The following is a 57,671-nucleotide window of genomic DNA, read 5'->3' on the forward strand; positions in this document are numbered from 1 at the left end:
GCGGTGGTCTTGCCGACGCCGCCCCGGATCGAGGTCACGGCGATGACCCGGCCCTTGGTCACCGGGTACTGCAACTCCCGTGCCCAGCGCGCCTCTTCACCACCGGCCTGCGCCGAGGGCCGGGCGATGCGCCGCAACGACCGGCCGGAGCGGCGGGCCACCGAGTCGCCGTGCTGCGGCTTGCCCGCGGCCTGCGTGAGCCGCGGATCGATGGTCAGGACGGGCTCGGGGGCGGGGAAGGCGATACCGCCCCGCGGCCGGACCATCGGCACGGTGCCGCCGGCCGCGGGGGGTGTCGGGGGCATCGGCGGAGGGGGTGGGGTGTCCTGGGGAACTGGCACCGCGGGGGCCGGGGCGGGGTCGGGCCTGCGGTCCTGGGGTTCGGGTGCGGCGTCCGGCCGGCCCGGGACGGCGTCCATGAGGGGCTGCGCGTCGGCGCCGGAGGGGACCGTGGCGGAGTCCGGCGGCGGGATCGGGAGAGGGCGGGGCGTGAGGTCGGTGGGGGGTGGTGGGGCGGTGACGGTGGTACGGGGTGACGGGGAGCCCGGGGCGGGGTCGGCCGGGGGCTGACCGGTGGGGGCCTGGGCCTTCAGGGTGTCGCTGGTCGGGGCCTGGACGGTGGGAGCGTGGACTGTCGGCGTCTGGGCGGTTGCGGCCGGGGTGGTCGGGGTTTGGCTTGTCGGCGTCTGGCCGGTTGCGACTTGGGCGGTCGGGGGGTGGGCCGTGGAGGCCTGGCTCTTCGGGGTGTGGCTGGTCGCGGCCTGGACCGTGGGAGCTTGGCCCGTTGGCGTCTGGGCGGTTGCGGCCGGGGTGGTCGGGGCTTGGTTCGTCGGCGTCTGGCCGGTTGTGACCTGGCTGCTCGGGGGGTGGGCCGTGGGGGCCTGGCACGTCGGGGCCTGGACCGTGGGAGCGTGGCCCGTCGGCGCCTCGCCGGTTGCGACCTGAGCGGTCGGGGCCTGGCTTGTCGGCGTCTGGCCGGTTGCGACCTGGCCGGTTGTGACCTTGCTGCTCGGGGGGTGGGCCGTGGAGGCCTGGCTCGTCGGGGGCTGGTTGGTCGCGGCCTGGGCGGTGGGCTCCGGTCCGGGTGACGCGTCGGAGGGGGGCGCGCTCGGCGCGGGGGTCGACTCGGCGCGGGGCCGGGGTGCGCCTGGCAGCGGGCGGGGCGTGAGGTCGGTGGGGGGCGGTGGTGCGGTGACGGTTGTGCGGGGCGGGGCAACGGGATTGGTCTCCGGAGACGAGACCGGTACGTCGGCGCTCCGCTGGGGTGCGGCCGGTTCCACGTGTTGCTGGGGTGTGGCCGGCTCCACGTGGCACTGGGGTGCGGCCGGTTCTACGGGGGACCGGGGTGCCGGGGCGTCGGCGTGCGGCTGGTGCGCCAGAGCCTCCGTGCGGGGCTGGGGCGCGGCGCTCTCCCCGGGCGTGGCCCGGGACTCCGCGCGGGTTCCGGTGGTCGGGTGGGCCGGGGGCTGGGTGCGGGGCTGGGTGCGGATCGTGCCGGGGTGGGCGCGGGACGCGTCGGGGCGGCGTACCGGGAGCGGGGTCCTGGCGCGGTCCGGGGCGGTGCTCTCGCCGTTGGGCTCCACGACGGTCACCGCGCCTGCTGGGCGGCAGCCCGGGCCGGCACGAGCGGACCGGTCGTCCCCGCTCCCATGTCGAACATCATCGGCAGCCCCCGGATCGAGTCAGTGCGCCTTCACTTGTACCAGCGCGGCCCCCAGCGGACCCCCGGCCGCGAAAGCCTATCTCCCCGCACCGGTAGCAACGGCAAAGCCCCGGGCCTCACACCGTCAACTGCCGGGCCCGGCCCGCCCCGGCCCCCGCGATCCCCATCGGCACGCACAACGCCGCGAGCAGGGCCAGCGGAACCGTCCAGCCGCCCGTCGCGTCATGCAGCGCGCCGAGCAGGAACGGGCCCGCCGCGGCGAGCAAGTACCCGACGCCCTGCGCCATTCCGGACATCTCCGCGGCCCGCCCCGCGTCGGGGGAGCGCAGCACGATCACCGCGAGGGCCGTGCTGATCAGCAGCCCGGAGCCGAATCCCTGCATCAGCATCCACGCGTAGGCCCCGCCGACCGGCGCCACGATCAGACCGATCAGGGAGACGAAGAAGAGCGCGGTGCCGGTGAGGGCGAACGGCACCTGGTTCCCGGTCCTGCCGACGAGCGCGGTGAAGGCCAGCGAACCGGCGATGCCGACGAGGCTCATCAGCGACAGCATCCACCCGGCCCGCGTGCTGGACATGCCCTCGTCCGTGAGCATCGCGGGGATCCAGGCGGCGCACGCGTAGTACTCCAGGGACTGCAGGCCCATGAGGAGCGTGATCTGCCAGGCGAGCCGCGAACGGCGCAGCGGCGTACGGGAGTCGGTCGCGGGCCCGGCGGAGACGGCCGGCACGTCCGCGCGGCGCAACTGCGGCAGCCAGCACACGAACGCGAGCGCGGACAGGACCGCCCAGACGCCGATTGCCCCGCGCCAGCCGAGCCCGAGCGCGTCGCCCAGCGGCACGGTCACTCCGGCCGCGAGAGCCGCGCCGCAGAACAGGGCCACGGAGTACAGGCCCATCATCAGGCCGGTGCGGTGCTGGAAGTGGCGCTTGATGACGCTGGGCACCAGCACGTTCGACAGGGAGATCGCCGCACCGATCAGGACGGTGCCGGCGAAGAGCGCGGGCAGGCCGGGCGCGAGCCGCACCGCGATCCCCGCGGTCAGCAGCGCCATCATCGCGCCGAGCGCCCGCGTCATGCCGATCCGCCGGGCCAGCCTCGCGGCGAACGGGGCCAGCAGCCCGAAGCAGAGGATCGGCAGCGTCGTGAGCAGCCCCGCCAGGGAGCCGCTGAGTCCCGTGGAGCGCCGGATCTCGTCCAGCTCCGGTGAGACCGCCACGACTCCGGGGCGCAGATTCATCGCGATGAGCAGGACGCCCGCGGCCAGCAGGCCCGCCGCCGCCTGCGAGGGAACGCGCCGGGTCGTGGTGGGGCTGATCGGCGGGGCGGGGGTCGAAGGGTCGGCACTGTGCGGCATGCGATCCAACGTAACATCCCATGTTTGTAGCTGTGTATCCACGGTATTTTGGCGGCCTTTCGTGGGGAGGGGCCCGAAGCACTCGCGGACGCCCGGCCAAATATGGGATATTTGAGCCGTCCGTCTCGATCCATCGCTGGCCGTCGCCCGACAAGAAAGGCCCACTCCGTGTCCGAAGCAGCACAGACCGGTGCCACCCTGGTCCAGCGGACCATCGAGCGCATCGAGCGGAGCATCGAGCGCGGCGAGTGGGCCGTCGGGGACCGGATTCCGGCGGAGGGGCAGCTCGTCGAGGCGTTCGGGGTGGGGCGCAACACCGTGCGCGAGGCCGTCCGCGCCCTCTGCCACACCGGTCTGCTGGAGGCCCGGCGCGGCGACGGGACGTACGTGCGCGCGGCCAGCGACCTGAACGCGGCGCTGCAACGGCGGCTGCGCCGCGCCGAGTTGCGCCACGTCCTGCAAGTGCGCCTCGCCCTGGAGCGGGAGGCCGCGCCCGCCGCCGCCGCACACCGGGGCGAGGACGACCTGGCCCGCATCCTCTCCGCACTGCTGGCCCGGCGCCGGGCGGACGAGAGCGGTGACCCGGCCGCGTACGTCGACCGGGCCCTCGCCTTCCACCGGGCCGTCGTCGCCGCGAGCGGCAACCCGCTGATGACCGACCTGTACGAGAGCATCACGGCGTCGGTGCGGGACAGCATCGCCTCGCTGCTCCCGGCCTGGGAGCCCGAGGGGCCCGGCGTCTGCGCCCACGACGACCTGGCCGACGCGATCGCCCGCCGCGACCCGCAGGCGGCGGCCGAGGCGGCATGGGCGCACACCGCGACCGTGGAAGCGGCCCTGGCACGGATGGCGGAGGACCCCGGGACGGACGAGTCCGGGACGGCGGCGCCCGGGACGGGCGGGGCCTGAGGGGCCGACGCCGGCGAGGAGCGCCCCGGGCCCCTGTCGGCCACGCCGCCACGCGCCTACCCTGGCTGTGCCTCACCGGGCTTCGAGGGGGAGTCGCATGAGCGATGACATCGAACGGACCCACAACGGCGGCCGGCGGGCGAGCCCACCCGGCAGCGGCGAGCGGCTCGCCGACTGGGCGGACGGCCGACTCGGCATCTACCAGCTCGCCAAGTCCCAGATGCGCAAGGTCTTTCCGGACCACTGGTCCTTCATGTTCGGCGAGATCTGCCTCTACAGCTTCATCATCCTCATCCTCACCGGCACGTTCCTCACCTTCTTCTTCGAACCCAGCAGCGCCGAGGTCGTCTACAACGGCTCGTACGAACCGCTCCGCGGCATCGTCATGACCCGGGCGTACGAGTCGACCATCGACATCAGCATGGACGTGCGCGGCGGCCTGCTGATCCGGCAGATCCACCACTGGGCCGCGCTGGTCTTCGTCGCGGCGATGCTCGCGCACATGATGCGGGTCTTCTTCACCGGCGCGTTCCGCAAGCCGCGCGAGGTCAACTGGCTGTTCGGCTGGACCCTGTTGATGCTCGGGATCATCACCGGGCTCACCGGCTATTCGCTCCCCGACGACCTGCTCTCCGGCACGGGCCTGCGGTTCGCGCAGGGCGCCATCCTGTCGGTGCCGGTCGTCGGCACCTACCTGGCCTTCTTCCTGTTCGGCGGCGAGTTCCCGGGCGAGGACTTCATCGCCCGGCTCTACCCGGTCCACATCCTGCTGCTGCCCGGCATCATGCTCGGCCTGGTCGCGGCCCACCTGATCCTGGTCTTCTACCACAAGCACACCCAGTTCGCGGGCCCTGGCCGCACCGAGAAGAACGTGGTGGGGGCGCCCCTGCTCCCCGTCTACGTGGCCAAGGCGGGCGGCTTCTTCTTCCTCGTCTTCGGCGTGCTCGCGCTGATGGGAGCGGTCGCGACGATCAACCCCGTGTGGGCCTTCGGGCCGTACCGCACGGACCTCGTGACGACCGGCGCCCAGCCCGACTGGTACCTCGGCTTCTCCGAGGGGCTGATCCGGGTGATGCCGGGGTGGGAGCTGAACGCCTGGGGGCACACGCTCCAACTGGGCGTCTTCCTCCCGTTCCTGCTGTTCCCGCTGGTCATGACGGTGATCGCGGTCTACCCGTTCCTGGAGGCCTGGGTGACGGGCGACCGGCGCGAGCACCACCTCGCCCAGCGGCCCCGCAACCACCCGGTCCGCACCGGCCTCGGCGTCGCCTGGCTGTCGCTCTACGCCGTCCTCCTGGTCGGCGGCGGCAACGACGTCGTGGCCCTGCGCCTGCACCTGTCCATCAACGCCATCACCTGGGCCGTGCGGATCGGCTTCTTCGTCGTCCCGGTGCTCGCGTTCGTCGTCACCAAGCGGATCTGCAACGGACTGCAACGCCGCGACCAGGCGAAGACCCTGCACGGCCGCGAGTCCGGCCTGATCAAACGGCTGCCGCACGGGGAGTTCATCGAGGTCCACGAGCCGCTCACCCGCGCGGAGTTGTACACCCTGAACATCCACGAGCAGCCCGCCGCGTACGAGTTGGGGCCCCGGGTCGACGAGAACGGGGTGGCGCGTACGTTCACGGCACGCCAGCGGATGCGGGCCCGCCTCGCGAAGGCCATGTACGGCCCGGGGACCTACGTGCCGAAGGCGACCGCCGAGGAGTACCGGGCGCTGCACGCCGGCTGGCACGAGTCCGAGCGGGACCACTCGCCGCACTGAGGTGCGCCGGGGTGCGCTGAGTCCTCACCGGTCCGGGAGCCGTCCGAACGGCCCCCGGACCCTTCCGTGCGTACGAGGATGTCTGTCGCCTGCCGCGCATCGCTGCTACCTTCACGACTACTGACTAACAAACGTTTGGTAGGAAGGTGGCGGAGGCGCCGATGCCTGTCTCCCTCTCGTTCGCGGACGGCTCCCCGACGGCCCGGGCCATCGCCGTCGTCGACGTCGACCACCCGCCGGTCAACGCCCTGCCGGTGCAGGGCTGGCACGACCTCGCCGACGCCGTCCGCGCGGCCGGCCGCGACCCGGACGTCCGCTGCGTCCTGCTCACCGCGTCCGGCCGCGGCTTCAACGCGGGCGTCGACATCAAGGAGATGCAGCGCGACAGCGGCCACACGGCGCTGATCGGCGCCAACCACGGCTGCGCGGCCGCCTTCGCCGCGGTGTACGAGTGCGACGTGCCCGTCGTCGCCGCCGTGCACGGCTTCTGCCTCGGCGGCGGGATCGGGCTCGTCGGCAACGCGGACGTGATCGTCGCGAGCGACGACGCCACCTTCGGCCTGCCCGAGCTGGACCGGGGCGCGCTCGGCGCCGCCACCCACCTGGCCCGGCTGGTCCCGCAGCACCTGATGCGCGCCCTTTACTACACCTCGCGCACCGTGACCGCCGCCGAGCTGCACGCGCACGGCTCGGTCTGGAAGGTCGTCCCGCGCGCCCGGCTGCGCACCACAGCGATGGAGTTGGCCGCCGAGATCGCCCGCAAGGACGGCACCCTCCTGCGCCTCGCCAAGGCCGCACTGAACGGCATCGACCCCGTCGACGTCCGCCGCAGCTACCGCTACGAACAGGGCTTCACCTTCGAGGCGAACCTCAGCGGCGTCGCCGACCGGGTCCGCGCCACGTTCGGGACCGCCCCCCAGGAGGCGCCGTGAGCACCGGCCAGGACGTGGACACCGACAGGGCTGTGGACACCGACAGGGATGTGAGCCCCGACAGGGACGTGGACACCGGAGGGCCGGGCCCGGCCGACAAGACGCTGAGCGCCGACGACGTGGCCGGCCGGCTGCGCAGCGGCATGACCATCGGGATCGGCGGCTGGGGCTCACGCCGCAAGCCCATGGCGCTGGTGCGGGCCCTGCTCCGCAGCGACGTCACCGACCTGACCGTCGTCGCGTACGCGGGACCCGACGTCGGCCTCCTCGCCGCCGCGGGACGGATCCGCACCCTCGTGGCGCCGTTCGCCACCCTCGACTCGATCCCGCTCGAACCGCACGTCCGCGCCGCGCGCGAAGAGGGCCGCATCGCGCTGACGGAGGTCGACGAGGCGATGTTCATGTGGGGGCTGCGCGCCGCCGCGAACCGGCTGCCGTTCCTGCCCGTGCGGGCCGGTCTCGGCTCGGACGTCCTGCGCGTCAACCCCGGTCTGCGCACGATCACTTCACCGTACGAGGACGCGGAGACGTTCGTGGCGATGCCCGCGCTGCGCCTGGACGCGGCGCTGGTCCACCTCAACCGCGCGGACCGGTCGGGCAACGGCCAGTACCTGGGCCCCGACCCGTACTTCGACGACCTCTTCTGCGGAGCCGCCGACGAGGCGTACGTGTCCTGCGAGCGGATCGTGGACCGCGCCGAGCTCGCCGAGGCCGGGCCCCCGCAGTCGCTGCTGATCAAACGGCACCGGGTCAGCGGCGTCGTCGAGGCGCCGGGCGGAGCGCACTTCACGTCCTGCGCACCCGACCACGGCCGCGACGAGGCCTTCCAGCAGCTGTACGCGACCACGCCCTGGGAGGAGTTCAGGGCGCGGTTCCTCGCGGGGGACGAGCAGGCGTACCGGAGCGCCGTCGCACGCTGGCGGCGGGAGACGGAAGGGGAGGAGGGCCGGTGACCGGCACGCCGGCGGGGAGCGGGCCCGGGGGCGCGGCGACCCGAGCCGAGTACTGCGTGATCGCCTGCGCGGAGGCGTGGCGCGGCAGCGGGGAGCTGCTCGCGAGCCCCATGGGCCTGATCCCCGGCATCGGGGCGCGGCTCGCCCGCCGCACGTTCGCGCCGGAGCTGCTGCTGACGGACGGCGAGGCCATGCTGGTCGACGCCGACGGGGAGCGCGAGGGATGGCTGCCCTACCGGCAGCACCTGGAGCTCGTCGCGAGCGGCCGCCGGCACGTGATGATGGGCGCCAGTCAGCTCGACCGGTACGGCAACCAGAACATCTCCTGCATCGGCGACTGGCGGCGACCGCGCCGCCAGCTGCTCGGGGTGCGCGGCGCGCCGGTCAACACCCTCAACAATCCGACGAGTTACTGGGTGCCCCGGCACAGCCGGCGGGTCTTCGTCCCCCGGGTCGACATGGTGAGCGGGGTCGGTTACGACAACGCCGCCGCGGCCGGCCCGTCCGCGACCCGCTTCCACCACCTGCCCCGCGTCGTCACCGACCTCGCCGTGCTGGACTTCGCCACCCCGGACCACGCGATGCGCCTCGCCTCGCTCCATCCCGGCGTCACGGTCGAGGAGGTGTGCGAGGCGACGGGGTTCGCGCTGGTGCTGCCCGACGACGTCCCGTTCACGCGCGAACCGACGCAGCGAGAACTGGCTCTCATCCGAACGGAGTTGGACCCGCGCGGGCACCGGCACCGGGAGGTGCCCGCATGACCGCGGGGGCGCCGCCCGGCCCCGTCTTCCGGACCGCGCTGACCGAACTCACCGGCGTCCGCCACCCGATCGTGCAGACCGGCATGGGCTGGGTCGCCGGGCCCCGGCTCGTGTCGGCGTCCGCCGCCGCCGGTGCGCTCGGGGTGCTCGCCTCCGCGACCATGACCACGGACCGACTCAGGAGTGCCATAAGGGAGGTCAAGTCCCGCACGGACCGGCCGTTCGGGGTCAATCTGCGGGCCGACGCGGAGGACGCCGGTGAGCGGGTGCGGATCATCGTCGAGGAAGGCGTGCAGGTGGCGTCCTTCGCGCTCGCGCCCTCCAGGGAGCTGATCGCCGAGCTGAAGGACGCCGGTGTCGTCGTCATCCCCTCCGTCGGGGCCCGGCGGCACGCCGAGAAGGTCGCCGCGTGGGGCGCCGACGCGGTCGTCGTGCAGGGCGGCGAGGGCGGCGGGCACACGGGCGCGGTGGCGACGACGGTCCTGCTGCCGCAGGTCGTCGACGCCGTCGGCATCCCGGTGATCGCCGCGGGCGGCTTCCACGACGGCCGGGGCCTGGCCGCCGCGCTCGCCTACGGCGCCGCCGGCATCGCCATGGGCACCCGCTTCCTGCTCACCTCCGACTCGACCGTGCCCGCCGCCGTCAAGGCCCGCTACCTCGCCGCAGGAGTCGGGGACGTCACCGTCACCACGGCCGTCGACGGGCTGCCGCACCGGATGCTCCGCAGCGAACTGGTCGCGGGACTCGAAGCGGCGGGCCGGCCCGCCGCCCTGCTGCGCGCGGTCCGGCACGCGGCCGCCTTCCGCAAGGTCTCCGGACTCGGCTGGTCCCGGATGGTCCGTGACGGGCTCGCCATGAAGCACGGCAGGGACCTGTCGTGGAGCCAGGTCCTGCTGGCGGCCAACACGCCGATGATGCTCAAGTCCGCGATGGTGGACGGCGATCCGCGGGGCGGCGTGATGGCCGCGGGGCAGGTGGCGGGTGTCATCGACGACCTGCCGTCCTGCGCCGAGCTGGTGGACCGGATCGTCACGGACGCGCGCCGGACCCTGGACGGCCTGCGGCCCGCGTAGCCGGACCGGCCCCGCTCAGGCCCCCTCCGTCACAGCCGCTCGATGATCGTCACGTTCGCCTGGCCGCCGCCCTCGCACATCGTCTGGAGCCCGAACCGGCCACCCGTGCGCTCCAGTTCGTGCAGCAGCGTCGTCATCAGCTTCGCGCCCGTCGCGCCCAGGGGGTGGCCGAGGGCGATGGCGCCCCCGTTCACATTGACCCGCGCCGGGTCCGCTCCGGTCTCCTTCAGCCAGGCGAGGACCACCGGGGCGAACGCCTCGTTGATCTCCACCAGGTCGAGGGCGTCGAGCGGCAGGCCGGTCCGCTTCAGCGCGTACGCCGTCGCGGGGATCGGCGCCGACAGCATCCGGATCGGGTCCTCGCCGCGGACCGAGAGGTGGTGGATCCGGGCCCGCGGCGTCAACCCGTGGTCCCGTACCGCCTGTTCGGAGGCGAGGAGCAGCGCCGCCGCGCCGTCCGACACCTGCGACGAGCACGCCGCCGTGATCGTGCCGCCGGGCACGACGGGGGCGAGCGCGGCCATCTTCTCCCGGGTCGTGTCCCGGCGCGGGCCCTCGTCGTGAGCGAGACCCCCGTACGGGACGGTCTCGCGCGCGAAGCGCCCCTCGTCGAGGGCGGTGACCGCCCGCTCGTGCGAGCGCAGCGCCCACTCCTCCATGGCGTCCCGCCCGATGCCCCACTTGGCGGCGATCAGTTCGGCGCCGTGGAACTGGTTGACCGGCTGCGTCCCGTACCGGGCGCGCCACCCCTCGCTGCCCGCGAACGGCCCCTCGGTCAGGCCGAGCGGCTCGGCGGCCTGCCGGGAGGCGAACGCGATCGGGATCATGGACATGTTCTGCGTGCCCCCCGCCACCACGAGATCCTGCGTGCCGGAGAGCACACCCTGCGCCGCGAAGTGCACGGCCTGCTGCGAGGATCCGCACTGCCGGTCGACGGTGACGCCCGGCACCTCCTCGGGCAGCCCGGCCGCCAGCCAGGAGGTGCGCGCGATGTCACCGGCCTGCGGCCCCACCGTGTCGAGACAGCCGAACACGACGTCCTCGACGGCGGCCGGGTCGACCCCGGTCCGCTCCATCAGCGCCCTGAGCACGTGCGCGCCCAGGTCGGCGGGGTGCACGGCGGCCAGGCCGCCGCCGCGCCGCCCCACCGGGGTGCGCACGGCGTCCACGATGTACGCCTCGGGCATGGTCGACTCCTCAGGGCTGATGGGCGGATGAGCTGATGGATTGCTGGGCTGATGGGCTGCTGCGGTGGATGGCCGCCCGGCGGCCACTCAGGCGTGCCGGTCGCTGACGGAGAGCACCTCGCCCGTCAGGTACGAGGAGTAGGGGCTGGCCAGGAAGACGATCGCGTTGGCGACCTCCCACGGCTGCGCGTGCCGGCCGAAGGCCTCCCGGGCCGTCAGCTCCGCCAGCAGCTCCGGCGAGGTCACCTTCACCAGATGGGGGTGGAGGGCGAGGCTCGGCGCGACCGCGTTGACCCGGATGCCGTGCTCCGCCGCCTCGACGGACGCGCACCGCGTCAGCGCCATCACCCCGGCCTTGGCGGCGGCGTAGTGCGCCTGCCCGGCCTGCGCGCGCCAGCCCAGCACCGAGGCGTTGTTGACGATCACGCCCCCGCGGCGGGCCGCACCCATCCGCCGCAGCGCCGCCCGGGTGCAGCGGAACGTGCCGGTCAGCGTCGTGCCGATGACCTTGTCCCACTGCTCGTCGGTCATCTCGATGAGGGCGGCGGTGCCGCCCAGGCCCGCGTTGTTCACCACGATGTCCAGGCCGCCGTGGACCCGTTCGGCCAGCTCGAACAGCGCCCCGACCTGCTCCTCGTCGGTGACGTCGCAGGGTGTTCCCGTCACCCGGTCGGCCCCGAACTCCTCGGCGAGGGCCGCGACCGTCTCGGCCGTACGGCGCGCGTGCGCGTCCCCGACGACGATCCGCGCGCCCTCCTCCAGGAAGCGGCGGGCGGTCGCGCCGCCGATGCCCGCTCCGGCCGCCGCGGTGATCACCGCACTGCGTCCCGCGAGGAGCTGGTGACCCGGTTCGTAGGGCGGCGGCGTGCTCATGCGCGTACCTCCAGGGGCGGCGGGCGACGGCCTCTCGACGGAGCTCCGAGCCGGAGGCTAATCTACCAAACACTTGTTAGGGAAGCGGAGGGGGAGGCGCGAGTCCGATGGACCTGACGATCGACGCCGGGGACGCGGCGTTCCAGGAGCGGGCGCGCACCTGGCTCGCCGGCCACGTGCCGCCTGAGCCGCTGCCCTCCCTGGAGACCGAGGAGGGGTTCGCGGCGCACCGGGAGTGGGAGCGCGCGCTCGCCGCCGACCGGTGGTCCGTCGTCTCCTGGCCCGAGCGGTACGGCGGCCGGGGCGCCGGGCTCGTCCGCTGGCTGCTCTTCGAGGAGGCCTACTACGCGGCGCAGGCGCCCGGCCGCGTCACCCAGAACGGGATCAGCCTCCTCGCCCCGACCCTCTTCGACCACGGCACCGAGGAGCAGCGCGCGCGGATCCTGCCGCCGATGGCGAGCGGCGAGTGCGTGTGGGCGCAGGCCTGGTCCGAGCCCGAGGCCGGCTCCGACCTCGCCTCCCTGCGCTCGACGGCGCGCCGCACCCGCGGCGGCTGGCTGCTCGACGGCCAGAAGACGTGGTCCTCACGCGCCGCCTTCGCCGACCGCGCCTTCGGCCTGTTCCGCAGCGCCCCCGCCACCGCGCGGAGCGACAAGCCGCACCGCGGGCTCACCTACCTGATGTTCGACCTGCGCGCCCCCGGCGTCACCGTCCGGCCCGTGCCGCGCCTCGACGGCAAGCCCGCCTTCGCGGAACTCTTCCTCGACGGCGTCTTCGTGCCCGACGCCGACGTCATCGGCGAACCCGGCCAGGGCTGGCGCATCGCCATGGCCGCGACCGGCAGCGAGCGGGGCCTGGCCCTGCGCTCGCCCGGCCGGTACCTGGCGCGCGCCGCGGAACTCGTCCGGCAGTGGCGGGCGGCGGGCGCGCCCGGCGGTACGGCGCTGCGGGACCGGGTGGCCGACGCCGTGATCGGCGCCCGCGCCTACGAGCTGTTCACCTGGAGCCACGCCTCGCGCGTCCTCGACGGACAGGACCTCGGCGCCGAGTCCAGCCTCAACAAGGTCTTCTGGTCCGAGTACGACCTGGCCCTGCACGAGACGGCGCTCGAACTCGACGGGCCCGAGGGGGAGTTGTCCGACGGGCGCTGGGCCGAGGGGTACGTCTTCGCCCTGGCGGGCCCGATCTACGCCGGGACGAACGAGATCCAGCGGGACATCATCGCCGAACGGCTGCTGGGCCTGCCGAAGGGACGGCGCTGATGCGGTTCCTCCCCGACGCCGAGCAGCGGGAGTTCACCCGCACCCTCGACGCGCTGCTCGGCGCGGCGGACGTGCCGGCGGCGGCGCGGGCCTGGGCCAGGGCCGAGACCGGGCCCGGCCGAGCCCTGTGGCGCCGGCTCGCCGACTGCGGCCTCTTCGCGCTCACCGTCCCCGAGGAGCAGGAAGGCGTGGGCGTACGCCCTGTCGAACTCGCCCTCGCCTGCGAACAGTTGGGCAGGCATGCGGTACCCGGCCCGTACGTGGAGTCACTCGCGGCGGCGGCCCTGTGCGCGCGTCTTGCCGGGCCGGGCACGGAGCTGCTGGGCGCGCTGCTCAAAGGGGACGCCCTCGCCACGCTCGGGATGCCCGGCGCGGGCCCCTACCTCCTGGACGCGGACGCCGCCGACGCCCTGCTGGTCGTGGCGGACGGCGACCCCTGGAGCGTGCGCGCCGCCCCCGGCCACGGACCCGTCCGCCCCGGACTCGACGCCGCCCGCCGGTACGCGCTGCCGCTGCCGGGCGGCGCCCGGCTCGCCGCGGGGCCCGCCGTGCGGCGAGCGGCCGCGCACGCCGCCGCGCTGGCCCGGCTGGCCACCGCCGCCCAGGCCCTGGGCGTCGGCCGGACCCTGCTCGACCGCACCGTCGCCCACGTCCGCGGACGCACCCAGTTCGGGGCGCCGATCGGAGCGTTCCAGGCCGTGAAGCACCGGCTCGCCGACACGCTGATCGCCCTGGAGTTCGCCCGCCCGCTGGTCCTCGGGGCGGCCGTGACGATGCGCCCGGCCGATCTGGCCGCCGCCAAGGCCGCCGCGGGCGAGGCCGCCTGGACGGCGGCCCGCACCGCGCTGCACCTGCACGGCGCCCTCGGCTACACCGCCGAGTTCGACCTGAGCCTGTGGCTGACGAAGGCGCGGGCCCTGCGCACCGCGTGGGGCACACCGGCCCGGTGCCGCGCCGATGTCCTCGCCGGGACCGGCCCGGCCGGCCCCGACGGCCCGGGAGGACCCGACGGCCCGGCCGGCCCCGACGGCCCGGGAGGACCCGACGGCCCGGCCGGCCCCGACGGCCCGGGAGGCCCAGGCGGCTGAGCCGGGCCCTACGCCGCGTACGCCCAGAAGTCCCGCATGATCGGCGGCAGCGGTGAGGGGCCGCTCAGGGCCAGCTGGGTCAGCAGGATCGTCACCACTCCCGTGGACGGCGTCAGGTGGGCGGCGGTGCCGGTGCCGCCCACCCAGCCGTAGCGGCCCGGCACGTTCCACGGGTCGCGGCGCTCGACGTCCACGGAGCCGCCGAAGCCCCACCCCGCCCCCAGCGTGAACAGCTCGCTCTCCGCGCGCTGGGCCGCGCTCAGATGGTCGGTCGTCATGAGCCGGACCGCCTCCGCGGACAGCACGGACCCGCCGCCGTCGAGCAGCATCCGGGCGAACGCCCACCAGTCGTCCACGGTGGAGACGAGCCCGCCCGCGCCGGAGGGGAACGCGGGCAGCGAGCTCCACTGGCCGTCCGGGGTGTCGACGCGCTCGGCACCGCCCTCGGCCGTGGGCACGTAGGAACTGGTGAAACGGGAGCGGTGCGCCGCCGGCACCTCGAAGCCGGTGTCGCGCATGCCGAGCGGCTCGAAGATCCGCTCCGCGAAGAACTCCGGCAGTGACTGCCCGGTCACCCGGGAGACCAGCACGCCCTGGATGTCGGAGCAGGTGTTGTACAGCCACCCCTCACCCGGCTGGTGCAGCAGCGGGACGCGGCCGAGCGCGGCGAGCCAGGTGTCCGGCTCGGGCAGGCGCTGCGGCGCGTGCGGGTCCATCAGCGCGAACACCGGCTGCACCGCGGGCAGCGAGAAGTCGGACGGGAAGCCCCAGCCGGCGCGGAACGTCAGCAGGTCCTCCACCGTGATCGGGCGGGCCGCCGGCACGACGTCCTCCAGCGGGCCCGCCGGGTCCCGCACGACGTCGGGCGCGGCCAGCTCGGGCAGCCAGTGCCCGATCGGCGCGTCGAGGGCGAGGCGGCCCTCGTCCACCAGGATCATCACGGCCGCCGCCGTGACGGGCTTGGTGACGGAGGCGATGCGGAAGATCGAGTCACGCGCGAGCGGCGTCGTGCCCTCGGCGTCGGCGTGCCCGACGGCCACGACCTCGGCGCGGTCGCCGCGGGCCACCAGGCCCACGGCGCCCGGCACGGGCCCCTTCGTGACGTGCGGGGCCAGAACATCGCGCAGAGCACTCTCGGACATCGGGGTCACCCTTCTGGGACTTCCGGAACCTGGGAACGGCGTCGGCGGCCGTCCGCGGACGGCACGTGCCATGCCTACCTGCATGCCTACCTGAAGGGTGACCGCCGTAGCGCCCGCAACTCATCGGTCCGCCGTCCCGGCTTACGCCATCTGCCGCCGCACCAGCTCGTGCAGCCGCCCGCCGGTGTCCGCGAGGAGCTCCGCCGGGGTGCCCTGCTGGACGACGCGGCCCGCCGACATGACGACCACCCGGTCCGCGTCGAGCACCGTGGACAGGCGGTGCGCGATCACGACGCGGGTCGCGTGCAGCGCGCGCGTGCTGTCGATCACGATGCGCTGCGTCTCGTTGTCGAGCGCGCTCGTCGCCTCGTCGAAGAAGAGGACGCGGGGACGGCGGATCAGCGCCTGCGCGATCATGAGGCGCTGGCGCTGCCCGCCGGAGATCGCCCCGCCGCCCGCGATCATCGTGTGCAGTCCCATCGGCATCCGCCTGATGTCCTCGGCGAGGCCCGCCATCTCGGCCGCCGCCATCGCCTCCTCCTGCGTGAACGCCTCGGCGCCGCAGATGCAGTCCAGGACCGAGCCGGTCAGCGGCTGCGCGTTCTGCAGGACGACCCCGCACTGGCGGCGCACCGCCGCCTGGTCGAGCGCCGAGAGGTCCTGGCCGTCGTACAGGACGCTGCCGGACACCGGCCCGTCGAAGCCGATGAGCAGGCGCAGCAGCGTCGACTTGCCGCAGCCGCTCTCGCCGACCACGGCCACGAACTCGCCGGGACGGATCGCGAGGGAGACGTCGTCGAGGACGAGCGGACCGTCGTCGGTGTAGCGGAAGGAGAGGTTGCGCGCCTCCAGCGCGCCGGTCAGCTCGCCGGGCTGGGTCGCGGAGCCGCGCACCTCGGGCTCCGCGTCGAGGACCGGCTTGATCTGCTCGTACATGGGCAGCACGGCCGCCGCCGAGACCAGCGCGCCCGTCAGCTGAGTCACCGACGTCAGAAGCATCGTCACCGCGGTGTTGAAGGTGAGGAACGACGCCGCCGACAGGGTGCCCCGCGCGGGCCCGGCGAGCAGCATGAACATCACCAGCGAACACAGCGGCAGATAGACGGAGTTGAGGACCGTCGTCACGTTCTTGATGCGGCCCGCCCGGCGCTGCAGCTCGCGGCTGCGCGCGAACTCCTTCGCCCACGCCGCGTACGCGAAGCTCTCCGCCCCCGCCACCCGCAGCTTCGGCAGGCCGCGCAGCGTCTGGTAGGCACGGTTGTTGAGTTTGTTGCCCAGTTCGACAAGGCGGCGCTGCCAGCGCAGCTCCCACAGCCCGAGCGTGAGGAAGACGCCCGCCACGACCACCAGCATGCCGAGCGCGGCCAGCGCCAGCGGCACGCTGTAGAGGAGGAGCATCACCAGGTTCATCGCGCCGATCGTCACCGACTGCACGGCGACCGGGCCCACCCCGGACAGCAGCCGGCGGATCGCGCTGATCCCCATCGCCGCACTGGCCAGCTCACCTGTGGACCGCGCCGCGAAGAACCGCGTCGGCAGCCGCAGCAGCCGGTCCCAGACCGCCGGTTGCAGCACGCTCTCCACCCGGCCCTCGACCCGCAGCACGGTCACGTTCTGCAGCAGCATGAAAGCCGCGGAGACCACGCTGGTGACGACCACGGCCAGGGAGACCTGGGTGATGCGACTCGTCTGCGCGGTCGGCACGTACGTGCCGAGGACCTGCCCCGTCGCGACGGGCACCAGCGCGCCGAGCCCCACCGTCACCAGCCCCGCGAGCAGCAGCCTGCGGACGTCGGAGGCCGCCGCGCGCAGACTGAACCGGGCCAGCCGCCAGGGCGTCAGCCTGCCCTCGGGCAGCGGCCGGTAGAGCATCACCGCCCGTTCCTCGAAGTCCTCCGCGGTGTCCTCGTCGACGCGGGTGCCGCGCTCGCCCGAGGGATGGACGGCCTCGTAGCCGCCGCGCCGCCACAACAGCGCGACCGGTGTCCCGGAGGCGGCCCGGAAGCCGACCAGGGGCCCGGTGTCCTGGCGCCACCAGGCACCGGTGAGCCGCACCGGACGGGTGCGGATCCGGGAGGCGACCGCGATCTGCTCGACCGGGTCGATCCGGTCGCTGACCGCGCCGCCGCGGCCCGGCTCCACCAGTGTGATCCCGCAGGCGTCCGCCACCACCTTGCAGGCCGCGTACGTCGCGTCGACCCCGCCCTGTGTCCCGCGACCGCGGCGCCCGCGCGAGCCGATCGACGCGAGCAGAGCCCGGTCGGCTTGTTCGCGGACGGCCTCACCCGCGCGGATGCCCGCCGCCGCCCGGTCCTCGTGCGCGCTCTCCAGCCGTTCGATCCACCGGTCGAGCGTGGCCAGCAGCCGGTACTGCTGGTTCACCATCCGCTGCCACAGCGCGCCGTCCATCAGCAGGTCGGCGGCGGCGTCGGCGGCGTACGCGGCCCCGTACTGCACGCTACCGGGCGCGAGCTGGGGCCACAGCACGTCGTCGTCGCCGGCCATCTCGTGGTCCGCGGTGTGCCCGGCCCGGTCGCCGAGCGGCGCCTCGAACAGCACGCGCTGGCCGCGCCCGACCCCGAGCGCGAAGGCCTCCTCCAGCAGACTCCACGCCATGTCGTACGCACCCTCATGGGCGGGCGGCGTGTACGGCAGCTCCCGCAGCGGGACCCGGCGCAGCGCGCAGCCCGCGAGGGGCCGGCCGACCAGCGTGTGCTGGGTGCCCTCGACCGGTCCAAGGAGCAGCGTGCCCGGCTCCAGGCGGCCCAGGAAGTGCCAGTGCCCCTGCGCGTGGGCGTCCACGGCGAACAGGTCGAGCGCGCCCTCCACGACGAGCCACAGGACCTGCGGCCCCTCCAGCGGCAGGCTGCGCAGACCCGTGCAGTCGACCGGCGTGCCGAGGCCGCCGAACGCGGCTACCACCTGGTCGGCGGCCGCGTGCGAGGTGAACTCCGGTTGTGTGTAGGTCACTTCAGTGCTCCCTGACCAGCTCGGCGTAGGCCCCGCCGGCCGCGACCAGCTGCTCGTGGCGGCCCCGCTCGACGATCTGCCCGTGGTCGAGGACCACGATCTCGTCGCTGTCGCGCACGGTGCTCAGGCGGTGCGCGATGACCACGCACGCGCAGCCGCGCCGCCGGATGTTGTCCATGACGATCTGCTCGGTCTCGGCGTCCAGCGCGCTCGTCACCTCGTCGAGGACGAGGATGCTGGGCCTGCGCACCAGCGCCCGGGCGATCTCCAGGCGCTGGCGCTGGCCGCCGGAGAAGTTCCGGCCGTCCTGCTCGACGCGGCTGTGCAGCCCGCCGGGCCGCCGCGCCACCACGTCGTACAGGCACGCGTCGCGCAGCGCGTCGGCGACCGCCTCGTCGGGGATCGAGGGGTCCCACAGCGCCACGTTGTCGCGGACCGTGCCCTCGAAGAGGAAGACGTCCTGGTCGACGAAGGAGACGGACGCGGCGAGCGCGCCGCGCGGGATGTCGTCCAGGCGCCGGTCGTCGATCCGGATGACGCCCTCCCAGGGTGTGTACAGACCGGAGATCAGCCGCGAGACCGTCGACTTGCCGCTGCCGGAGCCGCCGACCAGCGCCACCTGCTGCCCTGGCCCGACCGTCAGCGAGAACCCGGACAGCAGCGGCTTGTCGAGCGGGCTGTACCCGAAGGTGATGTTCTCCAGCTCGACGTGGCCCTTGAGGCGCCGCGTGCTCCGCACCGCCTCCGGGCGTGCGTACAGGTTGTCGACGGGGAAGTTCTCCACGTCCTTCAGGCGGGCCACGTCGGCGGCGAAGTCCTGGATGCGGCCCGCGACCCCGTTCAGCCGGGTGATCGGCGCGGTGAAGCGGGAGACCAGCGCCTGGAAGGCGACCAGCAGACCCACCGAGAGATGGCCCTCGACGGCGCGCAGCCCGCCGATCCACAGGATCAGCGCGCTGTTCAGGGTCGCGAGCGTCGGCGCGACGACGCCGAGCCACGCGCTCGGCACCCCGAGCCGCTGCTGCTCCTCCAAGGTCGTCGCGTGCTGCCCCGCCCACCGCCGGAAGTAGCCGTTCTCCCCGCCGGTCGCCTTCATCGTCTCGATCAGCTGGAGCCCGGTGTACGAGGTGTTGGTCAGCCGCGCCGTGTCCGCCCGCAGCTTCTGCGTGCGGGTCGCGCGCAGCCGCACGACGACGCGCATCGCCACCACGTTCAGCAGCGCGATGCCGACGCCGACCAGCGTCAGTTGCGGGTCGTAGCTCCACAGCAGCGCCGCGTAGAGCAGCACCACGATGCCGTCCACGCCGGCCGCGGTGAGGTCGCGGGCCAGGGTCTCGGCCACCGCGTCGTTGGACTGCAGGCGCTGGACGAGGTCGGCGGGGCTGCGCTGCGCGAAGAAGGTGACCGGAAGGCGCAGCAGGTGCCGGAAGAAACGGGAGCTGCTCAGCGTCGAGGAGATGATGCGCCCGCGCAGCAGGTTCCCCTGTTGCAGCCAGGTCAGGACGCCGGTCAGCGCCACCATCGCGCCCATCGACGCGAAGAGCGCCCCGAGCAGCGAGGTCTGGTCGCCGATCAGGAACAGGTCGATGTACGTCTTGCTCAGCGCGGGCACCGCCGCGCCCACGGCCACCAGCAGCAGGCTCGCCAGGAGCGCGGCCAGCATGGTGCCGGTCGTCCCGCGCAGCCGGCCCGGCATGGCCCGCAGCACGCCGGGGCGGCGACCGCCGGGCCGGAAGCCCTCGCCGGGCTCCAGGACGAGGACCACACCCGTGAAGCTGGTGTCGAAGTCCTCGCCCGCGACGAACCGGCGGCCCTTGTCCGGGTCGTTGACGTACACGCCGCGCCGTCCGAAGCGGCGGCCGGTGCCGTCGTAGACGACGTAGTGGTTGAACTCCCAGAACAGGATCGCGGGGCCCTGCACGTCGGCGAGGGCGGCCGGTTCCATCTGCATGCCCTTGGCGGTCATGCCGTAACTGCGGGCCGCTTTCAGCAGGTTGCTGGCGCGCGAGCCGTCCCGCGAGACGCCGCACGCGATGCGCAGCTCCTCCAGCGGGACGTGCCGGCCGTGGTACGCCAGGACCATGCCCAGGGCGGCGGCGCCGCACTCGACGGCCTCCATCTGCAGCACCGTCGGCGTGCGCACCTTCTTGCGGCGCCGGGGCGGCGGGGGAGCGGAGCGGGCGCGGCGGCGGTCGGAGCGGTGGCCCGTGGGCGGGAGCGAGGTGGCGGTCACGGCAGCAGCCAATCGATCGGGCGCTGCTCGGCGAGGTGCACGGCGCCGGAGGCGAGGGTCATGGAGGTGAGCGGGAACGGCGGCCCGTCCGCCGTCGACCAGGCGTAACCGGACTTCGTGGCCGCGTCCTTGGTCAGCTGTACGAGCACCGGCACCCGGGTCCCGCCCTTCGTGAACTGTGCGGCCAGTTCGCCGTCGCCGAGGAAGTCGGTGACCTGGCGCCGCGTCTGCGCCCCGCGGCCCACCGCCTTGACCTTGCCGCGCAGCACCCCGTGGTCCTGCGCGGCCGGCACGGTCAGGTCGACCGGGGCTCCGGCGGGCACGCCCCCGGCGCCGGTCGCGGGCACGTACAACATCGCGAGCAGCGGGTCGTGCGCCGAAGCGGTCTTCTCCAGGGTCGCGACGTCCGCGCCCGTGGTGACGACCGCGCCGATCCGGGCGACGAGCGCGGTGACCCGGCCCGCGTCGATGGCCCGCACCACCCGGTCACCCTGCTCGGTACGGATCTTGAGCAGCGGCGCGTCGGCCCGCACGCGCTGCCCCTCTTGCACGTACACGCCGGTGACCTGGCCGGTGACCGGGGTCTGCAGGACGTAACTGCCCTGGCCGTAGGTGAGGATGCCGCTCGCCTGCAGCGTCGAGCTCACCGAGCCGGTCACGGCCCACACGCAGGCGGCGGCCATGACGACGACCGTCACGGCGAGCGCGAGCACGCCCTGCGGCCGCGCGAGGCGCACCGGCAGATCGAGCTCCTCCGGTGACTGCAGCTTGCTGAGAGCCTGTTGGCGGAACTGCACGCGGTGTTTCCCTTACGTTGCTCGGGGCCGGACGGGGCCCGGACGCGCCCGAAGGCCCCGGGACCAGTGGTCCCGAGGCCTTGGGGGCCGTCGCCGGTCAGGTCGGCGGCGGCGTGACCGTCGAGGTCCGGCTCAGAGGCCGGCGACCAGGCCGGTGGCCAGACCCGTGACGGCGCCGGCGTTGACGCCGGTCAGGCCCTCGACCGTGCCGGTGACGCCCGCGACGACGCCCGAGACCGGGGCGATCGAGTCGAGGGTGCCGGTCACGTTGGAGGCGAGGCCGCCGACGAGGCCGCCGGAGACGTTGTCCAGCTCGGCGTCGGAGATCTCGAGGGTCTGGACCTGGGGGGTGTTGCTCATGAGGAGAGCCGCCCTTCTCAGTGGTAACGGGGTCATTCGAAAAAACGCGGAACGCACCCCGGAATCGGTGGCGCCGAATCCGTGCCGTCCTGCGGTGCCGAGGATCAAAGCACGGCGACGCTTCGCACAGCTAATCGGAACCTCCCCGGTCAGGGGGGATGTGCGAGGTCAATTGCCGCCCGGTGTGGGGTTGTTCACCGGCCGCGTCCAGCTCCTTCACAACCTTCACGGAGAGAAATGCGCGACGGGCCGCACCGCATTCAGCAAAATGGACACTCGCGCATCAATGGGATTCATTGTTTGTATCGTGCAATGGAGTTCTGTGAATCCTCGTGACCGCTCTGCGCCAACGATGTGCAGGTTTCTGGCACACCACGGCCGCGGCCGTCAGCAGGGCCGGTGACACGAACCCCCAGGGCGGCGCTCCCGCGTGGACGGCGACGCCGCCCGCGGCGCCGCCGGCCACCGCGCAGAGCCGTGCCACCACCCACCACTGGCCGGCGCCCCGCCGCGTCCCGTCCGCCGCCCCGGTGACGAGCGTGGTGAGGGTGCCGGTGAAGTAGGTCGTCGGCGCGGCCCCGGAGCCGGCCGCGACCATCGCCGCCGACTGCCCGCCCATCGCCACGGCCGAGGCCACCAGGAGCACCGTCCGCCACGCTCCGTCGGGGTGCCCGCCGAGCACCCCGGCGACCGCGGCGACGGCGGCGAGGACCACGGTCTGCACACCCAGGTACGCCACGACCCGGCCCGGCCACGGCGTCCCCTCCCTGACGCCCCGGCAGACCCGGGCGACGAGCGCGGCGCCGACGACGTACCCGCCGAGCGCGTACAACGGGGCGGCGACGCCCTCCTGCGCGCCGGAGCCGGAGCCCACCGCGACCCCCAGCAGGACCAGGTTCCCGGTCATCACCCCGGCGAAGACGGTCCCCAGCACGGTGAAGGCGAGCGCGTCGACCGCGCCCGAGGCGGCGGCCAGCAGCAGGAGGGAGACCTGGGCGCGTCGGTTCATGCTCCGCACCGTAGGCCCGCGAGCCGTCGCGGCCGCGCATCCGTGCGGCACGGACCCGCCGGCGTACACATCGTGGAGGGCCGCCATCGCGCTGTCGAAGCGCTTCGATGGTCTTCTGGACAGTCGCGGATCGGCCCCATAGGGTCGACAGGCCGAACGGTACAGAGCAGTCCGGTACCCGTCGAAGCGCTCGGCGTCGGCGTTCCCTCGTCACGGCTCAGGAGAACGACATGGTCACGCTCGCCGAGGTCGCCCGGCACGCCGGAGTCTCCGCCAGCACCGTGAGCTACGTCCTCAGCGGCAAGCGGTCCATCTCCGCCGCCACCCGCGAGCGCGTCGAGACCAGCGTCCGCCAGCTCGGCTACCACCCGAACGCGGGCGCGCGGGCCCTGGCCAGCAGCAAGTCGAACATCATCGCGCTGATGGTGCCGCTGCGCACCGACATGTACGTACCGGTGATGCTGGAGATCGCGATGGCCGTCGCCACGGCCGCCCGCGCCCACGGCTACGACATCCTGCTGCTGACCGGCGAGGAGGGCGCCCAGGCGGTGCGCCGCATCGAGGGCAGTGCCCTCGCCGACGCCATGATCGTGATGGACGTCGAACTGGACGACGAGCGGCTGCCGCTGCTGCGCTCCGCGGGCCGGCCCGCCGTCCTGATCGGCCTGCCCTCCGACACCGCCGGACTCACCTGCGTCGACCTCGACTTCGCCGCGGCTGGCGCGCTGTGCGCCCAGCACCTGGCCGACCTCGGACACCGGGAGATCGCGGTCATCGGAGAGGCCCCCGCCGTGTACGAGCGGCGCACCGGATTCGCCGAGCGGACCCTGGCCGGGCTGCGCGAGCGGAGCGGGGAGCTGGGCCTGCGGCTGCTGCACCGCCCGTGCGAGGGCTCGTACGCCTCGGTCTCGGCAACGTTGTCGCGGATCTTCGACGAGCGGCCCGGCACGACCGCGTTCGTCGTGCAGAACGAGGCGGCGACCGACCCGCTGCTCGCCCTGCTGCGCCAGTCGGGGCGCGCCGTGCCGGAGGACGTGTCGGTCGTCGCCGTCTGCCCCGAACAGGTCGCCGCGCACGCCTCCGTGCCGCTCACCTCGGTCGCGGTGCCCGCCCAGGAGATGGGGCGGCGCGCCGTCGAGCAGGTCATCGCCCGCATCGAGGGGCAGGGCTCGGACGAGGACGTCGTGCTGCTCGCACCGGAGTTGACGGTGCGGGAGAGCGCGGCGCAGGCGCCGGTCGCCTCCTGAACCGCGCCTGTCCGGGGCGGCGCAGGCCGCGGGAGACGGCGGAACCGGCGGTACGGAAGTTCACGCCGCCTGGGGGAACTACCGTGTCCGCACGGTGAGTTAGCGGTCCGTGCCGGCGCGCGGGCGCAGCCGCCCGGGCCCGCCGGCGGGGGTCGTGAGGTCCACGTCCGCGTCCCGGTCGGGCCGGAGCAGCGCCGTGCAGGTGCCACCGTCCCAGCGCAGGTCGACCCGGGCGCAGAAGCGGGCGCGCGGCCCCGTCACCGCGCCGCGCCGCCAGGACGCGGGTGGGGCGGGCAGGGCGTTCGCGGGGACGCTCACGTGACCGAACGATCCCCGTTCCACACCATCCGCACCCGCTCGGTGGTCAAGCGCTTCGACGAGGTGCCTCCCCACCGGGCGCGCGGAGAACTCATCGCCCCGCTGCACCAGTTCACGCCGGTTGCCGACCGGGGTTCCGGCTGACGCGCCGACCGGACGGACCCCGGGGGTACACCGACGGGCCCGAGGTAAGTAAGGTAACCCTTACCTAGTCCGGAGGAGAGGATTCCAGGAATGGACATGGCCGACCCCGTCACGCCCCCGACCCCCACCGACGCCGAGCGGGCACGGACGGTCCTCGCCGCCGCCGGATCCCTGGCGCTGACCGTGACCGGCACCGGGGACCGCTTCGACCACGTCGTGCTGCACGCCGTGGACGCCGCCTCCCGCCTGCTGCTGCTCGACCCGGCCGACGCCCGGCTCGCCGCCGCGCTCGCCGCCGCACCGCACTCGGGGCTCGCCGTCCACGCCGAGCTCACCGACGTGGCGCCGGTCGCCGTACGGGACAGGGTCCGCACCCGGCTCGCACTCAGCGGCCGCCTCACCACCGCGGGCCCCGACACCCTCGTCCTGCGCCCCGCGCGGGCCGCGCTCTCCGCGGACGACACCGTACGCACCCTGGACGCGACCGCCCTCGGGGCCGCGGCGCCCGATCCGCTGGCGGCCCAGGAGGCGGAACTCCTCGACCACCTCGACACCGGCCACGCCGACCTCCTCGTCGAACTCGCCCGGCTGGCAGGGGCGGACGCGCTGACCGGGGCCACCGGGGTCCGGCCCCTGCTCCTCGACCGCAAGGGGCTCGTCCTGCGCCTGGAGGGGCCCGCCTCCCACCAGGACGTGCGCGTCGCCTTCCTGACGGAGGCCCGGCACCCGAACGACGTCGGGCTGCGCATCCAGGAACTCCTCGACCCCACCGGAGCCTGGACGCACTACTGACCGGCGGCCCCGGCTCAGCGCTCCAGCGGGCGGTGCGCGCTCTCCGGCAGACGCACGTACACCGCAGACGACACCAGACAGAGCGCGGCGACGTACCAGGGGAACAGGCCGCTGTGCCCCCACTCCTTGAAGAGCGTGCCCACGTACGGCGCCGTACCGCCGAACAGCGCGACCGTCAGCGAGTACGGGAAACCGATCCCGGCCGCCCGGACCCGCGCCGGGAAGACCTCCGCGTTGACCGCCGCGGAGATCGACGTGAAGCCGGTCAGCAGCACCATGCCCGCACACTGCGCGAGCAGCAACGAGACGAACGAGCCGGTCAGCGAGTGCAGCAGCGGCACGCTCAGCAGCGCGAAGCCGACGCCGAAGAAGAGGAGCAGCGGCTTGCGCCCGAAGCGGTCGGAGAGCAGCCCGCCGACCGGCTGGAGCAGCGTGAAGAAGGCGAGCGAGAGGGTCCCGGCGAGCAGCGCGTCCGACTTGTCCATGCCGGTGTTCAGCTCCGCGTACGTCGGCAGGTACGAGGTCCAGGTGTAGTACGCGAGGGTGCCGCCCGCGGTGATCCCGCAGATCAGCAGCGACTCGCGCGGATGGTGGCGCAGCGCGTCGAACAACCCCGGCCGCGCGCCGGGCGCCGCGAGCTCCTCGCTGCGGGTCTCCTGCGCGCCCTGCCGGATCCAGAACCCGACGAGGCTGAGCAGCGCCCCGGCCAGGAACGGCACGCGCCACCCCCAGCCGTCCATCTGCCCGTCGGCGAGGGTGGCCACCAGGAGCGCGGCGAGCCCGGACGCCGCCAGCTGGCCGAGAGAGGTGGACACGTACTGGAAGGAGGAGAACAGGCCCCGCCGCCCCGGCCCGGCCGACTCCACCAGGAACGTCGTCGAGGCCGCGAACTCCCCGCCCACCGACAGGCCTTGCAGCAGCCGGGCCATGACCAGCACGACCGGGGCGAGCACCCCCGCGGCGGCGTACGTCGGCGTGAGCCCGACCAGCAGACTGCTGCCGCCCATCGACAGGATCGTCACCGTCAGCGCGGCCCGCCGCCCCCGCCGGTCCGCGACCGCCCCCATCAGCAACCCGCCCACCGGCCGCATGAAGAAACCGACCGCGAAAACGGCGAAGGTGGCCAGCAGCGGCACGAGCGAGTTCTCCGCGCCCTCGGGGAAGACCTGGTCGGCGATGTACGTGGCGAGGAAGGTGTACGCGTACCAGTCGTACCACTCGACGGCGTTGCCGACGGAGGCGGCGAGGAGTTGGCGCAGCGGGTGAGCGGGGCGGGGCGTGGTCGTGGTGATCTCTGTCATGGTCCTGACCCGTTCCCAGAAGAAGCCCTGCTCACGCGCGGGTCGAGCCACTCGACCCGCAGCGGCCGGCCCTCCTCGGCCTCCGCCGCCGACCGGCGGTGTCGTTCGGTGCGGCCGACTCCCCGGAACAGGGCAGGCCGTCCTTCAGGACACCCCCGCGGTTCAGCGGCGCTCTGCGGTCTTCGAGGGCGGTCGGCAGTTGCATGTGCTCCGGAGCCGGCCGGTTTCGGGCGTATATGGGGGTGCTGGTCGGGTCTGAGGCAGGGACTGGGGCGAGCGGTTCCTCTCAGCGAAATGGCAGAGCGTTCGGGGAGGCGACTGATCATGGGCTCGGGCGGGCAGACAGCGGCTCGTCGGTCATCTTCTCGGGCAGGGTCTGGGTGAGTCCCGCGACCATGTGGCTGTATGCGAGCCCGGCACGTTCGTCCAGTTCGGCGAGGGGGATGCCGGTGTCGCGTGCGTATGCCTCGCGGAAGATCGCGTATCCCATCTGGGCGGCAGCCGTCATCACGTGTGCGGCCACCGCGTCGGCGTTCTCGGGGAGGAGGCCGTTGTCGAGGTCGCGTTGCAGGCTCTGGCGGGTCTGTTCGAAGCGGGGCAGCGGGCTGAAGTCCTCGTCTCCGTCCAGGGCCAGGAGGGTTTCGAGGCGTACCAGTTCGGGTTCCTCGACGCGGTGGTGGAACATGGCCTGCCGGCGCTCGCCGAACGGCAGGTCCCAGTGGCCGTCGTGCTCTGCTGTGTGGCGCTCGACCAGGTCGGCCGCCGCTGCGCGCAGCAGGGCCTGTCGGGTGCCGAAATACTGGTAGATCTGGCCGTGGTTGACGCCGGCTTCGGCCGCGACCTCGCGGAGGTTGATGCCGGCGAGGACCCCGTCACGGTTGATGAGGCGGCGCGCGGCGGCCAGCAGATCGGCCTCCGTCTCCTGACGGGTCCGCCGGATCCTGCGCACTTTGCCTGTCTCGCTCATGCCCTGCTGCCCCTCGCTCCTGTCACGCCGCGGCCACGCCGTCCCGACCCCGCACGGTAGTACGCGTCGAGGCCGGTGATCGTGCCGCAAGGTCCCGTCGCGGCGCGCCGAGTGCTGTCCGCGGCGGATTCTGCCTGGCTCGTACCCCTTGTCGCGGCGTGTGGATCAGCCTAAGGTCCCGCTAGCAACGTTTCGTTAATAACAGATCGTGAATTGAGTCGCGCGCATGACGTCACTTCCTCTCGCGGGCATCCGCGTCCTCGACCTCTCCACCGTGCTGGCCGCGCCGGTGACCGCCACGTTCCTCGGTGACTTCGGCGCCGAGGTCGTCAAGGTCGAAGAACCCCGGCGCGGCGACTTCACCCGCGGTACGACACCCGGGGCGCGTTCCGCCTACTGGGCCCAGGAGGCCCGCAACAAGAAGTCGATCACCTGCGACCTGCGTACCGAACGGGGCCAGCGCATCGTGCGGGACTTGATCCCCCACTTCGATGTCGTGGTCACCAACTACCGTCCCCCAACATTGCGTTCGTGGGGACTCGACCCGGACCGGCTCGGCGAGCTCGCCCCGAACACCGTCCTGGTCTATGTCACCGGATACGGGCTGACCGGCCCTTACAGCGACCGCGGCTCCTTCGACCGGATCGCGAGCGCGTTCGCCGGACTGACCTACGTGACCGGCGAGACTGACCGGGAGCCGGTGCGCAGCGGCTACTCGACGATCGACTACATGGCCGCCTATCTGGGCGCGTTCGCCGTGGTCACGGCCCTGTACCACCGGGACACGGCGGGCGGCGGCGGCCAGGTCGTCGACCTTGCGCTGTATGAGGCCGGGTTCCGGGCCTCCGAGGACGCGCTGGCCGCGTACGCGACCACGGGCCGGGTCCGCGAGCGTGCGGGAAACCGCAACGCGCAGATCGTGCCCGCCAGCGACTTCACCACTGGTGACGGCCGCCGAGTGTCCATCCACGCCGGCACCGACGCCCTGTTCCGCCGGCTGAGCAGGCTCATGGGCCGGCCCGAGCTGGCCGACAGCGATGAGTATGCGATGCGCGCGGCGCGCGCCCGCAACGCCGAGGACCTGTACGCGCTCATCGGCGCATGGGCGGCCCGGTACACCGCCGACGACCTCACCAAACTCTGCAACGAGGCCGGCATTCCGGCCTCGCCGCTGATGAGCATCGCCGACATTGCCGCGGACCCGCACTACCGCGAACGCGGCACCCTCATCGACGTCCACGACCCGGACTTCGGCGACGTCCTCATGCCCGCTCCGCTGCCCCGGCTGTCGAAGACCCCCGGCAGCGTCCGGTCCACCGGGCCCGCGCTCGGCGCACACAACCCCGAGGTCTACCGCGACATCCTCGGCCTGAGTGAGGACACGCTCGCCGCCCTGGCCGCCGACGGCGTCATCTGACCGGCCACATCTCGCGGTATCGCGTTCCTGACTCCTCCGTTCCGTCCCGCTCGTTCCCGCCGCAACGGCCCGGCTCCGCCAGCCTGCCCGCGGCTTCCTGCCCCTGCTCCCGGGAGGTCACCTCACCATGGCCGGCACACGCGAACCCGTCGCGCTCGGGGACCGGCTCGACCGGCTCCCCCTCAGTTCCTTCCATCGCAGGCTCGTCCTCGCGCTGGCCGGGATGATCCTCTTCGAGTGGGTGGAGCTGAACGCCTTCGCCTTCGTCGCACCCACCCTGCGCAAGCAGTGGGACATGCCGCTGTCCACGGTCGCGCTGGTCATCGGAGTCAGCCAGCTCGGCGCCTTCACCGGCGGCGTGCTCGGCGGATACCTCGCCGACCGCATGGGGCGCAGGCGCACCATGCTCATCAGCGTCGCCGTGTACTGCGTGGGCAGCGGTCTGTGTGTCGTCGTGCAAAATCCCGGGCAGCTGATCGCGGCCCGTTTCACCGCGCATCTGGGAGCACAGGCGATGGCGGTCGTCGCCATCGTCATGCTCACCGAGTTCGTCCCCGCCGCCGCGCGCGGCAGGCTCCAGACGTGGAAGGTGGCCATCGGCGCACTCGGCATCCCGATCGCGGCCTGGACCGGCTACTTCGTCGTCCCGCACTGGACCTGGGGCTGGCGCCTGGTCCTCGGACTCGGCCTGCTCGGTGTCGGCTTCGCCTGGCTCGTGCACCGCTGGGTGCCCGAGAGCCCCCGCTGGCTGCTCAGCCGAGGAGAAGCAGACCGGGCCGAGGAGATCGTCCGGGCCATCGAACAGACCTGCGGCATCAAGGCGGCGCAGCCGCCGAACCCGGGCCCAGCCCCTCAGGACACCGACACGCCGCGGCCCACCGCCCGCGTGGGTTTCGCCGAACTCCTGGCCCCGCCCCACCGCCGCCGTTTCGTCGTGGTGGCCGCGATGTGGGTGACCGGCCTGTTCGCCTACTCCGCCTTCAACACCTGGACCCCCACCTTCCTCTCGGAATCCGGCCTCGACCTGGACAACGCGCTGCTGCTGTCCGCCGCGGTGGCCACCGCCGCGCCACTCGGCGCCGTCCTGGCGGTCCCGCTCATCGACCGATGGGATCGGCGCCGCACCCAGCTTGCCCTCGGCGGCCTGCTCGCCGCGACCCTGCTGGTCTTCGGCCTGGTCCGTACCCCCATCGCCGTACTGGTGCTGGGGTGCGTGGCAAGTCTGCTGTTCCAGGCATCCGTCCCCTTCCTCCAGGTGTACTCCGCCGAAGTCTTCCCCACCCGGGTACGGGCCCTGGGCTCCGGCACCGCCAACGCCCTGTCCCGCATCGTCAACTTCGCAGCCCCCATGCTGGTCGCCGCGGTCTACAGCGGAATCGGCTACACCGCCGTCTTCGCCATGCTCGCCGTCCTCGCACTCGCCGGAGGCTGCATCGCCGTCCTCTACGGCCCCCGCACCACCGGCGTCAGCCTCGAAACCACTGAAGCCCCCCACCACACCGACACCACCGGCGCCCCGGACCGATCCAAGGAGAACGTCCTGCCATGACCGATCTGAATTACGCGAGCGCCACCGAACTCCTCGCCCTGATGAAAAGCGGCGCTCTGTCCCCCCGGGAACTGACCGAGCACACCCTCCAGCGCATCGCCACAGTCGACGGCGCGATCAACTCCGTCGTGGCCCTCGACCCCGACCGGGCACGCAACGAGGCCGACGCCATGACCGAGCGTCTCGCCCGCGGCGAGGACCCCGGCCCGCTCGCCGGACTGCCCGTCCTCGTCAAAGACCTCGAAGACGCCGCCGGCTTCCCCACCACCCGCGGCACCCGCGCCTTCCGGAACACCCCGCCCGCCGCGCACGACGGCACCCACGTGGCCCGGCTGCGCGCCGCGGGCGCCCTGATCATCGGCAAGACCAACACCCCACCCGTCGGCGCCGCCGTGCACACCGCCAACGACGCCTTCGGCATCACCCGCAACCCCTTCGACCTGACCCGCTCGCCGGGCGGCTCCAGCGGTGGCGCCGCGGCAGCCGTTGCCGCCGGGATCGTGTCCCTCGCCACGGCGGGCGACGGTGGCGGGTCCACCCGCATCCCCGCCGCCCTGTGCGGGCTGCCCGGACTCAAGCCCAGCCGCGGTCGCATCCCTCAGGGGCCCGCCCGGATGCCGAACTGGCCGCAGAACACCGTCCTGACCGGTATGGCCCGCACGATCCGCGACACGGCCCTCCACCTCGACATCACAGCCGGCCACCACCCCAGCGACCCCTACTCCCTCCCTGCCCCCAGCGGCTCCTACGTCAGCGCCCTCGACCAGCCGCTCCCACCCCTGCGCATCGGCGTCCTCACCACCCTCGGCGTGGCCGGCCCGCGCCCTGAAATGCTCGCCGCCCTGCACCGCGTCGCCACCATGCTGCGCACGCACGGACACATCCTGCGCGAGGACGAGGCCACCCTGCCGGGCGCCGACACCTACCCGCGCCCCTTCCAGCTGCGCCAAAAACTCCTCGCCTACAACCGCTACCTCGCCCTCGCCGACGAACTCGACACCCGTCCGGACGACTTCGAGCCCTGGTTCACGAAGCTGCTGCACGACGGCAGCACCCTCACCCCCGAAGAAGCCGCCGCGCACTGGGCCCACCGCGCCCAGCTCGACCAGTGGACGGCCCAGCTGTTCGAGCGCTACGACCTGCTGCTCCTGCCGACCGTGCCGACCACCGCCTGGCCCGCCGAAGGACCGGACACCCTGACCGCCGTCCGTGAAGGCACCCTGCCCATCGCCTACACCTCCCTTTTCAACGACACCGGACACCCTGCGATCACCGTCCCCGCCGGCCTCGCCCCCGACGGCCTGCCCTGCTCCGTCCAACTCGTCGCCCCCCACCACCGCGAGGACCGACTCCTCGCCGCAGCCCGCCTCGTAGAAGAGTCGGAAGGCCCCTTGCAAGCACCCGCACGAGACCTGGACCAGTGAAGTCTCGCCGCGCAAGCAGGCGTCCTCGCAAGGGCTGACCGGACCACCCCTCCCCTCTCACCCCACGCCGGCGCGCCGGGCGCGAAGGCGCAGGGCGCCGGAAGGGGGGAAAGCCGGGAGGGGGGAACGGGGCGTGGGGGCATGACCCCTCCTGTTTCGGGAAGACTGTTCAAGGGCCCAGCGTCCGGCGCACGAGCCGTCACCGGTCAGCCAACGGACCCACAAGCGCGCCGGAGCGGACGCCGGTCTCACCGCAGATCCCTCACCGGGACGAAAGCACGAGCACTGTGGCTGCTGCCCCCCACCGGCGCACATCTACGTCGCCGAAAGCTCCGGCCACAGCGGGATAGGCCGGCAGATCGCCGACCATGTCATAGAACAGCACGCGCACTCGGATACCGCGCAATGCAGTTCAACACCGTGCGATCGGGTCAGGGGCCGACGACGCCCTCGCACCATGTGCCGGAGGAGGAGCGGGCGACTTTCAACACCCGGCACAGCAGAACGGTCGGGAACCTCAAGATCCCAGTCTCCACGTGTCCACGATCACGGGGAAGTTTCAGGGCAGGAGTTGCCCCGGCTCGGCGACCAGGCGCACGAAGGGGATCTGTCTGCCGATGCGGTGGTAGGAGTCCGTACTGCCGTCCGTGCCGAAGCCCATGAACGCGCACAGACGCCGGGCGGTGCGGGGGCGCGCTGGGGCGTAGCGGGCCATGGCGGCGCCGCTCTCGTCTTCGTTCAGGAAGCGCGCGGTGACCGCGTAGTGGCGGTTGCCGATCTGGACGGTCGTCTTCGGGGTCGCGCGCAGGTTCTGGTACCAGTCAGCCTCGGGGCCGAAACCGGAGGCCACGGTCCAGTGGCCCGATTCGGCGTCGCAGGCGACGACTTCCAGCACGACGTGGTGGTCGAGTCCGCTGACTCGTCCGGTGTGGTGCAGCAGGAGCAGCCGCCGGCCGAAGAGGGGGCCGAGTCCGATGCGGAAGAAGGTGACGGGGAGCCGGGCCATGCGCCGGCGCCGGCCGCGGGGAAGTTCGGGGCGGTGCCGGACCCGGTCTGCTGACATCGTCGCGTCGCCTCCTCAAGGCGTGCAGGAACTCGATTTCGTAACAGCGGCTGGAGGTCTTCCCTTAGATAGTGCAAGCTTTGCATAGTCTAAAGGTGGGGGTCGGCCTGGTGCAGGCGGGCCGGGTAGTTGTGACACGGTCGGGAGCATCATGAGCACTGCGGAGCGCGAGGACGCACGTCTGCTGCTGTCCTCGTTGCCGGTCGTGGTGATGGCGGTCGTGGCCGCTGTGGACCTCACGGCGGGACCAGAGGTGGGGCTCTTGCCGATGGTGTCGCTGGGGCCGGCGTTCGCCGGGTTGATCGGCACGTGGCGGCGCACGGTGTGTATCGGTGTGGTGGCGCTGCTGGTGTGCGTGATGCTCGGCGCGTATGACGGTCTGTTCGAGACACGGCGCGGATTCACGGCGATGGTGTCGGTGGCTGGAGTGACGCTGGCCGGGGTGATCGCGGCGGTGATGCGCGGGCGGCGCGAGGCGGAGCTTGCCAGTGTGCGCTCCATCGCGGAGGTCGCCCAGCGGGTCCTGCTGCGGCCGGTGCCGCGCAGTGCCGGGATGCTGCGGGTGGCGGTGTCGTACACCTCGGCGGTCGCGGAAGCGCGAATCGGCGGTGATCTGTATGAGGTCGTCGCTTCGCCGTTCGGCGTGCGCGTCATCGTCGGTGACGTCCAGGGCAAGGGACTTGCAGCGGTGGAGACGGCGGCGGCTGTGCTCGGGGCCTTTCGCGAGGCGGCGGACGACGAGCCGGACCTCTCGGCGCTCGCTGCGCGCCTGGAGCGCCGGGTGGACCGCGAGGCGAACGGGGAGAGGTTCGTGACCGCCGTGCTGGCCGAGGTGCACGCCGATGACCGCTCGGTGGTCCTTCTGAACTGCGGTCACCTGGCTCCGATGCTCGTGCACGGCGACGGCTCGGTGGACTTCCTGCACCCGCCCGCGTACGCCTTGCCGCTCGGTCTCGGTATGTACGCCGACGAACCGGCTCACCCCTATCGCGCGGGCTTCGATGAGGGTGATCAGCTCCTGCTCTACACCGATGGAGTCACCGAGGCGCGCGACGCGCACGGCGCTTTCTACCCGCTCGAGAAGCGAGCGGCCCTGCTCGAGAACTCCGAGGCCGATGCGGCGCTCGAGGCGTTGCGGGCCGATGTGGTGCGGCACGTGGCGGGGCCGCTGCACGATGACGCGGCCATGCTTCTCCTGCGCTACCGGTGAGATCCGCGATGCACCACGACAGGCGGCGGACGCTCAGGGCCGGGCACAGGGTAGAAAGGTGCCATGGCCAGGAAAGCGGCTCCGGCGGAGCGGGTGGACGATGTGGACGCGGTGACGCGTGCGGTGCTCACGGCGTCGCGCGTGCTGGTCGCGGTGGCGGCGCGTTCGCTCGCCGAAGTCGAGGACCGGGTCACGTTGCCGCAGTTCCGCATGCTGGTCGTGCTCTCCTCGCGCGGCGACACGAAGCTGGTGGGGCTGGCCGAGCTGCTGGGTGTGGCGCCCTCCACGGCGATGCGGATGGTCGACCGCCTCATCGCCGCAGGACTCGCGGACCGGCAGACCAACCCGGTCAACCGGCGCGAGACGCTGCTGCGGCTCACCGCCGAGGGCCGGCGCACCGTGGAGAACGTCACCGCGCGCCGCCGTGAGGGGATCGCCGCGATCGTCGAACGCCTCGCCCCCGGACAGCGCACGGCGCTCATCGCGGCGTTGAGCGACTTCAACGAGGCAGGCAGTGAACCGCTGGCCCCGCTGCTGGAGGAGGACGCCGGACTGCATCCTCTGGGCTGGGCCGATCCGTCCACAGCGGGGTAAGCCCGGGATTGTGCCCTGGTCCCCGCCTCACACCGTCAGCATCAGCACCTGGGGAGACAGGAGTCATGACCACTCGTCTTGTGCAGCGCCATCCCCTGTCGAGGCGCTTCCCTGCCGCCCCGTCGCGGCCCGTCGTCGTCCACGCCCAGCTCGACGGGGGCGGCCGCCGCGTGACTCTCCGTGGTGAGCAGGCAGGCATCGCCCGGTCGGTCACCGACGTCGTCGAGATGCTCCGCTGTGCGGGAGTCGACCTGGATGCCGAGGAAGCGGCGGCATCACCTCTGATCGAATGGCGGGGCGGAGGGCCCCAGGCGTGGTCCGCCTGATGAAGGCCACGGCCCTGAGGAGGCACCGGGCCGCCGCCCGGTTGCCGGAGAACGGCAATCACGTGGGCTCCATCGCGTCCGGAACCGGCCGCTGTGCCGCACCGAACGGGCCTGGGATCGTGTTGCCGCCCTGGTGTGTGGGTGTGAGTCAGGAGGTGTGACGTGGGGCAGGTACGGCGCCGTTCGTTGTACAGACGCCGTGCGGCGTCGACGGACACGGGGCTGGCGGAGCACCTGCGTTCCTTCCTGTGGGGGCCCGCGGAGTTCGCCGGCCTGCCCCGGCGGCGACTGATGGCCGAAGGGATCGGTGTCGGCTGCCTGGCCTGCGCCGCCACCGTCGGGGCCGGTTTCCTGGGCATGTGGCACGGGCCGGCCCGGCTGGCCACGGGCGAACTCGGCCTGGTCGCGGTGGCGGCCCTGGTGCTCTACCTGGCTGTGCTGGGGGCGGGCCGGATCCTGATCGCTCTCCTTGCCGTACTCGGAGCCTGTCTGGCCTTCACCGCTCCGGATATCGCGGCCGGAATCGTGCTGGACCAGCGAGGCCGGGTCGAGTCCGCCGTGGTGGCTTCGGTCCAGGACGTCACCGGCAGGGCCGGTCGCCATCTGTGCTCGGTCACCGGCACCGTCGCCATCGGTGACGTCAGGGTCTGGCGGGGCTGCCCGGCTTCGGTTGCACCCGGCGACACAGTGCCCGTGGTGTACGACCCGCACGGTCTGGCGCCCGCCCGGGGGATCGCGGCGGCCGGTGCACTGCGCAGGGGGGAGCTGCGACTGGCGGGACTGGCGGCGGGATTCGTCGCCGTCAGCGCGGTCGCGGTGGTGCGGTCGTTCCGGATGTCACCCCAGCCCTCTGTCGCGCCCGCGCTGTCGGCCGGACTCAACGCGCGTCACAGTGGCACATCAGGTTCATCACGGTGAATGCGGATGCGGACCATCTCGCCGGCGCACTGGTCGAGGAGCTCGGTGCCGGTGTGCACGATTCCGACGGCTCGCGCCGTTGCAGCCGCCTCGGTGGCGACACCCCTGTTACGCCCGAACACGGGCCAACTGGCGCCCCCGTACGGCAGCATCGCTGGGACGAGGTGGACATTTGGCAGTTCGTCAGCGAGCACGCCGGCCTGAGTGTGGGAGGTCCCGCAGTCCACTACCGGCCGGCGGGTTGCGGCAGGAGGCCGCGTGATGCTGTCGGGGCCGGGTGGCTGGAGTGCAGAGCGCGTAGGGCGCTCTGATGGCTGAGCCAGCCCACCGGCCGCAGGTCGTCGGGGTCCAGGACCGGCAGGCCGGTGCCGGGTGCTGCGACCAACGTGTGCAGCGCGAGAGCGAGTTGCTGGTCGGCGGTGATGCACGATGGCATCTCGACGAGGTCACCAGCCGTGGCGGGTGCCGCGTCCGGCTGCTCGGCCATGGCTTCGGCCACGGCCTGCGCGGTGACGACGCCCAGACAGACCCCGTCGACGTCGCAGACCGGCAGAGCGCCGTGGCCAGAAAGGCTCAACAGTTCTGCGGCGGCCGTCAGTTGTGTCGTGGCGGACAGCGGGTTCGGCAAGGGTTCCATGACGGCCGACACCCGTTGTGCGCCCAGGCGGGCGCCCGGCGCCGGGCCGGTGAGGTCGATACCGCGGCGGCGCAGTTTGAGCGTGTAGATCGTGTCTCGGGTCAGCAGCCGGCTGGTGGCCGTGGCCAGCACGATGGCGAGCATCAGCGGCAGGATGATGGAGTACTCGCCGGTCAGCTCGAAGAGGATTACCACCGCCGTGATGGGTGCGCGGGCGGCGCCCGCGAAGACGGCGCCCATGCCGACGAGCGCGTACGCGCCCACGGCCCCCGCCGAGCCGGGCAGCAGCCCGTGCGCGACGGCACCGTACGCCGCCCCCAGCATCGCCCCGATGAACAGACTCGGCGCGAACACGCCGCCGGAGCCGCCGATCCCGATCGTCAGGCTCGTGGCGATCACCTTGCCGACCAGCAGGAGCAGCAGGAACCCGATGGCGTAGTGCCCTTCGGTCGCCTTCTCCAGGACCGGGTAGCCCACCCCGTACATCTCGGGCAGTGCGAGCAGGACGAGCCCGAGCGCGAGGCCGCCGGCCGCGGGGCGCAGCCATTCGGGGCCGCGCCAGATGAAGTCACAGGCGTCCTCGACCGCGTACAGGATGCGGGAGAAGCCGACCCCGCCCGCGCCCGCGACGATGCCCAGCGCGGCGAACAGGGCGTACTGGCCGAGGTGTTGGATGTGGAAGTCGGGCAGGTTCAGAAAGGCGACGTCGCCGAAGGCGGCGCGTCCGATCACGCTCGCGGTGACGCTGGCCAGCACGGTGGCGCCGAACGCTTCCACGCTGAAGGTCGCCAGAATCAGTTCCATCGCGAAGAAGACGCCGGCGAGCGGGGCGTTGAAGGTCGCGGCGATGCCACCGGCCGCGCCGCACGCGACGAGCAGCTTCATCCGCTGCTCGGTCACCTTGCCGAAGCGGCCCAGCGTCGAGCCCAGCGCGGAGCCGATCTGCACGATCGGCCCTTCCCGGCCCACGGATCCGCCCGCACCGATGGTGAGCGCCGAGGCGAGCGTCTTGACGACGGCCACCTTGGGGCTGATCCTGCCACCGCGCTGCGCGACGGCCAGCATCACCTCGGGCACGCCGTGCCCGCGTGCCTCCTTGGCGAACCGGTTGACCAGCGGACCGTACAGGAGCCCTGCGGCCACCGGTACGACCAGCACGAAGCAGGGACCGAGCCAGGGCAGGTGCGGGTTGCCGCTGCCGGGCGCGGCGGCGTAGTCCTCGTGTCCGGAGAACAGCCGGGTGAAGGACTGGATGCACCAGCGGAAGACGATCGACCCGACGCCCGCACCCGCCCCGACCAGGACCGCCATCAGCATCAAGGGACCCCGGTCGATCAGGTGCGCTCGTGACGCCCGGTGACCATCGTGTATGCCGCTCACTGCTTCCCCTTCCTCACCTTTGCATTATGCAAAATAAGCCATGAGGAGGGTAACCGTGGTTTCCTACGGCAGTCGCGGGCGGCCTTCGTGGGATCGGGCCCCGGCGACCCGGCCGGGCCGCATGATCCGGACCTTGCCGCCCTCGCAGGCGGGGCAGTGCGGGGACTGCAGGGGTGAGGGGGTGCGGCGCCCGTCCAGCTCGTACCGGGCCGCGATCCGCCCGTAGTAGTCCAGGCGGTGGTGCGCAAGTCCACCGTGGTGCGGCTGCTGGGCGACGCGCGACCGCGCACCCTCGCCCGGGCGGCGGGGCTCGGCGCGTCATCGTCGTCCTGTTCGTACGCCGCCGTCGCGTTGGCGCGCTCCCTGGTCCGCAAAGGGGCAGACTTCACCGCGGCGATGACCTTCGAGATCGCCTCGACCAACCTGGTCCTGGAGCTCGGCGTCATCCTGGCCCTGCTGATGGGATGGCAATTCACCGCTGCCGAATTCGTCGGCGGCCCGTTGATGATCGTGCTTCTGGCCGTGCTGTTCCGGCTGTTCCTGCGGGAGCGGCTGCTGCGTGAAGCGCGAGCCCAGGCCGAACGCGGAGCGGCGGGTCTGATGGAGGGGCACGCCGCGATGGACATGTCCGTGCGACGGGAGGGCGGATTCTGGAGGCGGTTGGTGTCGGGCGACGGATTCACCGCCGTCGCCCACGTCTTCGTCATGGAGTGGGCGGCCATTCTGCGAGACCTGGTGATCGGACTCCTCGTGGCGGGAGCCGTCGCTGCCTGGGTGCCGGACTCGTTCTGGCAGGCGTTCTTCTTCGACGGGCATCCGCTCGCCGCGAAGCTGTGGGGGCCACTCGTCGGCCCCGTCGTGGCCGTGGTGTCTTTCGTCTGCTCCGTCGGGAACGTCCCGCTGGCCGTGGTGCTGTGGCAGGGCGGCATCAGTTTCGGTGGAGTGATCGCCTTCCTCTTCGCGGACCTGCTGATCCTGCCGATCCTCAACATCTACCGGAAGTACTACGGCCGAAGGATGGCGGCGTTCTTGTTCGGCACGTTCTACGTGGCGATGGTGGGAGCCGGATACCTCGTGGAGTTCGCCTTCGGCGGACTGGGGCTGGTACCGGACCGGTCGCGTGCCGTCTTGCCCGACCAGGGGGTCAGCTGGAATTACACGAGCTGGCTCAACGTCGTCTTCCTCCTCCTGGCCATCGTGTTGATCGTGAGATTCGTCCGGACAGGCGGTGTGGGCATGCTGCGGATGATGGGCGGATCCCCCGAGAACAGTGCGAAGAGTGCGGGCGATGACGGCGACACTTCCTGCTGACGGCAGTGCCGGAGCCTGGGCACAGAGTCGCCGTGGTTACGCGCCCGGCTCATCCGCGCAGACCTCGCGACGATCGGCAACAGCCGCCGGAAGGCCCGCGGCGACACATGGGCCGACGCCGGCTGCGGCCGTACCATCGCACTAGGCCCACCACACCCCGTCGGAGGACGGTCGAGCAGAGCGGCAAAACCCCCAAGGACGGGTGGGGGCCGGTACCGCATGGCGGTTCACTGGTCCAGCGGTTCAGGCAGGCCGGGCGTCCCCAGACCACAGAGCCACATCGTGCTCAGGCGGGCGGCTTCGCGGGCGAGTTGTCGGTCACGTCGGTTCATCCCATCCCTCGACTCTGGGGCGACTCGGCGTCGGTGGCCGCGGTTCGGATTCAGGTGAGGGCGAAGTAGCGCAGCCAGACGTAGCCCCCTGAGATGGCCACGGTGACGGTGGTGACGACCAGGCCGTACTTGGTGAACTGCCAGAAAGAGATGGGCTGCCGGTTGCGTTCGGCGATGCCGAGGACGACGACGTTGGCGCTGGCCCCGATGGCGGTCGCGTTGCCGCCGAGGTCGGCACCGAGGGTGAGAGCCCACCACATGACGTGGTCGCCTGCGCCCCCCATGTCGTGGACGAGGTCGGCGGTGATCGGCGCCATGGTGGCGACGTAGGGGATGTTGTCGACGATCCCGGACAGCACGGCGGAGGCGCCCAGCAGAATCATCGAGCCGCCGAGTTCGCTGCCGCCGACGACGTCGGCGAGGGCTTCGGAGATCTCGCCGATGACGCCGGTCTCGATCAGACCGCCGATCATGATGAACAGGCCCGCGAAGAAAGCGAGGGTGGGCCATTCGACCTCGGTGAGCACCTCGCCGGTCTCCACGGTGGAGACGGCGACCAGAAGGCCGGCGCCGAGGAGGGCGACGATACTCGGCTCGTACTGCAGGACCGGGTGGAGGACGAACCCGGTGACGACCAGTGCCAGGACGAGAAGCCCCTGGACGAGCAGGCGCGGGTTCGTGATGGCCTCACGCTCTTCCAGCTCCATGATCGCGGCGGCGCGCTGCTCGTCGTAGACGAAGGACTCGCGGAACATCACCCGGCACAACAGCACCAGGACCGCCGTCAGCACGGCGGACAGCGGGGCGAGATGGACCAGGAAGTCGTTGAAGGTCAGTCCCGCGCGGCTGGCGACGATGATGTTCGGCGGGTCACCGACCAAGGTGGCGGTGCCACCGATGTTGGACGCGAAGACCTCAGCGATCAGGAACGGGGCGGCGGGCAGCGCGAGCCGCTCGCACACCAGCAGGGTGACCGGGGCGATCAGCAGCACGGTGGTGACGTTGTCGAGCAGAGCGGACGCCATCGCCGTGATGACGATGAGCATGACCATCACACGGAACGGTCTCGCCCGGGCCTTCTTCACGGCCCAGATGGCCAGGTACTCGAACATACCGGTCCGTTTGAGCACGCCGACGATCATCATCATGCCCGTGAGCAGAAAGATGACGTTCCAGTCGATGCCGGACTCGGTCGAGTAGAACGCCGCCCTGTCGTCGCTCGCGCCGATCGCCAGCATGAGTCCCGCGCCGCCGAGTGCCGCGGCGACCCGGTGGATCTTCTCGGCGATGATCAGCGCGTACGCGCCGACGAAGACGGCGATCGCCGCCCAGCTGTGCCAGTCGTTCACGATCCTCCGATGAGCCTTTCCACCAGGCGGGCGGCCGTCACAGCGCCCACCACCTCGCTGCGTTCGCCGTCGCGTCCGACGACGGCGACCAGAGGACTGGGCGTACGCGACATCAGCGCGGCAATCTGCAGGGCACTGGCCTCCGACCCGACGAACGGCGGCCGGAACCGGCGCCGGGGCGGCCAGTGCCCGATGGCGTACGGCGCGGGCATCTGGTGCTCGGTCAGCGGTCCGACCGCGTCCAGGGCGTCGTCGTCGCAGGACACCGTCGGGTAGGGCCGGGCGAACTCACGGGCTGACATGTGCCGGCTCCTTGCCTGCGGGACTTGCGTCCGGGGAATCGTCGATGCCGACGAGGGCTTCCACGTCGAAGAGGCGGGCGATGGGGACATCGGTGCTGCTGTGCGCGACGATCGAGAAAGCGATGCAAACGGCTATGAGCGTGTATGCCTGCTCGCCTTGCGGGATGCCGGCCTGCAGCACAAGGAGTCCGTAGACGACCGAGGCGAAGCCCTTCGGCCCGAACCACGCCGCGACCAGCTTCTCCCTGCGTTCGATGCGAGTGCCGAGCAGGGACAGCAGCAGCGAGGCCGGGCGGATCAGGACGATGGCCAGAACGACGGCCACGTAGCCGCCCACCGACAGGTCACCGAACAGCTGCGGCGTGAGCACCGCTCCGAAGACGAGCAGTGCGGCGAATTTGGCGAGTTCCGCGAGTGACTCGCCCAGCGGCTCGAAGGCCTCACCCGCCTCGGGGGACCGGGCGGCGAACACGGCGCCCGCGCAGAACGCGGCGAGGTAGGGGTTGGCATGGCTGAGGTGGCAGACGGCGTAGAGGATGACACCGATGGCGAGCGGCAGCAGTGGCTGCAATTTCGGCTCGGCCCCCAGAAGACGGAACCGGACGAGCGCGATCACCAGGGTCGGCAGCGCCACGCCGAAGATGAGCCCGAGCGTCAGCTTGGCGCGGAGCTTGGGGAACGAGATGTTCATGCCGTCGGTGAACAGCACTGCGAACAGGGCCAGATCGGCCGTCACCGACACGATCTCACTGTCCGGCGTGATGTGGACGAGGCCGAGAAAGCCGTCACTGACGAGCGCCCCACCGAGCAGAAACAGCAACGACGTCGACAAAATCGTGCGGGCCGCGAGGCCTGACAGGAGGACCGCGACGAGCAGTGCGACTCCGAATACCGCGACCAAGACCATGGCCGGCGCCCCCGATCAGCGAAGAGATCTCTTCCGTATCGCCGACCAGGCTTCCCGGCACACCGAGCGGAACCCTACCGGTTCTTGACGCGGCATTGACAGCCCCCTGCCTCGTCCCTGTGGGAAGCCCGCGACCATGCTTTCGTGCTACTTGGGAGAGTGATCTGCCCAGAAGGCGTGACCGGTGACGTATTGCAGGTCGTAAGGGACTGCTCAGGCGCGGCGAATGTCGTGCGGTGGCAAGGGGCCGCCCTGGAACCGGTCGGTGACGTCGTCTAGTTCCAGCTCGCGGTGGCGCTGCGCTGACGGCCGGCGCACTGTCGACGTCGCCCACGCCGTGCACTGCGCCGTCGAGGACGGGGCCCCGGAGGCGCACTTGAGCGGTCACCGGCACAGGCATGACATCCATGTCGCCGTGAGCACCGCATTCAGTACGAGGGCAGCCCCGCATCGCCCGCACCGTCAGCCGCGGGCGATGCGCCGGTAACGACTGACGGCCAACGGCATGAAGACCGCGACGATGGCACACGCACAGAGGGCCGCGTAGGCGACGGCGTGCTGGACGGGCCATGAGTCGGGCGGGACAACGGCTGCCGGGGCCTCGTTGCCGAACAGGGAGCGGCCGGCCGTGGCGGTCGCCGAGACCGGGTTCCACTCCGCGACCACGCGCAGCGGACCCGGCATCCTGGTGACGGAGACGAAGGCGCCTGAGATGAAGGTGACGGGAAAGAGCCAGATCAACCCGGCACTCTGGGCCACTTCGACGCTGCGAGCCATGAGCCCGATCGTCGCTCCGACCCAGGACATCGCGAAGGCGAAGAGCAGCAGGAGGCCAAAGGCGGCCAGGGCGCCGAGGACCGAGCCCTCGACGCGCCAGCCGACGAGCAGACCGCACAAGGAGGTGACGGAGAGCGTGACGACGCTCAGGGCGAGATCCGACAGGGTGCGGCCGAGGATCACCGAGCCACGTGGTGTGGGCAGCGCACGAAACCGGTCGACCATGCCTTTGTCCATGTCGGCGGCGAGCCCGATGGCGGTGAAGGACGCGTTGAACGTGACGGCCTGGGCGAAGATGCCGCCCATCAGGAACGTGCGGTATTCGGCGCCGCCGAGGCTGCCCCCGAAGACGTAGGCGAGCAGCAGGACGAACATCAGCGGTTGGACGAGCGCGGCGATGACCGCTCCCGGCGTGCGTCGCAGGTTGAGCAGATTGCGCTCGGCGATCAACAGCGCGTCACGCAGGGTGCGGGAGGGGCCGGCCGGGTCGGCGGACATCACGTTCACCGTCGCCATGCGTGGGCTCCTTTCCTACGGCCACTGTGGCGCCGTTTCGCAGCGCCGTTCCGACGCTGTTCCGTGGACAGTTCGGGTCCTTTCTCCTTGGGTTCCGTGGTAGCAACGCCAGCAGGCCGGGGCTTGCCCGTCAGCGCCAGGAACACATCATCGAGAGTGGGAGGCGCCAGAGAGACCGCCCGCACGGGTAGCTGCGCTCTGTCCAGCGCGGCAAGGGCGCCTTGCAGTGCTGTGGTGCCGTGGTCGGTGGCGACGCAGACCTGACCGGTCCGTTCGTCTGTCTCCGGCTGGTAGGGGCCCAGCCCCGTCAGCACCTCGGCGATCGCCCCCGAGGTACCAGGCAGTACCGGACTGAGCGTGATCCGTTCACCGCCGACGGCCTTCTTGAGTTCGTCCGCGGTGCCACGGGCGATGACGCGGCCGTGGTCGATGACGGCGATGGCGTCGGCGAGTTGGTCGGCCTCCTCCAGGTACTGGGTGGTGAGCAGAATTGTCGTGCCGTCCGCGACGAGCTCCTGCACGGCCTGCCAGGTGTCCGCGCGGCCGCGCGGGTCGAGGCCGGTCGTGGGCTCGTCGAGAAAGACGACGGTCGGTTTCGTGGCGAGGGCACCGGCCAGATCGAGTCTGCGGCGCATGCCGCCGGAGAATCCGCCACTGGGGCGGTCGGCGGACCCGGTGAGGGCGAAGCGCTCCAGCAGCTCCGCGACGCGCCGCCGGGCTACCGTGCGGCTCATGCCGTACAAACGGGCGACGAGGTACAGATTCTCGCGTGCGGTCAGGCGTTCGTCGACAGCGGCGTACTGGCCGGACAGGCCGATGCGCTCCCGTACGGCCTGGGGTGCGTCGCGGACGTCATGGCCGGCGACCGTGGCCCGGCCGCCGTCCGGACGCAAGAGTGTCGTGAGGATGCGCACGGTGGTGGTCTTTCCGGCGCCATTAGGGCCGAGCAGCGCCAGGACGCTGCCCGCCGGGGCTCGCAGGTCGATGCCTGAGAGTGCCTGGCGGTCGCCGAAACTGCGGGAGAGACCCTCCACCACGATCGCGTCCTGCGAGCCACGGGGCGTCGTACCTCCCGGGCCGTGTTCTGGGGGAAGAGGCCGTGCGGGCGGGCCGAGCAGGTGCGTTCCTGATCCGCTCATCGGGAGACCAAGGCGCTGCGCGGGGTCAGGTCCGTCCAGTGGGTGTCCACGTAGGCGATGCACTCTTCGCGGGTCGCGGGACCGTGGACGGGACGCCAGCCCGGGGGGACATCGGCGAACTCGGGCCACAGAGAGTGCTGTCCCTCGTCATTGACCAGGACACGGTGCTGGACAGCGGGATTGTCGAACGGGTTGGTCATGGTGCGGACCTTTCTCGCAACTATGAGCGACTGGGCCGATCTCGGCCTTGCTCTGTCTGGTCGGATCGGGTTCACGTGGCGCGCAGCGCCACGTCGAGGACGGGCCCGATGAGGGCCCGGGAATCGGGGCGGAGCATCTGGGCGTGGCCGCACGGCACGTCGTGCACCCGCAGCCCGCCGTCGACGTACGGGCTCCACAGCTCAGGCACAAGGCCGTTCGCCGGGTCTTCCTCTGTCGCGCGGAAGAAGAGCACGTCACCGTGGAAGGTGCGCGGAGTGTAGGTGCGCATCAGCCGGGCCTGTGCGGCGAAGTTGCCCACCATCGTCTCGATGGTCTCCGGTTCCAGCGCGCCGAGCGGGCTGCCGGTCTCCCGCAACGCGTCGCGTACGGCGGCCGCGTCCAGCGGGGTGTCGGCCGCCCAGGTGGACAGGTCGAGGCCGAGGGCGGTCAGCAGGGCCCGGAAGACGACATCGTGACCAGCGTCCTCCAGACCGTCGGCGGGAGGCGCGGGGAAGGCATCCATGATGGCGAGGAGCGACACCTCCTCACCCGCGTCCTGGAGTTGGACGGCGACCTCCTGGACGACGTTGCCGCCGAAGGACCAGCCGAGCAGCCGGTAGGGGCCGTGCGGCTGCACCGTACGCACTTGCTCGACGTAGTGCGCGGCCATCGCCTCGATGCTCCCCGGGAAGCGCCGCGTGCCGTCCAGGTTGGGAGTCTGCAATCCGTACACGGGCCGGTCGGCGACGTGTTGGAGCAGACCCGCGTAGGACCAGGCCAGGCCGCCCGCCGGATGCACACAGAACAGCGGCGGCAGAGCGCCGCCGACCCGCAGCGGCAGCAGGGAGGCCAAGTCGGAATCCGGCCGGGCGTCACCGGACGTCGCTTCTCCGGCCGCGAGGGCCGCGGCGAGGCCGGCCGGCGTCGGTGCCTCGAACAGGGCGCGGATGCCCAGGTCGGTACCGGTGGCGTCGCGCACATGTGCCAGCAAGCGTGCCGCCAGCAGGGAGTGGCCGCCGAGCGCGAAGAAGTCGTCGTCGGCCCAGCACCGCTCCATGCCCAGGACCTCCGCGAACAGGGCGCACAGCAGGTCCTCACGCGGTCCGGCCGGGGGCCGCCCCGATCCACGCGTCACGTGCTCGTCGCGTGGATCGGGAAGTGCGGCGCCGTCGAGCTTGCCGCTCGCGGTGAGCGGCAGCGCGTCGAGGGCGACGAACGCGGCCGGAACCATGTAGCCGGGCAGCTCGGCCGCGACGACGGCACGCAGCGCGTCACGGTCCGGCTCGGCCGCTGCGGTGCCCGGATCGCTCGTGGGCACCACGTAGGCCACCAGCTGCTCCGTGCCGTGGGCGTCCCGCGCGCCCACGGAGCGCAGCACCACGGCCGCCCGCGCGATCCCCGGTCGTCGCTCCAGTACGGCGACGATCTCGCCGGGCTCCACGCGGAAGCCGCGCACCTTCAGCTGTCCGTCGGCCCGGCCGACGAACTCAAGGTGCCCGTCCGCCGAGCGGCGCACGAGGTCCCCGGTACGGTACATCCGCTCGCCCGGCGGACCGAACGGGTCCGGTACGAACCGGGCGGCGGTCTCGGCGGGCCGTCCGAGGTAGCCGCGGGCCAGGCTCGCGCCCGCGAGGTACAGCTCGCCGGGCGCGTTCGGCGCGGCGGGCCGTAGACGGCGGTCGAGAACGTAGCAGCGTGTCCCGGCCACCGGGCTGCCCAGCACGGGGCGATCGGTGTCGTCCAGCGGCGCGTACAAGGTGTCGACGGCGGCCTCGGTGGGGCCGTACAGATTCCAGACCGTGAGGCCGGATACGGCCTGCAGCCGCTGCCACAGGAGGGGCGGCACGGCCTCACCGCCGAGCGCCAGCACGGCAAGCCGGTGTCCCGACGGCCCCGGCTCACACAGCCCGGCGTCCACCAGCGCCGCCACATGGCTCGGCGTGGTCTCCAGTACGTCGATGCGCTCCTCGCGCACGGCCCGGACGAGGGCGGCCGGATCGCGGCGGGTGTCGTTGTCCACGACCACGAGTTCGTGCCCGTCGAGCATCCACAGCACGGGGTCCCAGGAGGCGTCGAAGGAGAGCGAGGCGGTCAGCGCCACCCGTAGCCTGCGCCCGCCGGTCGCCCGCCGGGTGAACAGCGTCTGCCGGTGGCTCTCCCACAGCTGGGCGAGGGAGCGGTGCTCCACGACGACGCCCTTGGGGCGCCCGGTGGAACCCGAGGTGTGCAGTACGTAGGCCACGTCTCCGGGCCTTGGCGCACCCTGCTGAGGAAAGTCGCCGGGAAACGCCGCCAGCGCGGCCAGCGTGTCGGCGTCGTCCAGCAGGATCACCTGCCAGGGCCCCTCGGGTATCCGGCCGGCCGTCGCCGCGGTCGCCAGTACGACGGTGGGCCGCGCGTCCGTCAGCACGGCCGCCACCCTCGCCTGCGGCAAGGTGTCGTCCAGCGGGGCGTACGCACCGCCCGACGCCAGGACACCGAGCAGCGCGGTCAGTGAACCGGTGGAGCGCTCCAGCAGCACAGCGACGGTGCGGCCAGGGCCCACCCCTCGCGTCCGCAGCAGCCGGGCCAGACGGGCGCTGTCCTGGGCCAGTTCGGCAAAGGAGAGCATGTGCGGCCCACAGCGCACGGCGATGTCACTGCTGCGCGCCGCGGCGACGGTGGCCTTGAAGCCGGCCACCACGGTCGCCTGCCGCGGGGGAGCAGACGGGCCGCGTCCCTGGTCGACGAGCTCGGTGATCCGGGCCTCGCCCAGCGGTTCGTGCCTGGACAGCGGGACACCCGGCTCCGCCGTGGCGAGGCGCAGCAGCGTGACGAAGGAGTCAGCCAGCTGCTGTGCGGTGGCCTGGTCGAACAGGTCGAGGGCGAACTCCAGCTCACCGGTGAGTTCTCCGTCGTCGGACTGCTCGGAGAAGTTGAACGAGAGGTCGAACTTGGCCGCGGCCGTGTCCACGCCCTGCACTGCGGCGTGCAGTCCGGGCAGGTCCAGCGCGGGACGCCCCGCGTTGTTGAGGGAGAGCATCACCTGGAACAGCGGGTGCCGGGAGAGGGAACGCGGGGGCGCCAGGTCCTCCACGAGCGACTCGAAGGGCAGATCCTGGTGGGCGTACGCGGCCAGATCGGTGTCCCGGGTCCGTGCGAGCAGACCGCGGAAGTCCGGGTCACCGTCGGTGCGGACCCGCAGGACCAGTGTGTTGACGAAGAAGCCGACCAGTCCGGCGAGTGCCTCGTCGGTGCGTCCGGCGACCGGAGTGCCGACGACGATGTCCTCCCCGGCGCCGTGCCGGTCTAGGACGGCAGCGAGCACCGCGTGCAGGGCCATGAAGGTGCTGGCGCCCTCACGGCGGGCGAGCTCCGTGAGCCGGCGGCCGTCCTCTCCGGTCAGCGGCAAGGTGACGCTGCCACCGCGTCCGGAGCCGGCCTGCGGGCGGGGGCGGTCCGCGGGCAACGGCAGTTCGGTGGGGGCCCCGCACAACGTCTCACGCCAGAACGCCAGCTGACGTGCGTGCACGCTGTCCACGTCCTCGGGGCGGCCCAGGACTTCGCGCTGCCACAGGGCGTAGTCGGCGTACTGCACCGGCAGGGCAGTCCAGGTCGGGGTACGGCCGGCGACCCGCGCGGCGTAGGCGGCCGCCAGGTCCTGCGCCAGCGGACCCATGGACCAGCCGTCGGCCGCGATGTGGTGCACGGTCAGCAGCAGGACGTGCTCCTCGCTGCCCGTGCGGAGCAGTTCGGCGCGCACCGGCAGGTCACGGGTCAGGTCGAAGCCTTCGCGAGCAGCCCTGCGCAGCAATGCGGGGGCCTGCTCGCGCGTGCTGGGCGTCAGCGTGAGGGTGGGCCGGGCTTCGCCGGGGGCCAGGACGCGCTGGGCGGGGGCGCCGGACCGGTCCGCCGCGTCACAGAAGACGGTGCGCAGACTCTCGTGCCGGGCGACCACGTCACCGAGCGCGCTGTGCAACGCGGGAACGTCCAGCCGCCCCCGCAGACTGACCGCCATGGGCAGGTTGTAGGAAGCGTCGTCGGGGTGCATCCGGTTGAGGAACCACAGCCGCTGCTGTGCGAAGGACAGGGGCAACGTGGCGGGCCGGTCGGCTCGGGCCTGCAGTGACGGACGGGCGCGCGTGGCGCCGTCGAGACGGCGCGCGAGTCCGGCCGGAGTGGGGTCCTCGAACAGGGCCCGGACCGGGACCTCGACGCCGAAGGCGCCCCGGATGCGGTTGACGATCCGGGTGGCCAGCAGGGAGTGGCCGCCCAGCGCGAAGAAGTCCGCGTCGCGGCCGACGGAGCCGGTGCCCAGGCATTCGGCGAACAGCGCGCACAGGATCTCCTCCTGCGGGGTGCGCGGGGCCTCGCCCTGCTCCTGTACGGCCGCTCCCGGATCGGGGAGGGCTGCGAAGTCCGTCTTGCCGTGCACGGTCAGCGCGATGTCCGCCACCAGTGCGAGGTGCGAGGGCGTCATGTACGCGGGCAGCCGGTCGGCGACGAACGAGCGCAGGTCCGCGACCGTGGGTTCGCTTCCCCTCTCCGGCACGGCCCAGGCGACCAGCCTGACGCCGTCCGGGGTGTCGCGGACGCTCACCACGGCCTGCCGTACGGCCGGGTGTGCGGTGAGTGCGGCCTCCACCTCGCCGGTCTCGACGCGGAATCCGCGGACCTTGATCTGGGAGTCCGTGCGGCCGACGAAGACCAGGGAGCGGTCCGGGCGGCGGCGCACGAGGTCCCCCGTGCGGTACATGCGGCTGCCCGCGGGGCCGTAGGGGTCGGCGAGGAACCGGTCGGCGGTCTGACCCGTTGCCCCGTCGTAGCCACGGGCCACACCAGCCCCGGCCAGGTACAGCTCTCCTGTCACACCCGGCGGGGTCGGGCCGAGCCGAGCGTCCAGGACCCGGGCCCGCATGCCGGTGACCGGGTGGCCGATGGTGGGGCCCGATCCGGGGGCCAACCGGGCGATCACGCTGTCCACGGTCGTCTCGGTCGGCCCGTAGAGGTTCCATACGCGTACATCGGACAGCTCGGCCAGTTCCCGCCAGAGATTGTCGTGCACCGGCTCTCCGCCCAGGGCCACCACCCGCGGGCGGGGTCGGCCGGGCGCGAACAGGCCACACGCTCGCAGCTGTTCGAGAAAGGACGGGGTCGTCTCGATGACGTCGATGCGCCGCTCGTGCAGAAGCTGCACGAGCGCCTCCGGGTCGCGCCGGCTCGCGTCGTCCACCAGGTGCAGCTCGTGCCCGGCGGCCATCCACAGCAGCGGGTCCCACGAGGCGTCGAACGTCGCGGCCGCCGTCAGGGCCACGCGCAACGGCCGACCGTTGTTGGCCCGTTCCGCGGGCTCAATGAGATGACGTCCGTGGTGGCGAAGCAGATTGGCGAGGGCGCGGTGCTCGACGACCACACCTTTGGGCCGGCCGGTGGAGCCGGAGGTGTACAGCACGTACGCGGCGTCGGTTCCCCGCGGACCCTGTGACGGCAGCGTGTGCGAGGCCAGGCCGTCGGCGGGCGGCTCCTCCAGGTACAGCGCGGGTACGGGCGAAGCCGGCAGCCGCGCGACAAAGACACGTTCGGTCACCAGCAACGCGGGTCGTGCGGAGCGCATGATCTGTGCGTTGCGTTCCATCGGGTGCGAGGGGTCCAGCGGCACGTACACCGCGCCGGCGCGCAGCACACCGAAGACGGCGGCGACCTGTCGCGCGGAACGGGGTACCGCCACGGCGACACGATCACCCCGGCCGATGCCCGCGGCCGCCAGACGCCGCGCCACGTCGTGCACGTCGCCGGTCAGCTCACCGAAGGACAGCCTGCGATGCCCATCGACGACGGCCGTACGGCTCGGGGTGACCGCGGCCTGTGTCTCCAGCACGTCACAGACGCTGTGCACCAGTTCGTGCCCGCGCTCCGCGGAGCTGTCCTGCGGGCCTGTGTCGAGAGCGGCCCGGCGCTGGTCCCGTGTCAGCATGTCCAAGGCGCTCAGCCGCGTGTCGGGGCCGGCGAGGGCGGAGCGCAGCAGCCGCACGAAATGGCCGGCGAAGCGCCGGACGGTGCTTTCGTCGAACAGCTCGGCGCTGTACTCCAGTTCGCCGCTGAGTCCGGCCGGAGCGCCGTCTGCCCCGTGCAGCTCCGTCCAGTCCCAGGTGAGGTCGAACTTGGCCGTCGTCCGCTTGGGCTGCACCACCGTGGCGCGCACGCCGGGAAGGTCGAGCTGCGGCGCGGGTGTGTTGTTCAGGGCCAGCATCACCTGGAAGAGCGGGTGCCGGGACAGCGACCGCGGTGGGGCCAGCGCCTCCACCAACTGTTCGAACGGCAGGTCCTGCCGGCCGTAGGCGCCCAGGTCCGTCTCCCGCACCCGGCTCAGCAGTTCACGGAAGGCGGGGTCGCCGCTCGCGTCCACGCGCAGCACGAGGGTATTGACGAAGAATCCCACGACATCTTGGAACTCCTCCTCGTCGCGTCCTGCGACCGGGGTCCCGATGACGATGTCGTCCCCGCCGCCCAGCCGGTGCAGCAAGGTCGCGAGCACGGCGTGCAGGACCATGAACGGGCTGATGCCCGCCTCACGCGCGAGCGCGACGAGTGCGCGGTGCTCCGGCACGTCAAGACGGACCGGCACCCGGCCGCCGCAGAAGGTGGCGCGCTCCGGACGCTGCCGGTCGTGGGGGAGGGGCAGCTCGGGCGGCAGGTCCGCCAGTACAGTCCGCCACTGCTCCAACTGTCGTGCCGCGAGTGATGCGCCGTCCTCGCGGTCGCCGAGCCGGGCGCGCTGGCGCAGCGCGTAGTCCGGGTACTGGGCGGGCAGCGGCTTCCACGTCGGTCCCTGTCCGCCGGTGCGGGCGCGGTAGGCCACGCACAAGTCGCGGACCAGCGGACGCATCGACCAGCCATCGGTGACGATGTGGTGGAGCGTCAGCACGAGGATGTGCGAACCGTGGGCATCGTCGTGGCCGCTCGTCGGCATCAGAACGGCGTGCACGGGGGGCTGTCCGGCGAGGTCGAACTCGGGGGCGGGGAACTCCCCGGGCCGTGCGTCCGGCCTCACGGCGGTGCAGTGCAACTCGACGCGGCAGTCCTGGGCGGGCAGCACCACCTGGTACGGGCCCTCGGCGTCCTCGGGGTAGACGGTCCGCAGGCTCTCGTGGCGCGCGAGCAGGTCACAGAAGGCGGCGCGCAGCGCGGGAACGTCGAGGTCGCCGTCGAGCCGGACGGTCACGGGTATGTGGTAGCGCTCACCGCCCTCTCCCATCTGTTCCAGCAGCCACAAGCGGTGCTGGGCCGCGGAGAGCGGCAGGCGCGCGGGCCGCGGCCCGACGACCACGGCGTCCACAGCGCTGACGGGCCGGTCCGCATCCCGTTCCGTGTCGATGAGTTCCGCGAGGCCGCTGACGGTCGGAGCCCCGAAGAGCACCCGGACGGGCAGCCGCACACCGGTCCGCTCCGCCACCCTCGCCAGCAGGCGGGTGGCCAGCAAAGAGTGCCCTCCGAGTGCGAAGAAGTCATCGTCGCGCCCGACCTGCTCCAAGAGGAGGACGTCCGCCATCGAGGCGCAGACCGCCTCCTCGGTCGCGGTACGGGGCGGACTCTTGGGGCCTGCGGAAGGGACGGTGGCCCGGGGAAGCACCGTGGTGTCCAGCTTCCCGTTCGGGGTCAACGGCAGCTGCTCCACGGTGGCGTACGCCGCGGGCACCATGTGCGCGGGCAACGACGTGGCCAGGGCGTCGCGGACCGCCCGCTGATCGCGCCGCACCCTTGCGCCCGCCTCGTCCGCGGCCGGTACGAGGTAGGCGGCCAGGAGTTCTCCACCCGGCCCGTCGGTGCGCACGGCGACCGCCGCCTGGCCGATACCCGGCAGCGCGAGGAGCGCCGACTCGATCTCGCCGGTCTCCACCCGGTGGCCGCGGATCTTGACCTGCCGGTCGCTGCGGCCGACGAATTCCAGCGAACCGTTCTCGTGCCAGCGCACCAGGTCACCGGTGCGATACATGCGCGCGCCCGGCTCTCCGAACGGATCCGCGAGGAATCGGTCGGCGGTCAGCCCGGACTGCCCGGCATACCCCCGGGCCACCCCCTCCCCGGCCAGGTACAGCTCACCCGTCGCTCCGCACGGCAGCAGGCGCAGAGCCGCGTCCAGTACGTAGCAGCGGGCGCCGCGGACCGGGCGACCGATGACCGGCTCCTCGCCGCGCACACGGGCGGTGACGGCGTCGACCGTTGTCTCGGTCGGTCCGTAGAAGTTGTAGGCGACCAGCCCCCGCTCCGCGGAGAGCCGCTGCCACAGCTCGTCGTTCACCGGTTCACCGCCCAGCGCGATGACTGTCGGGCGGTGGACCACCGAGCTGTCCGCGTCGCCCCCGGCGGTGAGACCCGCGGCCAGCAGTTGCTGGAGGTAGCTGGGCGTGGTCTCGATGACGTCGATCTGTTCGGTGTGCAGGAAGGTGACCAACGCCTCGGGATCACGGCGTGTGACGTCGTCGACGATGTGCAGGTGATGACCGCCCAACATCCACAGCAGCGGATCCCAGGCGGCGTCGAACGACGTGGCGGCGGTCAGCGCGACACGCAGCTGGCGCCCCGTGACCAGATCCGCGCTCGCGTGCGACTCCTGCTGATGATGGGCGAGCAGATTGCTGATCGACCGATGCTCGACCAGGACACCCTTCGGCCGGCCCGTGGAGCCGGATGTGTAGATGAGGTAGGCGGCGTCCTCGCCCTTCGGCGCGGGGGAGTGCGCAGACCCGGGCGCGCGGTCAAGGTGGTGGGCCGGCCCGCGTACCACCGTGCCCGAGGGGGCCATAGCGGCGACCCGGCCGCCAGGTACGCAGATCAGGATCACTGGGGCGGCGTCGCTGAGCAGGTAGGCGATGCGCTCGGGCGGATAGGAGACGTCCACCGGCAAGTAGACGGCACCGCTGCGCAGTACGGCGAGTGGGACGACGACGGTGTCGACCGAGCGCGGCAGTGCGACCGCCACTGTCGTGCCCGGTCCGGCACCATCCGCTCGCAACGCCGCGGCCGCCGTGTCGACGGCCAGGTCCAGTTCGGCGAAGGTCAGGCTCCGCGTGCCGTCGTCGACGGCCGGCGCATCGGGTATGTCCCGGGCCAGCCGCGCGAGCACCTCCGGCAGCGTCGGATCACCGGTCGCGCCGCCCGGCGCGACAGCGGAGTCCCCGGCCGGACCGGACAGGGCGCCCGGTATGCCGGATCCCATGGCGAGTATCCGGCGCCGCTCCTGGGAACCGGTGAACTCAAGACTGCTGAGGGGCCGTTGCTGGTCCGCGGGCAGTTCCTCGGCCAGCCGCAGGATCCGCTCCAGGTGCCCCGCGCCGGCAGCCGCGTCATAGCGCGCGGCGTTGGCGAGGACATCGACGCGGGCACCGGCGCCGGCGGGGTCGGGGTGCACCGCGAGCGTGAGGTCCTCCACGGGGCCCAGCGAGAGGTTGTGCAGGGTGCCACTGGCCGGACCGAACCGCAGATTGCCGTCGAAGGCCAGCACGTTCACGGCAGGGCCCGTCAGTGGCTCCCCGCGGGTGAGGCCGCGGTCTCGGCGCAGTTCCTCCACCGGGAAGCATTGGTGTCGCAGCGCACCGCGCATCGCCGTGGTGGTCTGCCGCAGCAGCCCCTGGACGGAGTCCGTCGCGCTCAGGCGCAACCGCAGCGGAAGGACCTGGGACATCATGCCGGGTGTCTGGCGTGCGACCGGGCCGCGCCGGCCGGTCACCGGCATGCCGAGCAGCAGGTCCTCCGTGCCTCGCATCCGGTGCGTGTAGGCGGCTGTAGCGGCTACGAAGAGCGCCGGCCAGGCCACCCGCCCCTGACGGGCGCCGTCCCGCAGCCGCTGCCACCGGGCACTGTCCAGCGTGGCCGAGTGCCGCAGGACCTGCGGGCCCGGCAGCGCCGTGCTCTGCGTGAGCCGCTCGCCAGGAGGAGCGTCCTTCAGGTGTTCGCGCCAGTAGGAGGCGTCCTCGGCGTACTGAGCAGAGTGCAGGTACTGCCGTGCATCTGAGACCAGGGGCTCCAGCGGAAGCGGTGCGGACGCGACCTCCGCTCCGGTCGCGAGAAGACCATAGACCTCGGCGATCCGGCCCAGAGCCACCGCGGCGCCGTACCCGTCCAGCACCAAGTGGTGCGTGCGCATGAACAGCAGATGCCGCCCCGCCGAAAGCCGGTACAAGGTGAAGGCCGTCACCGGCCCCCGCGTGACGTCGATGGGCGCGGACAGGTCCAGCCGCATCGCCTGACGGGCCTCCGCCTCGCCGTTCGCACGTGCGGACAGGTCGACGAAGGAGACGTCCAGGACGGCGTCGCGATGAACGAGCTGACCCGCGGTCGAACCGCTCGGATCGTCGATGATCGTGGTCCGCAGCGCTTCGGTCTCCCGCGTCACGAGGGCGACGGACCGCCGTAGCGTATCGAGATCCAACTCTCCTTCGACATCGACGTACTCGGCGATCGTGAAGTCGCTTCCCAGCGGGCTCAGCTGATGGGCGAACCACAAGGATTCCTGTGCCGCGGTCAGCGCCAGCCTGACGGTGCTCCCCTCAGCCATGGATCCGCCCCAGTTCCCCAGCGATGCGTGCCGACAACGTCGACCGTCCCTCCTGATCTCACTCACTCGGTGCAGATGCGAAGCGCGCGCTGCACCGTCTGTCGTGGTTGATCCGAGACGCGTGGGGTTGCGGATTGGTGTGTGTCGCAGAACACCTTTGATCCTGGTACGCGTTCTGCCCCATTTATGCCGATGGAGTGAGTGAGGCCGGCGCCGATGCCTCTGGTCCGAGACCCATCCGGATGGGGGAGGGCTCCGGATCACGGGGGCCAGGGGTGGCGAGCGGTCACCTGTCAGTGAATGCGAGCGCAGAGGAGCACCAACAGATGCACAAGCCAGGATGGGCCAGGCCGTTTCGCGGCATCGTCGTGGCGGGCGGCGCACTCGCCTTGAGCCTTGCCGGCGTGACAGCGGCGTCGGCGGCGCCGGCGTCCGGCGCGTCGGGGAAGGCGGAGGGCGCGTGGTCCCGTCAGGAGGCACCCGCGTCCCACTCGGCTACAGCCGGACACGGTTACCGAGGGACGCAAGGCCTCAACCTGTGCCTGCTTTCCCACTGTTCGACGGGGTCAGGAGGGGACCAGCAGGGGGGCATAGGCCTGGTGCAGGGCGGCAATGTCTGCTTGCTCTCCTTCTGCGAGCTGCGGCCCTGATCCGGCGGGACCGGACGGTCGTGATCGCCGACGCCCGTTGAGGCCGGGAGCCGCGACGCGCGGCAACGGCTGACGCAACGTGTGGGAAGAAGGTGATGGGAGCCGGTTCCGCGTGTGCGTGCGGAACCGGCGTCGGGGGCGATCCGTTCCGGGCGCGTACGGATCGGTCCCCGCATCGCATCTGCCAAGCACTGGATGCCACCGGTACCAAAGTCCTCATCGGCTGGACCGGATCCATCGCCGACACAGCCATCGACCAGGCGAACCTGCGACGTCGGCTGCCGCTGAGTCCAATCTGACCGGCACCGAGCGTCGAACGTGCGCTTTCAGGCAAGAGCGGCCATCCGCCTGAGCGATCACCTCGTGCAGCAGAGCGGTCGTGTTGCTGTCGAGCTCTCCGGAGAGGCAGGCGAGCACTGTGGACGGGCCGGCCGGGACCTGGCGGATTCTGAGCCGGGAGGTGATGTTTCCTTCCGTGGCTGCGGTTTGCCAGTCCTTCGTTCTCTCGGATCGGTGTCCTGCCGGGGACAGCTGCGGGACGTTACCAAGCTTCTCCACGCGATCCTCTCGCGTGCGGAGCGTGCGGCCAAGCGGTGGTGCCAAGGCAGTGCTGCGCCCTGCTTCCTGACACGGCGACTCAAGCCGGACCTGGGTGGACGAGAGTGCGCGTGCCGATACGGGGTAGCCGGACAGGGACGGGGGAGCGGCAGCCAGGCTCGATCAGGCAATTCAAGGGGCGGGAACGCATGACCACCGTGACAGCGCAGGCACTCATCCGGACACATCAGTCTGCGCCGGAGCTGATCGAGCGCGCCTACGCCGACCCGGCCTCGGTAGCCCCGAAGGACGCCCGCGCCGTCGGCCGTCACTTCTTCGACCGCCTCACCCAGGTCGAAGAAGGCACGCCCGAGTACTCCTACGTGCGCAATGTACTGATCGAGATGAACCTCTCCCTCGTCACCTACGCCGCCTCACGGTTCCGCCACCGGGGCCCGCAGGAGATGGAGGACATCGTCCAGGTCGGTACGATCGGCCTGATCAAGGCGATCGACCGGTTCGAGCTGACCCGCGAGGTCGAGTTCACCTCCTTCGCCGTGCCCTACATCACCGGTGAGATCAAGCGGTTCTTCCGCGACACCTCTTGGGCGGTGCACGTCCCGCGCCGCCTCCAAGAGGCCCGGATCGAACTGTCCAAGGCCACCGAGGAGCTGCGCACCCGGCTGGGTCGTACGCCCTCCACCGCCGAGCTCGCCGAACTGATGCAGCTGGACGTGGCGGAGGTGGCCGAAGCGCAGAAGGCGTCCAACGGCTACAACAGCGTCTCCCTGGACGCGGCGGTCAACGGCGCGGACGACGAGTCCGACACGATGCTCGCCGACTTCATCGGCATCGACGAAGAGCGCTTCGAACTCGTGGACAACTTCCACGCCCTGGCGCCCCTGATCGCCGAACTGGACGAGCGCGACCGCACCCTCGTCCACCTCCGCTTCGTCGAAGAGCAGACCCAACAGCAGATCGCCGACCAGCTCGGCTGCTCCCAGATGCACGTCTCCCGCCTGATCACCCGCCTGGTCGCCAAGCTCCGCACCGGCCTGATGGCCGGCAGTTAGGTATCCCGGCCCCCGGGTGCGGATGCTGCAGACATCGCGGCATGCTGATCCGGGCATCGACCGGCGGCTGACCGTCCTCAGCCGCTGACCGCTGGGTTGCACAGAGATGAGACACACCATCGCCCCGTCCGTGGAGCCCTTCAGTGATGTGTGAGACCGGAAACAACAAGGACAGTGCTTCCGGCGACGGCCAGGATGGCTCGGACTTCGACATCGCACGGTTCTCGGCGCTGCTGGAGGACAGCACGGAGGATCTGTACGAGAACGCTCCGTGCGGCTATCTCTCCACCCTGCTGGACGGGAGGATCGCCAAGATCAACGCCACGCTGCTGTCCTGGCTGGGCTACGAGCGTGACGATCTGATCGGCAAGAGACGTTTCTCGGAGCTGCTCACCGTAGGCGGGCGCATCTATCACGAGAC

Annotated in this window: 42 protein-coding genes and 1 pseudogene (2 of these 43 cut by a window edge); 21 read left to right on the top strand and 22 right to left on the bottom strand. The window is 72.1% G+C overall.

The genetic code is table 11. From position 1 onward, the window contains the following. Together ACIBW6_RS00210 and ACIBW6_RS00215 are read right to left on the bottom strand one after the other, a co-directional pair. Positions 1–305 carry the 5' portion of a type VII secretion protein gene (locus ACIBW6_RS00210; protein ID WP_399054856.1) on the bottom strand. It extends 685 nt beyond the left edge of the window, so the window shows 305 of its 990 coding nt (coding positions 1–305); it begins with the start codon at positions 303–305; its stop codon lies off the left edge, out of view. Positions 306–1,779: 1,474 nt separating this feature from the next. Next, a complete protein-coding gene (locus ACIBW6_RS00215) occupies positions 1,780–3,021 on the bottom strand; it encodes a CynX/NimT family MFS transporter (protein ID WP_399054858.1) in 1,242 nt (413 codons plus the stop codon). Positions 3,022–3,189: 168 nt separating this feature from the next. Here ACIBW6_RS00215 and ACIBW6_RS00220 point away from each other — a divergent pair, with 168 nt between their 5' ends. From ACIBW6_RS00220 to ACIBW6_RS00245, 6 genes are all read left to right on the top strand, one after another. Continuing rightward, a complete protein-coding gene (locus ACIBW6_RS00220) occupies positions 3,190–3,930 on the top strand; it encodes a FadR/GntR family transcriptional regulator (RefSeq protein WP_399054860.1) in 741 nt (246 codons plus the stop codon). 97 nt (positions 3,931–4,027) lie between these two features. Beyond that, positions 4,028–5,695 (top strand): cytochrome bc complex cytochrome b subunit, encoded by a 1,668-nt coding sequence (locus tag ACIBW6_RS00225; RefSeq protein WP_399054862.1) that lies wholly within the window; start codon positions 4,028–4,030, stop codon positions 5,693–5,695. 161 nt (positions 5,696–5,856) lie between these two features. Beyond that, positions 5,857–6,627 (top strand): enoyl-CoA hydratase family protein, encoded by a 771-nt coding sequence (locus tag ACIBW6_RS00230; RefSeq protein ID WP_399054864.1) that lies wholly within the window; start codon positions 5,857–5,859, stop codon positions 6,625–6,627. Between the two features lie 68 nt (positions 6,628–6,695). Next, positions 6,696–7,580 carry a CoA transferase subunit A gene (locus ACIBW6_RS00235; protein ID WP_399056339.1) on the top strand — a complete coding sequence of 295 codons (885 nt, stop codon included), beginning with the start codon at positions 6,696–6,698 and terminating at the stop codon, positions 7,578–7,580. Then, the gene (locus tag ACIBW6_RS00240; protein ID WP_399054866.1) at positions 7,577–8,341 is read left to right on the top strand and encodes a CoA-transferase subunit beta; all 765 of its coding nucleotides are present in this window, start codon (positions 7,577–7,579) and stop codon (positions 8,339–8,341) included. The genes ACIBW6_RS00235 and ACIBW6_RS00240 overlap by 4 nt, the downstream gene beginning before the upstream one ends. Next, complete coding sequence (locus ACIBW6_RS00245; RefSeq protein ID WP_399054868.1) at positions 8,338–9,414, top strand: NAD(P)H-dependent flavin oxidoreductase; 1,077 nt, start codon at positions 8,338–8,340, stop codon at positions 9,412–9,414. Before ACIBW6_RS00240 ends, ACIBW6_RS00245 begins: the two co-directional genes overlap by 4 nt. Positions 9,415–9,443: 29 nt before the next feature. On the opposite strand, the gene ACIBW6_RS00250 is transcribed toward ACIBW6_RS00245, so the two are convergent. After that, positions 9,444–10,601 carry an acetyl-CoA C-acetyltransferase gene (locus ACIBW6_RS00250; protein WP_399054870.1) on the bottom strand — a complete coding sequence of 386 codons (1,158 nt, stop codon included), beginning with the start codon at positions 10,599–10,601 and terminating at the stop codon, positions 9,444–9,446. Positions 10,602–10,688: 87 nt separating this feature from the next. Continuing rightward, positions 10,689–11,474 (bottom strand): SDR family oxidoreductase, encoded by a 786-nt coding sequence (locus tag ACIBW6_RS00255; protein WP_399054872.1) that lies wholly within the window; start codon positions 11,472–11,474, stop codon positions 10,689–10,691. Positions 11,475–11,581: 107 nt separating this feature from the next. On the opposite strand from ACIBW6_RS00255, the gene ACIBW6_RS00260 reads away from it, so the two are divergent. After that, entirely contained in the window at positions 11,582–12,736 is a 1,155-nt protein-coding gene (locus tag ACIBW6_RS00260) for an acyl-CoA dehydrogenase family protein (protein ID WP_399054875.1), read from the top strand. After that, on the top strand, positions 12,736–13,824 hold the full coding sequence (locus ACIBW6_RS00265) for an acyl-CoA dehydrogenase family protein (protein ID WP_399054877.1): 1,089 nt from the start codon (positions 12,736–12,738) through the stop codon (positions 13,822–13,824). The genes ACIBW6_RS00260 and ACIBW6_RS00265 overlap by 1 nt, the downstream gene beginning before the upstream one ends. An 8-nt stretch (positions 13,825–13,832) precedes the next feature. On the opposite strand, the gene ACIBW6_RS00270 is transcribed toward ACIBW6_RS00265, so the two are convergent. The 6 genes from ACIBW6_RS00270 to ACIBW6_RS00295 form a co-directional block, all read right to left on the bottom strand. Further along, complete coding sequence (locus ACIBW6_RS00270) at positions 13,833–14,966, bottom strand: serine hydrolase domain-containing protein (protein WP_399054879.1); 1,134 nt, start codon at positions 14,964–14,966, stop codon at positions 13,833–13,835. Between the two features lie 141 nt (positions 14,967–15,107). Further along, on the bottom strand, positions 15,108–17,936 hold the full coding sequence (locus tag ACIBW6_RS00275) for an NHLP bacteriocin export ABC transporter permease/ATPase subunit (protein WP_399054881.1): 2,829 nt from the start codon (positions 17,934–17,936) through the stop codon (positions 15,108–15,110). Position 17,937: 1 nt separating this feature from the next. Next, positions 17,938–20,169: an NHLP family bacteriocin export ABC transporter peptidase/permease/ATPase subunit gene (locus ACIBW6_RS00280; RefSeq protein ID WP_399054883.1), complete on the bottom strand. Its 2,232-nt coding sequence runs from the start codon at positions 20,167–20,169 to the stop codon at positions 17,938–17,940. Further along, on the bottom strand, positions 20,166–20,966 hold the full coding sequence (locus ACIBW6_RS00285) for an HlyD family efflux transporter periplasmic adaptor subunit (protein WP_399054886.1): 801 nt from the start codon (positions 20,964–20,966) through the stop codon (positions 20,166–20,168). Before ACIBW6_RS00285 ends, ACIBW6_RS00280 begins: the two co-directional genes overlap by 4 nt. A 132-nt stretch (positions 20,967–21,098) precedes the next feature. Beyond that, complete coding sequence (locus tag ACIBW6_RS00290) at positions 21,099–21,326, bottom strand: type A2 lantipeptide (protein ID WP_399054889.1); 228 nt, start codon at positions 21,324–21,326, stop codon at positions 21,099–21,101. Positions 21,327–21,609: 283 nt separating this feature from the next. Next, entirely contained in the window at positions 21,610–22,335 is a 726-nt protein-coding gene (locus ACIBW6_RS00295; RefSeq protein WP_399054891.1) for a DUF1275 family protein, read from the bottom strand. A 230-nt stretch (positions 22,336–22,565) separates the two neighbouring features. Between ACIBW6_RS00295 and ACIBW6_RS00300 the strand changes: the two genes are divergently transcribed. Next, on the top strand, positions 22,566–23,582 hold the full coding sequence (locus tag ACIBW6_RS00300; protein ID WP_399054893.1) for a LacI family DNA-binding transcriptional regulator: 1,017 nt from the start codon (positions 22,566–22,568) through the stop codon (positions 23,580–23,582). 99 nt (positions 23,583–23,681) lie between these two features. Here ACIBW6_RS00300 and ACIBW6_RS00305 read toward each other — a convergent pair whose 3' ends face one another. Then, positions 23,682–23,900: a hypothetical protein gene (locus ACIBW6_RS00305; protein ID WP_399054895.1), complete on the bottom strand. Its 219-nt coding sequence runs from the start codon at positions 23,898–23,900 to the stop codon at positions 23,682–23,684. Here ACIBW6_RS00305 and ACIBW6_RS00310 point away from each other — a divergent pair, their 5' ends adjacent. Further along, positions 23,901–24,044, top strand: coding sequence for a hypothetical protein (locus ACIBW6_RS00310; RefSeq protein ID WP_399054898.1), 144 nt, complete (start codon positions 23,901–23,903; stop codon positions 24,042–24,044). It begins immediately after the preceding gene. Positions 24,045–24,140: 96 nt separating this feature from the next. Further along, complete coding sequence (locus ACIBW6_RS00315) at positions 24,141–24,836, top strand: DUF2470 domain-containing protein (protein WP_399054900.1); 696 nt, start codon at positions 24,141–24,143, stop codon at positions 24,834–24,836. A gap of 14 nt (positions 24,837–24,850) precedes the next feature. On the opposite strand, the gene ACIBW6_RS00320 is transcribed toward ACIBW6_RS00315, so the two are convergent. After that, positions 24,851–26,137, bottom strand: coding sequence for an MFS transporter (locus ACIBW6_RS00320; protein WP_399054902.1), 1,287 nt, complete (start codon positions 26,135–26,137; stop codon positions 24,851–24,853). A 322-nt stretch (positions 26,138–26,459) separates the two neighbouring features. Continuing rightward, positions 26,460–27,104, bottom strand: coding sequence for a TetR/AcrR family transcriptional regulator (locus ACIBW6_RS00325; protein ID WP_399054904.1), 645 nt, complete (start codon positions 27,102–27,104; stop codon positions 26,460–26,462). A 226-nt stretch (positions 27,105–27,330) separates the two neighbouring features. Between ACIBW6_RS00325 and ACIBW6_RS00330 the strand changes: the two genes are divergently transcribed. The 3 genes from ACIBW6_RS00330 to ACIBW6_RS00340 all read left to right on the top strand — a co-directional run bounded on the left by ACIBW6_RS00330 (position 27,331) and on the right by ACIBW6_RS00340 (position 31,494). Beyond that, positions 27,331–28,521 (top strand): CaiB/BaiF CoA transferase family protein, encoded by a 1,191-nt coding sequence (locus ACIBW6_RS00330; protein ID WP_399054906.1) that lies wholly within the window; start codon positions 27,331–27,333, stop codon positions 28,519–28,521. Positions 28,522–28,648: 127 nt separating this feature from the next. Beyond that, positions 28,649–30,070, top strand: coding sequence for an MFS transporter (locus ACIBW6_RS00335; RefSeq protein ID WP_399054908.1), 1,422 nt, complete (start codon positions 28,649–28,651; stop codon positions 30,068–30,070). After that, entirely contained in the window at positions 30,067–31,494 is a 1,428-nt protein-coding gene (locus ACIBW6_RS00340) for an amidase (RefSeq protein ID WP_399054910.1), read from the top strand. Before ACIBW6_RS00335 ends, ACIBW6_RS00340 begins: the two co-directional genes overlap by 4 nt. 559 nt (positions 31,495–32,053) lie before the next feature. On the opposite strand, the gene ACIBW6_RS00345 is transcribed toward ACIBW6_RS00340, so the two are convergent. Then, the gene (locus ACIBW6_RS00345; protein WP_399054912.1) at positions 32,054–32,557 is read right to left on the bottom strand and encodes a nitroreductase family deazaflavin-dependent oxidoreductase; all 504 of its coding nucleotides are present in this window, start codon (positions 32,555–32,557) and stop codon (positions 32,054–32,056) included. 151 nt (positions 32,558–32,708) lie between these two features. Here ACIBW6_RS00345 and ACIBW6_RS00350 point away from each other — a divergent pair, with 151 nt between their 5' ends. From ACIBW6_RS00350 to ACIBW6_RS00365, 4 genes are all read left to right on the top strand, one after another. Further along, on the top strand, positions 32,709–33,767 hold the full coding sequence (locus tag ACIBW6_RS00350; RefSeq protein WP_399054914.1) for a PP2C family protein-serine/threonine phosphatase: 1,059 nt from the start codon (positions 32,709–32,711) through the stop codon (positions 33,765–33,767). Between the two features lie 63 nt (positions 33,768–33,830). Continuing rightward, the gene (locus ACIBW6_RS00355) at positions 33,831–34,361 is read left to right on the top strand and encodes a MarR family winged helix-turn-helix transcriptional regulator (RefSeq protein ID WP_399054916.1); all 531 of its coding nucleotides are present in this window, start codon (positions 33,831–33,833) and stop codon (positions 34,359–34,361) included. Between the two features lie 65 nt (positions 34,362–34,426). Continuing rightward, positions 34,427–34,687 (top strand): hypothetical protein, encoded by a 261-nt coding sequence (locus ACIBW6_RS00360; protein WP_399054918.1) that lies wholly within the window; start codon positions 34,427–34,429, stop codon positions 34,685–34,687. A 291-nt stretch (positions 34,688–34,978) separates the two neighbouring features. Next, a complete protein-coding gene (locus tag ACIBW6_RS00365; protein WP_399054920.1) occupies positions 34,979–35,605 on the top strand; it encodes a hypothetical protein in 627 nt (208 codons plus the stop codon). A 226-nt stretch (positions 35,606–35,831) separates the two neighbouring features. Here the strand turns inward: ACIBW6_RS00365 and ACIBW6_RS00370 are convergent, their stop codons facing one another. Further along, entirely contained in the window at positions 35,832–37,559 is a 1,728-nt protein-coding gene (locus tag ACIBW6_RS00370) for a chloride channel protein (RefSeq protein ID WP_399056341.1), read from the bottom strand. 285 nt (positions 37,560–37,844) lie between these two features. Between ACIBW6_RS00370 and ACIBW6_RS00375 the strand changes: the two are divergent. Next, positions 37,845–38,933 (top strand): annotated as a pseudogene (locus ACIBW6_RS00375) (permease); the annotation flags it as partial. Positions 38,934–39,315: 382 nt separating this feature from the next. Here ACIBW6_RS00375 and ACIBW6_RS00380 read toward each other — a convergent pair. The 7 genes from ACIBW6_RS00380 to ACIBW6_RS00410 all read right to left on the bottom strand — a co-directional run bounded on the left by ACIBW6_RS00380 (position 39,316) and on the right by ACIBW6_RS00410 (position 54,990). Next, positions 39,316–40,614, bottom strand: coding sequence for an SLC13 family permease (locus ACIBW6_RS00380; protein ID WP_399054922.1), 1,299 nt, complete (start codon positions 40,612–40,614; stop codon positions 39,316–39,318). Next, positions 40,611–40,916, bottom strand: coding sequence for a hypothetical protein (locus ACIBW6_RS00385; protein ID WP_399054924.1), 306 nt, complete (start codon positions 40,914–40,916; stop codon positions 40,611–40,613). The genes ACIBW6_RS00380 and ACIBW6_RS00385 overlap by 4 nt, the downstream gene beginning before the upstream one ends. Further along, positions 40,903–41,823, bottom strand: a complete 921-nt coding sequence (locus ACIBW6_RS00390; protein WP_399054926.1) for a cation:proton antiporter — start codon at positions 41,821–41,823, stop codon at positions 40,903–40,905. Before ACIBW6_RS00390 ends, ACIBW6_RS00385 begins: the two co-directional genes overlap by 14 nt. A 462-nt stretch (positions 41,824–42,285) precedes the next feature. Further along, positions 42,286–43,116 (bottom strand): ABC transporter permease, encoded by an 831-nt coding sequence (locus ACIBW6_RS00395; protein ID WP_399054927.1) that lies wholly within the window; start codon positions 43,114–43,116, stop codon positions 42,286–42,288. Then, positions 43,104–44,255 carry an ATP-binding cassette domain-containing protein gene (locus ACIBW6_RS00400; RefSeq protein ID WP_399054929.1) on the bottom strand — a complete coding sequence of 384 codons (1,152 nt, stop codon included), beginning with the start codon at positions 44,253–44,255 and terminating at the stop codon, positions 43,104–43,106. Before ACIBW6_RS00400 ends, ACIBW6_RS00395 begins: the two co-directional genes overlap by 13 nt. Further along, positions 44,252–44,455, bottom strand: coding sequence for an MbtH family protein (locus ACIBW6_RS00405; RefSeq protein WP_399054931.1), 204 nt, complete (start codon positions 44,453–44,455; stop codon positions 44,252–44,254). The genes ACIBW6_RS00400 and ACIBW6_RS00405 overlap by 4 nt, the downstream gene beginning before the upstream one ends. Before the next feature lie 71 nt (positions 44,456–44,526). Then, complete coding sequence (locus ACIBW6_RS00410; protein WP_399054933.1) at positions 44,527–54,990, bottom strand: amino acid adenylation domain-containing protein; 10,464 nt, start codon at positions 54,988–54,990, stop codon at positions 44,527–44,529. 1,396 nt (positions 54,991–56,386) lie between these two features. On the opposite strand from ACIBW6_RS00410, the gene ACIBW6_RS00415 reads away from it, so the two are divergent. Further along, positions 56,387–57,250 (top strand): SigB/SigF/SigG family RNA polymerase sigma factor, encoded by an 864-nt coding sequence (locus tag ACIBW6_RS00415; RefSeq protein ID WP_399054935.1) that lies wholly within the window; start codon positions 56,387–56,389, stop codon positions 57,248–57,250. A 146-nt stretch (positions 57,251–57,396) separates the two neighbouring features. Next, positions 57,397–57,671: the 5' end (the start) of a PP2C family protein-serine/threonine phosphatase gene (locus ACIBW6_RS00420; RefSeq protein ID WP_399054938.1), read on the top strand. 991 nt of this gene lie beyond the right edge of the window; 275 of the gene's 1,266 nt are visible here — the first part of the coding sequence; the start codon lies at positions 57,397–57,399; the stop codon falls past the right edge of the window.

Source organism: Streptomyces sp. NPDC049813 (assembly GCF_044465085.1).
In the GTDB taxonomy this organism is placed as follows: Bacteria; Actinomycetota; Actinomycetes; order Streptomycetales; family Streptomycetaceae; genus Streptomyces.

Excerpts from the sequence above, each read along its gene's own strand:
- ACIBW6_RS00215 (WP_399054858.1), bottom strand. The coding sequence starts at position 3,021 with ATGCCGCACAGTGCCGACCCTTCGACCCCCGCCCCGCCGATCAGCCCC.
- ACIBW6_RS00225 (WP_399054862.1), top strand. The coding sequence starts at position 4,028 with ATGAGCGATGACATCGAACGGACCCACAACGGCGGCCGGCGGGCGAGC.
- ACIBW6_RS00230 (WP_399054864.1), top strand. The coding sequence starts at position 5,857 with ATGCCTGTCTCCCTCTCGTTCGCGGACGGCTCCCCGACGGCCCGGGCC.
- ACIBW6_RS00245 (WP_399054868.1), top strand. The coding sequence starts at position 8,338 with ATGACCGCGGGGGCGCCGCCCGGCCCCGTCTTCCGGACCGCGCTGACC.
- ACIBW6_RS00250 (WP_399054870.1), bottom strand. The coding sequence starts at position 10,601 with ATGCCCGAGGCGTACATCGTGGACGCCGTGCGCACCCCGGTGGGGCGG.
- ACIBW6_RS00255 (WP_399054872.1), bottom strand. The coding sequence starts at position 11,474 with ATGAGCACGCCGCCGCCCTACGAACCGGGTCACCAGCTCCTCGCGGGA.
- ACIBW6_RS00260 (WP_399054875.1), top strand. The coding sequence starts at position 11,582 with ATGGACCTGACGATCGACGCCGGGGACGCGGCGTTCCAGGAGCGGGCG.
- ACIBW6_RS00265 (WP_399054877.1), top strand. The coding sequence starts at position 12,736 with ATGCGGTTCCTCCCCGACGCCGAGCAGCGGGAGTTCACCCGCACCCTC.
- ACIBW6_RS00270 (WP_399054879.1), bottom strand. The coding sequence starts at position 14,966 with ATGTCCGAGAGTGCTCTGCGCGATGTTCTGGCCCCGCACGTCACGAAG.
- ACIBW6_RS00290 (WP_399054889.1), bottom strand. The coding sequence starts at position 21,326 with ATGAGCAACACCCCCCAGGTCCAGACCCTCGAGATCTCCGACGCCGAG.
- ACIBW6_RS00295 (WP_399054891.1), bottom strand. The coding sequence starts at position 22,335 with ATGAACCGACGCGCCCAGGTCTCCCTCCTGCTGCTGGCCGCCGCCTCG.
- ACIBW6_RS00300 (WP_399054893.1), top strand. The coding sequence starts at position 22,566 with ATGGTCACGCTCGCCGAGGTCGCCCGGCACGCCGGAGTCTCCGCCAGC.
- ACIBW6_RS00315 (WP_399054900.1), top strand. The coding sequence starts at position 24,141 with ATGGCCGACCCCGTCACGCCCCCGACCCCCACCGACGCCGAGCGGGCA.
- ACIBW6_RS00320 (WP_399054902.1), bottom strand. The coding sequence starts at position 26,137 with ATGACAGAGATCACCACGACCACGCCCCGCCCCGCTCACCCGCTGCGC.
- ACIBW6_RS00325 (WP_399054904.1), bottom strand. The coding sequence starts at position 27,104 with ATGAGCGAGACAGGCAAAGTGCGCAGGATCCGGCGGACCCGTCAGGAG.
- ACIBW6_RS00330 (WP_399054906.1), top strand. The coding sequence starts at position 27,331 with ATGACGTCACTTCCTCTCGCGGGCATCCGCGTCCTCGACCTCTCCACC.
- ACIBW6_RS00335 (WP_399054908.1), top strand. The coding sequence starts at position 28,649 with ATGGCCGGCACACGCGAACCCGTCGCGCTCGGGGACCGGCTCGACCGG.
- ACIBW6_RS00340 (WP_399054910.1), top strand. The coding sequence starts at position 30,067 with ATGACCGATCTGAATTACGCGAGCGCCACCGAACTCCTCGCCCTGATG.
- ACIBW6_RS00345 (WP_399054912.1), bottom strand. The coding sequence starts at position 32,557 with ATGTCAGCAGACCGGGTCCGGCACCGCCCCGAACTTCCCCGCGGCCGG.
- ACIBW6_RS00350 (WP_399054914.1), top strand. The coding sequence starts at position 32,709 with ATGAGCACTGCGGAGCGCGAGGACGCACGTCTGCTGCTGTCCTCGTTG.
- ACIBW6_RS00355 (WP_399054916.1), top strand. The coding sequence starts at position 33,831 with ATGGCCAGGAAAGCGGCTCCGGCGGAGCGGGTGGACGATGTGGACGCG.
- ACIBW6_RS00360 (WP_399054918.1), top strand. The coding sequence starts at position 34,427 with ATGACCACTCGTCTTGTGCAGCGCCATCCCCTGTCGAGGCGCTTCCCT.
- ACIBW6_RS00365 (WP_399054920.1), top strand. The coding sequence starts at position 34,979 with ATGGCCGAAGGGATCGGTGTCGGCTGCCTGGCCTGCGCCGCCACCGTC.
- ACIBW6_RS00370 (WP_399056341.1), bottom strand. The coding sequence starts at position 37,559 with ATGCTGATGGCGGTCCTGGTCGGGGCGGGTGCGGGCGTCGGGTCGATC.
- ACIBW6_RS00385 (WP_399054924.1), bottom strand. The coding sequence starts at position 40,916 with ATGTCAGCCCGTGAGTTCGCCCGGCCCTACCCGACGGTGTCCTGCGAC.
- ACIBW6_RS00390 (WP_399054926.1), bottom strand. The coding sequence starts at position 41,823 with ATGGTCTTGGTCGCGGTATTCGGAGTCGCACTGCTCGTCGCGGTCCTC.
- ACIBW6_RS00395 (WP_399054927.1), bottom strand. The coding sequence starts at position 43,116 with ATGGCGACGGTGAACGTGATGTCCGCCGACCCGGCCGGCCCCTCCCGC.
- ACIBW6_RS00400 (WP_399054929.1), bottom strand. The coding sequence starts at position 44,255 with ATGAGCGGATCAGGAACGCACCTGCTCGGCCCGCCCGCACGGCCTCTT.
- ACIBW6_RS00405 (WP_399054931.1), bottom strand. The coding sequence starts at position 44,455 with ATGACCAACCCGTTCGACAATCCCGCTGTCCAGCACCGTGTCCTGGTC.
- ACIBW6_RS00410 (WP_399054933.1), bottom strand. The coding sequence starts at position 54,990 with ATGGCTGAGGGGAGCACCGTCAGGCTGGCGCTGACCGCGGCACAGGAA.
- ACIBW6_RS00415 (WP_399054935.1), top strand. The coding sequence starts at position 56,387 with ATGACCACCGTGACAGCGCAGGCACTCATCCGGACACATCAGTCTGCG.